41 protein-coding genes and 2 pseudogenes (1 of these 43 running past the window's edge) are annotated in these 57,671 nt (G+C 42.2%); 31 read left to right on the plus strand and 12 right to left on the minus strand.

What is annotated here, in order from left to right:
* Window positions 1–329, minus strand: a 329-nt coding sequence (locus tag M3610_RS19655; protein ID WP_251461619.1) for a transposase, incomplete at its 3' end; no start/stop codon positions are given.
* Between the two features lie 422 nt (window positions 330–751).
* Here M3610_RS19655 and M3610_RS19660 point away from each other — a divergent pair.
* From M3610_RS19660 to M3610_RS19685, 6 genes are all read left to right on the plus strand, one after another.
* Complete coding sequence (locus M3610_RS19660) at window positions 752–1,438, plus strand: response regulator transcription factor (protein ID WP_251461621.1); 687 nt, start codon at window positions 752–754, stop codon at window positions 1,436–1,438.
* Window positions 1,413–3,524 (plus strand): HAMP domain-containing sensor histidine kinase, encoded by a 2,112-nt coding sequence (locus M3610_RS19665; protein ID WP_251461623.1) that lies wholly within the window; start codon window positions 1,413–1,415, stop codon window positions 3,522–3,524. Before M3610_RS19660 ends, M3610_RS19665 begins: the two co-directional genes overlap by 26 nt.
* A gap of 167 nt (window positions 3,525–3,691) precedes the next feature.
* A complete protein-coding gene (locus M3610_RS19670; RefSeq protein ID WP_251461625.1) occupies window positions 3,692–4,018 on the plus strand; it encodes a hypothetical protein in 327 nt (108 codons plus the stop codon).
* A gap of 139 nt (window positions 4,019–4,157) precedes the next feature.
* A complete protein-coding gene (locus M3610_RS19675) occupies window positions 4,158–5,150 on the plus strand; it encodes an aminoglycoside phosphotransferase family protein (RefSeq protein ID WP_251461627.1) in 993 nt (330 codons plus the stop codon).
* 332 nt (window positions 5,151–5,482) lie between these two features.
* Entirely contained in the window at window positions 5,483–6,517 is a 1,035-nt protein-coding gene (galE, locus tag M3610_RS19680) for a UDP-glucose 4-epimerase GalE (protein WP_251461628.1), read from the plus strand.
* 500 nt (window positions 6,518–7,017) lie between these two features.
* Window positions 7,018–8,127, plus strand: coding sequence for an FtsZ/tubulin family protein (locus M3610_RS19685; protein ID WP_251461630.1), 1,110 nt, complete (start codon window positions 7,018–7,020; stop codon window positions 8,125–8,127).
* A gap of 46 nt (window positions 8,128–8,173) precedes the next feature.
* Here the strand turns inward: M3610_RS19685 and M3610_RS19690 are convergent, their stop codons facing one another.
* From M3610_RS19690 to M3610_RS19700, 3 genes are all read right to left on the minus strand, one after another.
* A complete protein-coding gene (locus M3610_RS19690) occupies window positions 8,174–10,837 on the minus strand; it encodes an SGNH/GDSL hydrolase family protein (protein WP_251461633.1) in 2,664 nt (887 codons plus the stop codon).
* A 501-nt stretch (window positions 10,838–11,338) separates the two neighbouring features.
* Entirely contained in the window at window positions 11,339–12,196 is an 858-nt protein-coding gene (locus M3610_RS19695) for a dimethylarginine dimethylaminohydrolase family protein (RefSeq protein WP_251461636.1), read from the minus strand.
* A 193-nt stretch (window positions 12,197–12,389) separates the two neighbouring features.
* Window positions 12,390–12,893, minus strand: coding sequence for a hypothetical protein (locus M3610_RS19700; RefSeq protein ID WP_251461639.1), 504 nt, complete (start codon window positions 12,891–12,893; stop codon window positions 12,390–12,392).
* 700 nt (window positions 12,894–13,593) lie between these two features.
* Here M3610_RS19700 and M3610_RS19705 point away from each other — a divergent pair.
* From M3610_RS19705 to dgoD, 4 genes are read left to right on the plus strand one after another with little or no spacing between them, the layout of a single operon-like run.
* Window positions 13,594–14,343, plus strand: coding sequence for an IclR family transcriptional regulator (locus M3610_RS19705; protein ID WP_251461640.1), 750 nt, complete (start codon window positions 13,594–13,596; stop codon window positions 14,341–14,343).
* Window positions 14,344–14,359: 16 nt separating this feature from the next.
* Entirely contained in the window at window positions 14,360–15,313 is a 954-nt protein-coding gene (locus M3610_RS19710; protein WP_251461643.1) for a sugar kinase, read from the plus strand.
* Window positions 15,314–15,338: 25 nt separating this feature from the next.
* Window positions 15,339–15,968, plus strand: coding sequence for a bifunctional 4-hydroxy-2-oxoglutarate aldolase/2-dehydro-3-deoxy-phosphogluconate aldolase (locus M3610_RS19715; protein WP_251461646.1), 630 nt, complete (start codon window positions 15,339–15,341; stop codon window positions 15,966–15,968).
* A 28-nt stretch (window positions 15,969–15,996) separates the two neighbouring features.
* Window positions 15,997–17,145 (plus strand): galactonate dehydratase, encoded by a 1,149-nt coding sequence (dgoD, locus tag M3610_RS19720; RefSeq protein WP_251461649.1) that lies wholly within the window; start codon window positions 15,997–15,999, stop codon window positions 17,143–17,145.
* 151 nt (window positions 17,146–17,296) lie between these two features.
* Here the strand turns inward: dgoD and M3610_RS19725 are convergent, their stop codons facing one another.
* Entirely contained in the window at window positions 17,297–17,731 is a 435-nt protein-coding gene (locus M3610_RS19725; protein WP_251461651.1) for a CBS domain-containing protein, read from the minus strand.
* Between the two features lie 365 nt (window positions 17,732–18,096).
* Between M3610_RS19725 and M3610_RS19730 the strand changes: the two genes are divergently transcribed.
* A complete protein-coding gene (locus tag M3610_RS19730) occupies window positions 18,097–20,766 on the plus strand; it encodes an endo-beta-N-acetylglucosaminidase (protein ID WP_251461654.1) in 2,670 nt (889 codons plus the stop codon).
* 347 nt (window positions 20,767–21,113) lie between these two features.
* On the opposite strand, the gene M3610_RS19735 is transcribed toward M3610_RS19730, so the two are convergent.
* Window positions 21,114–21,266 carry a hypothetical protein gene (locus M3610_RS19735; protein WP_251461861.1) on the minus strand — a complete coding sequence of 51 codons (153 nt, stop codon included), beginning with the start codon at window positions 21,264–21,266 and terminating at the stop codon, window positions 21,114–21,116.
* A gap of 9 nt (window positions 21,267–21,275) precedes the next feature.
* Here M3610_RS19735 and M3610_RS28525 point away from each other — a divergent pair.
* The 17 genes and pseudogenes from M3610_RS28525 to M3610_RS19825 all read left to right on the plus strand — a co-directional run.
* Window positions 21,276–22,904: pseudogene (locus tag M3610_RS28525) on the plus strand (endo-beta-N-acetylglucosaminidase); the annotation flags it as partial.
* A gap of 9 nt (window positions 22,905–22,913) precedes the next feature.
* A complete protein-coding gene (locus tag M3610_RS19745) occupies window positions 22,914–23,870 on the plus strand; it encodes a discoidin domain-containing protein (RefSeq protein ID WP_251461845.1) in 957 nt (318 codons plus the stop codon).
* A 201-nt stretch (window positions 23,871–24,071) separates the two neighbouring features.
* Window positions 24,072–26,777, plus strand: a complete 2,706-nt coding sequence (locus tag M3610_RS19750) for an alpha-mannosidase (protein WP_251461657.1) — start codon at window positions 24,072–24,074, stop codon at window positions 26,775–26,777.
* Window positions 26,778–26,788: 11 nt separating this feature from the next.
* Window positions 26,789–28,108, plus strand: a complete 1,320-nt coding sequence (locus M3610_RS19755) for a glycoside hydrolase family 125 protein (RefSeq protein ID WP_251461660.1) — start codon at window positions 26,789–26,791, stop codon at window positions 28,106–28,108.
* 24 nt (window positions 28,109–28,132) lie between these two features.
* On the plus strand, window positions 28,133–28,744 hold the full coding sequence (locus tag M3610_RS19760) for a YesL family protein (protein ID WP_251461663.1): 612 nt from the start codon (window positions 28,133–28,135) through the stop codon (window positions 28,742–28,744).
* Between the two features lie 199 nt (window positions 28,745–28,943).
* Complete coding sequence (locus tag M3610_RS19765) at window positions 28,944–30,824, plus strand: beta-N-acetylhexosaminidase (protein WP_251461666.1); 1,881 nt, start codon at window positions 28,944–28,946, stop codon at window positions 30,822–30,824.
* Between the two features lie 25 nt (window positions 30,825–30,849).
* The gene (locus tag M3610_RS19770) at window positions 30,850–33,960 is read left to right on the plus strand and encodes an alpha-mannosidase (protein ID WP_251461669.1); all 3,111 of its coding nucleotides are present in this window, start codon (window positions 30,850–30,852) and stop codon (window positions 33,958–33,960) included.
* A gap of 495 nt (window positions 33,961–34,455) precedes the next feature.
* Window positions 34,456–35,385 carry an ABC transporter permease gene (locus tag M3610_RS19775; RefSeq protein WP_251461672.1) on the plus strand — a complete coding sequence of 310 codons (930 nt, stop codon included), beginning with the start codon at window positions 34,456–34,458 and terminating at the stop codon, window positions 35,383–35,385.
* A 159-nt stretch (window positions 35,386–35,544) separates the two neighbouring features.
* Window positions 35,545–36,423 (plus strand): carbohydrate ABC transporter permease, encoded by an 879-nt coding sequence (locus M3610_RS19780; protein WP_251461847.1) that lies wholly within the window; start codon window positions 35,545–35,547, stop codon window positions 36,421–36,423.
* A 23-nt stretch (window positions 36,424–36,446) separates the two neighbouring features.
* Window positions 36,447–37,899: pseudogene (locus tag M3610_RS19785) on the plus strand (ABC transporter substrate-binding protein).
* 108 nt (window positions 37,900–38,007) lie between these two features.
* Entirely contained in the window at window positions 38,008–39,810 is a 1,803-nt protein-coding gene (locus M3610_RS19795; RefSeq protein ID WP_251461681.1) for a sensor histidine kinase, read from the plus strand.
* Window positions 39,803–41,311 (plus strand): response regulator transcription factor, encoded by a 1,509-nt coding sequence (locus M3610_RS19800; RefSeq protein WP_251461684.1) that lies wholly within the window; start codon window positions 39,803–39,805, stop codon window positions 41,309–41,311. The genes M3610_RS19795 and M3610_RS19800 overlap by 8 nt, the downstream gene beginning before the upstream one ends.
* 17 nt (window positions 41,312–41,328) lie before the next feature.
* Window positions 41,329–42,741, plus strand: a complete 1,413-nt coding sequence (locus tag M3610_RS19805) for a glycoside hydrolase family 1 protein (RefSeq protein WP_251461687.1) — start codon at window positions 41,329–41,331, stop codon at window positions 42,739–42,741.
* 2 nt (window positions 42,742–42,743) lie between these two features.
* Window positions 42,744–43,688, plus strand: a complete 945-nt coding sequence (locus M3610_RS19810; protein WP_251461690.1) for an ROK family protein — start codon at window positions 42,744–42,746, stop codon at window positions 43,686–43,688.
* Window positions 43,689–43,708: 20 nt separating this feature from the next.
* Window positions 43,709–44,575, plus strand: coding sequence for an ROK family protein (locus tag M3610_RS19815; protein WP_251461693.1), 867 nt, complete (start codon window positions 43,709–43,711; stop codon window positions 44,573–44,575).
* Between the two features lie 488 nt (window positions 44,576–45,063).
* On the plus strand, window positions 45,064–46,818 hold the full coding sequence (locus tag M3610_RS19820; RefSeq protein ID WP_251461695.1) for an ABC transporter ATP-binding protein: 1,755 nt from the start codon (window positions 45,064–45,066) through the stop codon (window positions 46,816–46,818).
* Window positions 46,819–46,825: 7 nt separating this feature from the next.
* A complete protein-coding gene (locus tag M3610_RS19825; protein WP_251461698.1) occupies window positions 46,826–48,646 on the plus strand; it encodes an ABC transporter ATP-binding protein in 1,821 nt (606 codons plus the stop codon).
* A gap of 92 nt (window positions 48,647–48,738) precedes the next feature.
* Here M3610_RS19825 and M3610_RS19830 read toward each other — a convergent pair whose 3' ends face one another.
* Together M3610_RS19830 and M3610_RS19835 are read right to left on the minus strand one after the other, a co-directional pair.
* A complete protein-coding gene (locus M3610_RS19830) occupies window positions 48,739–49,872 on the minus strand; it encodes an ROK family transcriptional regulator (protein WP_251461849.1) in 1,134 nt (377 codons plus the stop codon).
* A 375-nt stretch (window positions 49,873–50,247) separates the two neighbouring features.
* A complete protein-coding gene (locus tag M3610_RS19835) occupies window positions 50,248–51,747 on the minus strand; it encodes an MFS transporter (RefSeq protein ID WP_251461701.1) in 1,500 nt (499 codons plus the stop codon).
* Between the two features lie 447 nt (window positions 51,748–52,194).
* On the opposite strand from M3610_RS19835, the gene M3610_RS19840 reads away from it, so the two are divergent.
* Complete coding sequence (locus tag M3610_RS19840; protein ID WP_251461704.1) at window positions 52,195–52,419, plus strand: hypothetical protein; 225 nt, start codon at window positions 52,195–52,197, stop codon at window positions 52,417–52,419.
* A 58-nt stretch (window positions 52,420–52,477) separates the two neighbouring features.
* Here the strand turns inward: M3610_RS19840 and M3610_RS19845 are convergent, their stop codons facing one another.
* Window positions 52,478–52,615, minus strand: coding sequence for a hypothetical protein (locus M3610_RS19845; protein ID WP_186328945.1), 138 nt, complete (start codon window positions 52,613–52,615; stop codon window positions 52,478–52,480).
* Window positions 52,616–52,821: 206 nt separating this feature from the next.
* On the opposite strand from M3610_RS19845, the gene M3610_RS19850 reads away from it, so the two are divergent.
* Window positions 52,822–53,103 carry a hypothetical protein gene (locus M3610_RS19850; protein ID WP_251461707.1) on the plus strand — a complete coding sequence of 94 codons (282 nt, stop codon included), beginning with the start codon at window positions 52,822–52,824 and terminating at the stop codon, window positions 53,101–53,103.
* Between the two features lie 298 nt (window positions 53,104–53,401).
* Here the strand turns inward: M3610_RS19850 and M3610_RS19855 are convergent, their stop codons facing one another.
* The gene (locus M3610_RS19855) at window positions 53,402–53,614 is read right to left on the minus strand and encodes a hypothetical protein (RefSeq protein ID WP_251461710.1); all 213 of its coding nucleotides are present in this window, start codon (window positions 53,612–53,614) and stop codon (window positions 53,402–53,404) included.
* A gap of 239 nt (window positions 53,615–53,853) precedes the next feature.
* On the opposite strand from M3610_RS19855, the gene M3610_RS19860 reads away from it, so the two are divergent.
* Window positions 53,854–55,293 carry a flavin monoamine oxidase family protein gene (locus M3610_RS19860; RefSeq protein WP_251461850.1) on the plus strand — a complete coding sequence of 480 codons (1,440 nt, stop codon included), beginning with the start codon at window positions 53,854–53,856 and terminating at the stop codon, window positions 55,291–55,293.
* Between the two features lie 365 nt (window positions 55,294–55,658).
* Here M3610_RS19860 and M3610_RS19865 read toward each other — a convergent pair whose 3' ends face one another.
* Window positions 55,659–57,173 (minus strand): CoA-acylating methylmalonate-semialdehyde dehydrogenase, encoded by a 1,515-nt coding sequence (locus M3610_RS19865; protein WP_251461718.1) that lies wholly within the window; start codon window positions 57,171–57,173, stop codon window positions 55,659–55,661.
* Window positions 57,174–57,192: 19 nt separating this feature from the next.
* A protein-coding gene (locus tag M3610_RS19870) for an aspartate aminotransferase family protein (RefSeq protein WP_251461721.1) crosses the window boundary here: on the minus strand, window positions 57,193–57,671 show its end. 874 nt of this gene lie beyond the right edge of the window; 479 of the gene's 1,353 nt are visible here — the last part of the coding sequence; the start codon falls outside the window, past its right edge; the stop codon is at window positions 57,193–57,195.

Raw genomic sequence — 57,671 nt, forward strand, 5'->3', positions numbered from 1 at the left:
TCAAGCCCCAGAGTACTATGATCGAAACCGCTAAAAGCTACGGGTACACCCAAAAATTGTTTTAAATGAAGATGATAAAGAATAGCCTCTTCCATTTCACGGTCAGAGTAATTGTGATAGCGTTGCATAAAATGAATCTTTAATTTTAAGGAAGGTGCATAAGGACGTTGTCCATTAGGGGAATACAAAGGAGCACAGAGTTTATCCGCAAAGGAGAAGTCAACCACTTGTTCTACTCGACTCCAGAAAGGATGGGGAGGAACCGAAGAGTAGACTTCATAGTCTGAGAAGGTTAACTGACCAAATGTTTTATATTGAATGTGCGCCATCACAATCACTCCAAACCTAAGATATATCTTAATTTTACCTTACATATGGAGTGAAATGATGAGAAATTAAAAAATCTTGAAAGTATGTGAAAAAGGAGGTTTTATGAGTTAATCGACAGTCTCAAAATTCCGCTTATTTACCCCGAAACGAGCTCCAATTTTCATTTAACCGGAAAATCTCCGCTTATTACATTTGCTGACTACGGTTACTCGATGAATGAAGGACAGGCCTTCTTATTTAAAAAGAAATGCAATTCTATAAACTAATAAAGTTGCTCGCCAAATTTACTTTGGCGAGTTTTATTTATGTTAAGAAAATCTTAAGATTTTCATCATGTGTTTGTTAAGATTTACTTGATATGATTCTTTTTGCAGGCATACTAAAAGGTAATAGTAAAGGCCAGAGTGGGGAGTGAATTTCCATGAACGTGTTGGTTTGTGATGATGATAAGGAGATCGTCGATGCGATCGGAATTTATTTAGAAAATGAGGGATATCAACTATTTAAAGCGTTTAATGGTTTGGAAGCCATCAATCTCATCAAAGATCATGAGATTCATCTGATTATCATGGATATTATGATGCCAATGATGGATGGGTTAAGGGCCACGATGAAGATTAGGGAAGAAAATAATATCCCGTTGATTATGCTTTCTGCTAAATCGGAGGATTCGGATAAAATTCTCGGTTTAAATTTAGGGGCAGATGATTATCTAACCAAGCCGTTTAATCCCCTCGAGCTGATTGCAAGAGTTAAGTCGCAACTGCGGAGATATACCACATTGGGAAGTCTTGAAACGAAGCAGAATGTCTTTCGGACGGGGGGGCTGGTCATTGATGATGAAAGTAAAATCATCACAGTCGATGGGGAAGTGGTCCATCTTACACCGGTGCAGTATAAGATTTTGAAATTGCTGACGGCTAACGCCGGAAGAGTTTTTTCGATTGAGGATATCTATGAAAGGGTATGGAATGAAACTTCATTTAGTCCTGAAAATACCGTATCCGTACATATTAGAAAAATAAGAGAGAAGATTGAAATCAATCCGAAGGAACCGAAATATTTAAAGGTGGTGTGGGGAGTTGGATATAAAGTTGAAAAAATTTAGCCACTTATTAACAACGAAAATCATTGTTTTGATGATTGCAGTCGTTTGTTTGACAGGGATCATCAAAGCGGTGATTCAGGTGGAGGTAGTCCATGATGGTTATTTTGGCATGGTGATGGAAGAGGACTATCTTTCAAGTAATGCATATATTAGAGAAAATGAAAAGATTGTGGACAATCTTACTACCCTTCTTAGGGAATATAAGAGTGAGGACCATATTTTAAAAGGCGGGTCGATTGGTGAAGAGAGGTTAAGGATGGAGACGATGGAGTTATATTCCGATTTTGAGCTCTCTTCTAAGGACTATCGGCCGGAATTAAGGGAAGCGGAGAACTATTCCGCATTTACAAAAGAGTATGCTGACAAGATTGCTCAGGTTAAGGAAAGATTGATAAAGGAAGATTTAAGAACTTATCATAGATTATTACAAGAGCTCACGGAGCAGAGAAATCCGTTGTTTTATGCCAGTGATGGTGTGAATGTCTATACGAACACGACAATGAAAGAAAAAAGCCAGTTTAAAGAGTATCCTGCATATCTGGTGTTTGGGGATTATAAGAAAGAGGTTTATCCAAGCGAAATCGAAGAGAATGAGCAATTTCGATTTATTACAGATCCAATTGAGGAATTGAACCAGGACAAGACGGTGGTATATATAGCGTTTACCGACGACTTTTTAAGCCAGAAAATAAACGAGTGGAATCAAGATAAAGCACTGGTCACAAAGAATCTTTCAATTTTAGCAGCATTTTTGCTAGGTTTCCTCCTTTCGTTTGGCTATCTCCTCCTCGTTACAGGAAGAAGGTCATTTAAAGATGACCATGTACATCTTCATACAGTAAACAGACTATACAATGATATCAATATCGCGCTATGTATTAGCTTGATTACCATTTGGGGAACATCGATGGATAATGTGGCACAACAAAACATTGATAAAATCGCTATTCCTATCACGATCCCGATTTCAGCCGTCGTATTTGTGCTGATTCTCTCATTGGCTAAACATATTAAAAATAAAACGTTCTTTAAACATACCTTGATTTTTGCGATCATCCATAAACTTATCACCATTGTAAGAAATGTCTATGAGTCAGGAAATGTCGCGGTTAAGACGGTATTAATCGTCATTGGCTACCCATTATTGGTTGCGGTAACGTTTTTTATGTTCCCGGTTACCATTGGTCTGGCAGCCTGGTTTGCTTATAAAAAAGTTAAGAGTTTTCAAGTGATTCAGGATGGAGTGGAAAGGATTAAGGCTGGAAATCTTCAGCATCGAATCGATGTAGTGGACCGTGGGGAGTTTAAAACCCTTGCGAACAATATCAACAGCATCACGGATGGATTGACTATGGCTGTTGATCGTGAACTCAAAAGTGAGCGTTTAAAGACGGAGTTAATCACCAATGTATCTCATGATATTCGAACACCGTTAACCTCCATCATTACGTATGTGGATTTACTAAAAGGGGAGGAGGCCACGCCAAGAGCTGCCGAATATATCGAGATCTTGGATCAAAAATCAAAAAGACTAAAACTACTAACCGATGATTTATTTGAGGCTGCCAAAGCGACGAGTGGAAATATTTCCGTTGATTTTGAGAAAATTGATATTGTGTCTTTAATTACCCAGGGGCTTGGCGAGGTAAATGATAGAATTGAAGCCTCCCACTTGCAATTCAAGCTGAATCATCCCAAGGATAAGATGTATATTAAAGCGGATGGAAAATTACTTTGGAGATCGATTGAAAACTTATTATCGAATATCTTTAAATATGCGCTCAGTGGTTCCAGAGTCTATATCGATATCGAGGCTGACGATCGTGAGATTCAGCTTAGCTTTAAGAATATTTCCGCCTATGAGTTAAATATTTCAGCAGATGAATTAATGGAACGTTTTAAGCGGGGCGATGAATCCCGATCCAGCCAGGGCAGCGGGCTGGGGTTATCAATTGCAAAAAGCCTCATCGAAGCTCAAAAGGGTAAATTTAACATCCACGTGGACGGAGATTTATTTAAGGCTGTGATTACTTTCCCTATGGTGCCTGACACCCACACGAAAGATGTGACCGATCATCCTTTTTAAACCGCTTTACAGCAAAACTCTGTACTTGTTACAGAGTTTTTTTTATTAAGGGGGCGGCGGCCTATGGTTACGCGTTGGGGAGACTTAGGTTAGGTACCCTGCCATCGGTCAATACATATAATAAAAACTACAGGAAGTTTATTGATTTAATAGAAGGAGAAAATTTTATGCTTACTGAAGCGGATGCATTTAGAAGAGACGGCTTTATAACGGTTACCCTCTTTGGGCGATTGCCCACACCGTGTGATGAAGTAGTAGTACTCGGATATTATCCAGCAAACGAATTTGGTCCTGCTCGAGTTTTTCTTAGAGAAGGCAGAAAACCTGGAATGGAAAATATGTTTTGTATACAGACATTAGGGAAAATATGGAGTATCAATCGGATCATTCCTGACCGATATTCTCCGATTGTTGAGATTTATATCAATGACCAACTGGTTAGGGAAATTCGGGTGATAGAATTTACAGAATTGGGATTTCATAACCTGCATTAAATGATATATTTAACACGACTGATGATCTTTAGTTTGTGTAACTACCTGATGCCAAAGTGAGAATCAGAGCTGCCGGTGTGCAGCTCTTTTTTGTACGAATAGGGCAGGATAATATTCAAAAGGAAGAAAAGGAGAACGGATGGAGATTAATAATAGGATTACTGCTATATTGAATGATAACTATGGAATTGAAGCAACTTCAATAGAACAACGTCCAGGCGGCTGGTCGGCTTTAGCATTCTTCGTGGAAGATAAATGTGAAAAGTATTTTTTAAAAGTATATGACAAAAGAAAGCCGTCCATTGTTCCGTGGATTGAGGCAATTGATAGATATACTCCCTTAGTAAAGTGGATGTATAACCATACTGATTTAAGAAACAATCTTGTTAATCCAATCTTAACCAAATTGAAAAATAATAAATGCGAGGACGAGCAGTACGTTTATTTACTTTCAGAATATATTGAGGGAACTACAGTTGCCGACCAACAGCTAAGTCAAAATCAGGTAAATGAGCTGGCTAAGATTCTTGGAATACTTCATAATAACACTTCTAACATCCCTTATGAATTAAAACAGCAACAAGTAAACGAAAGTTTCGACATAGATTTCTGCGAAAACTTATCTTCTTTTATTCATTACGATTTGGATCATACAGATGATAACGTTTTAGAAATTGTGAAGCCTTATACAGGCACTTTATTAGATAAGATTAACAAAATGAGGTATTTATCTAATAATTTGAAAAGAAAACCCTGCCAGTTTGTTTTGTCCCACGCAGATGCTCATAATTGGAATGTGATGCAAGGGAAATCCCTTATGCTTATTGACTGGGAATGTCTAAAACTTGCTCCACAAGAACAAGACTTGATTTTAATCATTACAGAGCCATATGCTAGACATTTCTTAAATGAATACAAGAAATATATGAAATATGAGACTCCTGATTTGGATGCCTTTGAATTTTATTTCTTAAAGAGAAAACTTGAAGATATTTGGGAGTGGATTAAGAATTTACGTTTTGAAGGTCTTGTAAAATCAGAAGATGTAACACTCGAGTTTCTAAAGTCGGGCCTTGATTCCTGCACAAGAACTGAGAGCTTTCGGTCGGACATTCAAAAAGTCTTTAATTAAAAGGTAAACTAAACTAAATACTCTAGTTGAACTAGCGGTGCCTGACACCACCCCGTTTAAAGTTCACCTGAGTCATTAATAGATCAAGTGGAAAATCCCCTATCATGAGCAGATAGGGGATTTATTATGTAATTAATAAACTTTTTAAATAGTAACTAGTCTATGTTAGAGCTGATTTTTCAAAAAATTAACAAATTAGGAAGCCCTAATGAGTAATTTTTATGTATAATAAAATTAGAATATTCGGTATTTTGTATTCATTTAAGTTGAATTAAACAGCTTCATCTTATGCATTTTGAGTAAATAAGTGCTTATTAAAGGAGAGTTGGTCAATGGCGATTTTGGTAACAGGCGGTGCTGGATATATTGGAAGTCATACTTGTGTAGAGCTGCTATCTGCAGGCTATGAAATTATTGTTCTAGATAATTTATCAAATAGTAAACCTGAATCACTAAGTAGAGTGAAAGAGATAACTGGTAAAGACTTTTTGTTTTACGAAGTTGACTTGCTTGACCGAAACCGACTTGAGGATGTGTTTTCAAACCATTCGATCGAAGCTGTTATCCATTTTGCAGGACTCAAAGCGGTTGGGGAATCCGTTTCGATCCCTCTCCATTATTATCATAATAATATCACTGGAACGCTTGTTCTTTGTGATGTGATGAAGAAATATGGTGTGAAGAATCTTGTATTTAGTTCATCTGCAACTGTTTATGGTATGCCAGAACGGGTACCTATTTCTGAAGATTTCCCACTAAGTGCAACCAATCCATATGGCCGGACTAAGCTTATGATAGAAGAAATTCTTCGTGATCTACATATTGCAGATGATAGCTGGAGTATTACCTTATTGCGTTACTTCAATCCCATTGGAGCTCATGAGAGTGGCAGGATTGGGGAAGATCCCAATGGTATCCCTAATAATTTAATGCCGTTTATTACTCAGGTGGCTGTTGGGAAAAGAAAAGAGTTACAAGTGTTTGGAAATGATTATCCAACGGTGGATGGTTCAGGTGTAAGGGATTATATTCACGTCGTTGACCTTGCACTAGGCCATTTGAAAGCGCTTGAAAGAGTAAAGTCTTCCATTGGTGTGGATGCTATTAATCTTGGAACCGGAACTGGTTATAGTGTATTAGAAATGGTAACAGCTTTTGAAAAAGCAGCTGGTGTGAAAGTTCCGTATAAGATCGTGGAGCGCCGGCCTGGAGATGTGGCCGTTTGTTATGCCGATCCTTCAAAGGCAAAAAATGTACTAGGATGGACTGCTGTAAGAGGAATTGAAGACATGTGCAGAGATTCTTGGAGATGGCAGGAGAATAATCCGAATGGGTATGAGACGAATATAGTGGTAGAATCAAAGTGAATGTTAACTGAAGGAAACAGGTACATACCGAATATGGTGTGACTGTTTCCTTTTTTTATGGGGAGAGTTGACATTTTTCTCAGGTGTCCTAGTGGGAAAATCTAGGAATGATGGGAGCTGAAGTAACTTTTAATTAAACGTTTGTGTAGTTTCGAAAATGTGAGGGTTTGGTAGAATTATGTAAGTTGATGAGAAATCCATCTGATTTTGTTAAAAGATAGGGTATTTCCTGCGAAATAATAAATTATTTTCGACATTCTTCTTGTCTATTTTGCTGAGGGAATTCATATATATCAGTACTTGTAGAAGTTTTAACCAAACGTTTGAATAGTATAGCCTAAATGGTTTTTTGGCGAAAGAGTGTCGGTTCACGGCGTTGGCCAAGACCCTGGGGACGGTTTTCATGACCCTCCACACGAAATTAAACACCATTTTTAAAATGAAAAAGTCTAAATTCATAAAACTTGAGTATTATCATATTAGGATAAGGAGGCGATCTGGTGAAATCAATTGGAATCTTGGGTGTAGGTCAAGCAGGCGGTAATATAGCTGAGATAGCAACAACCTTGGGCTTTCAAACTGCCCTCATCAACACGAACCAACGAGATGGGATAGTCAACACCAGGGTGGAAAGAAAGTATTTTGTCCCTGGTTATAATGGTGCTGGTCAAGATAGATCCATAGGATTAAGAGCTGTTAAGGAAAATTATCGAGAGTTGATTGACTTTGTAAAGGGGTCCTTTAAAAACATAAGGCTGTTATTGGTGGCCTTCTCAACCGACGGTGGTACTGGATCAGGAATGAGCCCTTTATTAATTGAGATGTTATTAGATCACCTGCCGGGTGTCAACGTTGGGGCGATTGCTATTTTACCTGAGCGAAACGTGTTAGCTGGAAACCGAATCAATGCTTCTGAATGTATTGAAGAGATTTCCAAAATTGAATCGATCTCTTCAGTATTCCTAGTAGACAATGATCAGATGCGTAAGCTTAACCCACAATCCAGTAAACATCTAATCTATCTTTCTTCGAATCAACAAGTCATGGAAGCCATAAACAATGTCCTGCGAGTCACAAATAAGAGTTCTTTTTATGGTAACTTTGATGAGTCGGACCTTATGAATATTCTTAATACCAGAGGAGTAACGCTTATCTCTTCTGCCACGATCACAGACGCGAAGACGATGTCTGACGCCTCTAGAGAAATTCACCAATCTTGGATTAACTCCATATTCTGTCCTGTTGAATCAGCAGGTGTCATTCGAGCTGGTTTAATCTATGAAGGACCAGAGAATATGTCGAAGCTCATTAATATACCATCTATCTTTGAAAGGATTGGAGAGCCCTTACAATTATTCGAAGGAACATATTTCTCAGAAACTGACCCTACGATAACAACCATTCTAGCGGGCTTTTCCTTCCCAACCCGGCGTCTGCTATCACTAGAGGATTCCCTCGAAAAGAACAAAGATCGTTTACAAAACCTAGTCATCAAGGAACAAAGTCAGCGGTATGAGTCTAAAGTATCCTGGGCATCCGGCCTAAAAGCAAAAAAACCTGATAAACAGGCAGGACCAGTGGCGTCCAAGTTTCCAAAGAACCAGAAATAACGAATCATGCAAAAAGACGAATCCGTGTGGATTCGTCTTTTTTTACTTATAAAAACGGGTAGATAGCATTTGCGTATGCCATTGCCCCTTTATTGTTAGGATGACCCATTGAAGCTCGTTTGCAGATTTCAAAGTCTAATCCCGTACAGCCAGCTTCAGTGCAAGAGATCAGCCGATCAGCAGCGATCAAATCTTGTGGGGACATATCTAAATTAATTCCGAATAAATAAGGATCTTTGGTAAGTGCAGAGTGTTCAACACCAATATTTGGATCGGCGAAGAAAAAACGTTTTTCGCCAGGCAAGGCAGCATTTGTTTCATCAACAGCTTGTTGAAGAAACAATTTGGACTCGGTAGCAAGCTGCAGGCTTCTCGCATGGATTTTCTGCAGGTGATGTTCAGTCAAAAATCCAGCAACAACACCGCCAGGCAGCCCCTCAGTTGCAATTCCTAAAGCGACAAGTAAAACTTCTACAGCGCTTAAATCACTGTGTTCAGAAACAGGGGGATAGTATCCAGTTACAATTACCTTGGCATTTGGAAAGGTAGTTGCCACTTTAGAAAATAACGTTTTACTATTTTTAAGAAAATGAGTCCGATGAAGGGCACTCAAATCATCATTAATAAAAGGATTCAGGACGGTTCGCATATTAACATCATTGATGCCTCCATCCAAAATGATAAGATCTACCTCAGTTGGTTCCCCGACAAATAGATCACACTGCTGTAGGATGGTCGGATAAGAAACAGGCACTTCTCCATTTACTGCGGGAGTGTTTGTATGATCATCTACTCCAATCGTTGCCCCAGAATGGGCAAGCACTTGGGTATAGAATCCGATATTTCCATTTCGGGCTTTAACGGCATTGCCGACGAGGGAATAGTGCTTTTCATGTTCTGGTAAGCCTTGACCCCAAGATACTGAATCACCAATGACAAGCATATGAAAGGTATCCAATACTAAATTGAGGGTGTTAGATGGCGTTCCATCTGATAAAATCACGCGCACTGCCGCATGCTCACCTGATGGGTTTTCTTCGATTGTAGATGGTCTAATCAATGTGAACTCCAGCTGGGTAGGGCTTACCAACGTAACATCCGGCATATCTTGATCATTGATCCGAACAATGGCATTTTCTGAAAATCCACTGCCTATTAATGTTACCTTTTGCCCTGGCTTGATTCGCATCTGTTTATTTTCTTTATTATCTTGCTGAACAGAGTCGACTTTAGGTTTAATATACAATGAGGCTTTATTGGATAATGTTCCATCCGATTGTTTTACCTGAAGTGTGTGCTGCCCTCCTCTTATAAAAGGAACCGAAAATTGCAGGGAAGTATCACTGTATACGTTTGTTGGCACAGGTGAACCATCGATTAGCACGACATCCGATTTCGTAAAACGTTTGCCTGTTAATGTTACGCTTTCTGCTGCAAAGGCATAGGCGGGAGTTGCTTCAAAAATTGCCGGTTCTAGTAATTTTCTGCGGAAGTCATCGGCATCGATGACACGCATACTTACTGGATCTGGGAGTTTCCCGCCATTATAGCCGCTCGCGCCTTGACCGGAGTAGGCACCATCAGGACCTCTCGAGCCAGCGGTTCTTGGTCCAGGTCCACAAACGGCACCAAAGTTTGCTTTAAGCGAATCTCCAACTGGTCCTCCAGCGCCGCCTGAACCCGGATAACCAGGCTGGCCTCCAGCTCCACCGCGGCCGCCATCCACGGTTATGTAAAAACCTTGAAGATATTGATTGATCACGTTCTGAGGGGCATAAAAAGAAAGCTTTCCACCGTACCCGCCATTGCCTCCATCTCCGCCCGGACCTGCATTTCCTCCAGCTCCTCCGTTGCCGCCTGCCCCTGCCCCTGACTTACAGAATCCTGACCAGTCTAATTGGGCAGGTTTTCCTTTTCCACCTTGGCCGCCATTCCCGCCGTCCTGACCAGAACCACCGGTGATTCCATCCTGTCCCCTTAAATCAAAAGCAGGACGTCCAATCAAATCAAGAACCCATAATTCTAATTCAGGTGCACTATTTCCATCGGGGCCTCTGCCGCCTTTGACACCATGTATACCATTTGTCCCTGTAATGCCTACTAGGGTAGTCGAAGTTGGTGCTTGAGGTGGTGTCCCAGGTTTCCCAGGTTTAGCGGGACTAAATTTACTTGGCCTTTCCCATGTAAACGTAACATTTTGGCCAACCGTAATTTTTTCTGCAATTAAAATAAGATAACGCTGAGGCTGCTTTAGAACCACTGTTGTATTGTCCTGTAAATTGATTTCTGTTGCTACCCAATAAGCGGTATCTACATTAATCTGTGTGGTAATACCGGGTACGGAAGCAGCAGTTACTGTTTTAGATGGTAATGGGACTGCTTTCAAAATAGTGGCCTGGCCTCCAACAGGTTGAAGTACGGGTGTGGCTGCCGTGTTCGTGACTTTATACGCCGACTGGAAGTATGCCTGTGTGGCCGTGGCCGTTAAATTAGGATCAGGCTTTGTAAGCCCTGCTTGAGGGATTAAATTACCTGATAAATTAAGTGTTCCAAGGGATGATAGGGAAGTAATTCCCGCGGATTCTAGAACTGCCTTGTGATACTGTAATCGGTCCTGGCTTGAACTTGTGGCTGAAGTGATGGTGTTAGAACTAATGGAAAAGGATTTTCGAGCAATTGGGATAAATTGTGTTCCTAGAGTTGTAGACATGTGATTCCTCCTGAGATAAACAATGTTTAGGCGTTTATCATCCAACAAACCAATGAATTACCTAGTGATCCTTAAAATCACCCAGTATTTCTTTTACTACAGAGACATTAAAAGTTGTGAAGGACTTGATAAAAACCCGATTAACAATATATTTGAGAACCAATAAAACTAGACCAATATTTTAGTGAAGGTCTATTTAACATAAAGTTTGATAAACCAATGAAGTCAAATGAATCAGGAAGAAATTCATAAGGGTGAAGAATCGACGGGATAGCTGCGGAAATATGCTGTATATCAATGCTAGGGGAAGGGAAGAGTTTAAGACAATCTTTTTATGTGTGGAGTGAGATAAATCTTGTAAATGAGTATCGTTATTATGAAACAAAAGGTGCCCTTAACAACATCTTAAGGGCACCTTTTGTTCTTTTATTTTTTTGATAATAAGCGGACACATTTTGTCATTACTGGCTCCATTGCTTGCTGCATTATCGTAGATAAATTTTACGATTCTCGTAAAATAGGAAGGGTGCAACAACGGAAGGAACCTCCAGATTTAATGATTTCTGTGATATCCACCTCAATAACTTCAAATCCCCGGTTACGAAGCTGTTTGTTTACCTTCTCATTGACCGGCAGACTAAATACCCTTTTGTTGCCTATACTTAATACATTTGTGCCCAATTGAAATTGTTCTTCTTGCGAAACCTCAATTAATTCATAGCGTGAAGCAAAAAAATCGATGTCTTTTTTCCTTAAGGCATTTGGATAAATAAGGGCCACTTCTGGTGAAACGACATTAAATATACAATCTAAATGCAGGTATTTATCTTTAAATGGGATGGTAATGACATTGAATTGAGTCAACAGACTCTGTAAATGTTCAGCTGCTTTTTGGTCCGTCCGATTGCTGAGCCCCACGTAAATTGTCTCTCGATCAATCACAACATCTCCGCCTTCAATTCGTTCCTCGTATAAATTATAATAAGAGATTTCTTCATCCTCCAGCCATTGTTTTAAAATGTCTTCCTCCCCTGCACGAACATCTGTTGCCATCTTGGCAACAAAGATTGTTTGCCCTAGTGTAAAACCAATATCCCGAGTAAATACTTGTTCAGGATATTTTTTATGGTAAGGCAATAAACTAACTTCGATACCATGTTTCTTCAGTGTTTTAACAAATTCACCGTGCTGTTCAAGCGCACGTTCAATATGGATCCCTTCATTTTTAAAATGCTCTTGTGTTTCATTAATTACTTCGCGGATTGTCATATATTGAGGCTGACAAAGGATTACTCGTCTTAATACATCGTATTCACTCATGCAAAAAGTCTTGTTGTTTGTTATTGGGCTTTCTGTCATTTTTTCGCCCTCCTGTATGCTCTTTTTAATCTAGGTTTTCCTATACAATTCTTTATTATTTACAAACCAACAGTAGGAAAAAACTCTTTCACTAAAGAATCTTTGATTAAAGAAATTTAGTCATTTATGAACAACAGTGCCTGACACCACCCTCATTATTCAAGGGGGGTGTCAGGCACTGTTTTTTTGGTTATTAAATAAACACAAACATATGGAAAAGAAATACACCTAGAAACACAAATGCTGTTATGAGATGGAATTTGCGACGGAAGCCTGATGCTTTTTTGTGCCGTAAATAACCAGCAAACAGAGTGAACAGAAGGCATAAAATAGCCAAGTAGCCACTTAATAGCTTCAGGTGGTTAAATCCAATCACTGGCCCTAGTTCAAAGAGGTTGATTAAGGCATGCCCAAAGATGATGGTTGTCCCGTAAAGGGCAATCTTAATATGCCACTTCATTAAATATCTAGAAAACTTTGCAAGGCTGATTTTAACCTTTCGCAGAGAAGTCTTTCGTATAACTAGAAAAATAAAATACATATTGATATTTATAAGAAATAAAATGACTCCAATTTGGGCTAAAAGCTGTGCGGTTATAAGGATGGAGCTATCGTGAGGACGTAAAAACCAGATATATACGATTGAAAGGATGATGGCAGCAATGTTTACAAATATCCAAAGCTTATGGTGGTGCATATTGAACCCCCTTTTGCTATAGCTTACCAAGGCCGGAATCCTCCTTCAAGCGCAATGTGTAGAACTTACGGAAATGGATAAAATATATTAGGAATTAGGGGTAATCGGAGAGATACTTAGGACATATTTACCCTGGTGCCTGACACCACCCGCTTATTGGTTGGGGGAACATGTTTAGGCACCCGACTAGATTAATAGGCGGAGAAATTCCGCTTATTTTGAAATTATCATTAAAAATAGCGGAAATAGACGGAGAAATTCCGCCTATTTACTCGAAAAGCATGAAAATGGGGGGGTTTTGCACTACATAACCGGAAAAACTTCCCTTATTTACCCCAGAAGCGAGCTCCATTCTGCTATTAACCGGAAAAACTCCGCTTATTTTCCTTCCGCTGGTTACTTAATGAAGGGCAAACAATGGACGCGAGATGAAAACCATAAAACCAAAGGTGCCTGACACCACCCACATAATAGCATGGAGCATGAAAGGCATAACTAGTTAAAAATGACTAGTTGTGCATTTTTGTGTGCAAAACTCCCGATTGTCCCCGAAAAGACATTTCCAGTGGAGTCATTATTTTTTTGTGAACGGTTGCATTAACGCCCTTGACGGAGGGATTGAGTGGTGCTATTATGTGTCTACGATAATCACATATAGGATTTAACATCACATATGTGATTTGTAAAAAGGAGGGAGAGTATGTCGGTAAAATCGGCTGAACGAGTTCTCCGGGTATTTGAATTACTAGCCCATAATCCTGATGGGTTATCGATTAAAGAGGTTAGTGAAAAACTGTCATTTCCGCAGAGCAGCACATCGAACCTTATGGCCACTCTTTTAAAACAAGGGTATTTAAGTTTAGACAACATGAAGAAATATAAGCTTGGAGCAAAGTTAGTTCACATTGGCACCATGGCTATGGAGAACTTAGATATTTCTCTTCAAGCGAAGCCATATCTTGAAAAATTAATGCACAGTGTTCAGGAAACGGTATTTATGGCAACGCTGTCTGGGGAAGAGCTGGTCTATCTTACTAAAATAAACAGTAATCGATCGATTCGAACGACCGCTCAAACGGGATACAGTAAACCGCTTTATTGTACGGGGTTAGGTAAAACTTTTTTAGCGAATATGGCAGAGGAAGAGAGAAAAAGCATCTTAGATCGGATTGACTTAGTACCGATCACCGCGAAAACCATCACCAATAGGGAAGAGTTAGAGAAAGAACTGTATCAGTATTCATTAATTGGCTACACCATTGATGATGAAGAAAATGAAGAAGGATTATATTGTGTGGCAGCTCCCATTTTTGGTGCAGACCGAAGGATTCAAGCTGCTATTAGTGTGGCAGGTCCAAAAGAACGGATGCTGGCTCAAAAAGCAGAGGTAGTGGAACGCGTCCTTTGGACATCAAAGAAAATATCTGAAAGTTTGGGATGTATTTTATAAGAAACAGGGTGAGTACATGGATGTTATTAGCATTGGGGAAACGATGGTTTTACTAACCCCAAATACGCCTGGGAAAATGCGCTATTCCAATCAATTTACCTCGAAGATAGCTGGTGCAGAAACAAATACGCTTATTGGGCTAGCTAAGCTTGGCCATAAGGCGGGGTGGATTAGCCGGTTAGGGAGAGACGAATTTGGAGCTCAAATCTTAACTGCCATTCGCGGAGAAGGTGTAGATATTAGTCGAGTGGCTTTGGACGAGAATGCTCCAACAGGTGTATTTTTTAAAGAAATTATCAATCAAGATCGGGTTAATATTTACTATTATCGAAAAAATTCAGCAGCGAGTCTGCTCACCCCTGCTGATCTTGATCAGGAGTATATCGCTCAGGCGAAATTCTTATATATATCAGGAATTACTCCCGCTCTAAGTCCATCGTGCAGAGAGACCATTTTTTATGCGATTGACATAGCTAAGGGTAACGGGGGAAGAGTTGTGTTTGATCCAAATATTCGCAGGAAGCTGTGGGAAGATGACGAAGCAAGGGCAACCATCTTAGAAATTGCAGGGAAATCAGACATTGTCTTACCTGGGATTGGTGAATGTGAATTTTTGTTTGGTACAAGGGATTGTGAAAAAGCAGCTCGTTCCTTCCTTGCTTTAGGTGCAGAGACCGTTGTCGTCAAGCTTGGTGAGAAAGGTGCTTATTATTCTACTTCAGCTGAAAATGGATATATTGATAGTTTTACAGTTAGTAACGTAGTCGATCCAGTCGGAGCAGGAGATGGTTTTGCTGCAGGAGTACTTTCTGGATTTCTCGATGGCCTATCTATTGGAGATGCCGTGAAACGAGGCTGCGCGATTGGTGCTATGGTTGCTACCATAAACGGTGATATAGAAGGACTACCGGACAGGAGTGAATTGGAGAAATTTACTCAGTCAAACGTAAGGGACGAAGTTAATCGTTAGTTTTTAAAAAGGAAGGGAATGTCTAATGAGTACATTGCAAAAGATCTTAGATCACAAATTAATCGCTATTATACGCGGAGCACACCCTGAGGATACATTAAACATTGTTCGATCTTTATATGAAGGGGGGATACGAGTCGTTGAAATCACGATGAATTCCCCGAAAGCGCTATCTGCCATTGAGATGGTTGCTGATAAATTTGGTAAAGAAATGGCCGTAGGTGCAGGAACTGTTTTGGATCCAGAATCTGCTCGCAGTGCCCTTCTTGCAGGTGCGCAATTTATTCTATCTCCGACGATGAAGCCTGAAACGATTCGGATGACAAAAAGATATGGTGCGGTGAGTATTCCTGCCGCATACACTCCGACTGAAATTTTGGAGGGTTATGAACAAGGCGGGGATATTATTAAAGTTTTTCCGGCAACGACTTTAGGTCCGCAGTTTATCAAGGATATTAGGGGACCACTGCCGCAAATTCCTTTATTGCCAACAGGCGGTGTGGGCTTAAATAATATGAAGGACTATCTTGCTGCCGGTGCTGCAGGCCTCGGAATTGGCAGTTCTCTTGTGAATACAAAAGAGGAAATAACAGAGGAGTATTTAATGCGTTTATCTGAAAAAGCAAAGCAATTTACATTAGCAGCCAATAACTAATACTACTATTAAATGGAGAGTGTTCATTATGAAAATAACAGGTTATGAATTATTCACAGTCCAACCACGCTGGTTATTCTTAAAAATTGAGACAGATGAAGGTATTGTTGGTTGGGGAGAGCCGGTCATCGAGGGTAAAGCGGCAACAGTAAAAGCTGCAGTTGATGAGATGATGACTTATTTAGTAGGTAAAGATCCTTTAAGAATTGAAGATCATTGGAATGTTATGTACCGAGGTGCCTTTTACCGAGGTGGCGCTATTTTAATGAGTGCTATTGCTGGTATTGACCAAGCTCTCTGGGATATCAAAGGTAAATATTTCAATGCACCAGTTTACCAGTTACTAGGAGGAGCGTGCCGTGATTCGATCAAGGTGTATTCATGGATTGGCGGAGATCGCCCAAGTGATACAGCCCGAGCTGCGAAGGAATGTGTAGAAAGAGGGTTCCAAGCGGTTAAAATGAATGGAACCGAAGAATTACAATACATTGATTCCTATGACAAGGTTGATAGATTACTAGAAAACGTGGCAGCTGTTCGTGATGCCGTTGGAAGAAATATTGGAATTGGTATTGATTTTCATGGCCGTGTACATAAACCAATGGCAAAAGTATTGGCTAGAGCCCTTGAAGAATTTAATCCTATGTTTATTGAAGAACCAGTCTTGCCAGAGAATAATGAGGCACTAAAGGAAATTGCTTCGTTAACTTCGATTCCGATTGCAACTGGTGAGCGTATGTTCTCAAGATGGGATTTTAAACCGTTATTACAAGGTGGATACGTAGATATTATCCAACCTGACTTATCCCATGCAGGCGGTATTACCGAATGTAAAAAAATTATTAGCATGGCTGAGGCGTATGATGTTGCCGCTGCTCCGCATTGTCCATTAGGACCCATCGCTTTAGCTGCATGCTTACAAGTAGATGCGACTGCACATAATGCGTTTATCCAAGAACAAAGCTTGGGAATTCACTATAACCAAGGCAGTGATTTATTAGACTATCTAAAGGATCCAACTGTCTTTGATTATGAAAACGGTTATGTGAAAATTCCACAAGGACCAGGTCTTGGTATTGAAGTGAATGAAGAGTTTGTTCGGAAAATGGCAAAAGAAGGTCACCAATGGCAAAATCCAGTATGGCGCCATCGTGATGGCAGCGTAGCTGAGTGGTAATCCTCTTTTTTGAATGGGTTGAAAAATGTTCTAGTCTGATCAACTATCAAAAACCATGCTGTTGTCCAGCATGGTTTTAATGCGTCTGGTATGATCCCCTGATACGCAGCCATCAAGGTATGAGTCTGTGCTAATTAAAAGGAACCCCTGACTATTGTTGAGGTGCGGAAGGAGTTGAAATACTTTGTAATGCCTGTTCTGCCTCATTTGCATATTGATTTTGTACTGCAAGATCCCCTAAAGCAACCATTCCCACTATTTGCCCATTTTCAATTACCGGCAATCGGCGAATTTGCTGCTGTGCCATCAAATCTGCTGCTTGATGAACATCCATATCAGGTGTACCTTGTACGATTTGCTGTGCAGTCATGACTTGAGACACTTGTGTTTGTGCATTTTCTCCCTGTGCTGTCGTACGAAGGGTGATATCCCGATCCGTTACAATTCCAACTATTTGTCTGCTGTTATTTACTACTGGAATAGCTCCGATATTATATTCGCTCATTAACGCTGCAGCTTCCTGTACGGTCTGCGTTTCGTTAACTGTAACAATATCCGATGTCATAATATCTCTTAATTGTGCCATGAAAATACCTCCAATTTATATTTCTCCTCTATAGGATGGGGAACATTAGCGATATTATTAATGGTATTTTTATACAAATATTGATTCAGCTGCTTGTCATTTCCAGTCACTCACATCATGGGTGTTTTTAATGGAAAAACCTTAGAGATAATGGAAAAACTAAACCACATTTTGTGCATTCGTTGACGGAGCTATCTGCTCAGAATAAGATGTGGAAAAAAGGGTCAAATGGGAATGACTGACGGAAAAGACATCATCGAAGGCAATTTTGACAGCGCTATCATTCTATCGTCCCATTCAGGGAAAGAGGAAGCAAGCTTACATAAGCTTCAATATAAAAAATAGATAGAGAGCGAGGAGAAACAGTGAAAAACGTGAAAAGGGGTTCTTTGTGGCTGGTTTTCTTTTTGGGCATCTTTGTGGCGGGGGTATCACCTAACACAAGCTATGCCAAACAGCCGGAATCATCTTATTGGTATCCCGAGCAATTATTGAATTGGACGCCGGAGAACGATCCGGATGCTGTGTTTAACCGCAGCCAAGTTCCATTGGGCAAACGGGACGTGTTATACAAAGTTAATGACCATGCCCAGTCAGATGCAAAGGTAGTCGCTTTGTCTGCACTCAATCCCACAACGAGTGGTGTACCTTCCCAAGGCGGGAAGGAATTTTTGGCGAATACGTTCAGTTATTGGCAATACGTCGACATCATGGTGTATTGGGCAGGTTCTTCCGGCGAAGGGATTATCGTGCCGCCAAGTGCTGACGTTATTGACGCTGCCCATAAAAACGGCGTGCCGATTTTGGGAAACGTTTTCTTCCCTCCGACCGTCTATGGCGGAAAGATTGCGTGGCTGAACCAAATGTTGACGCAACGAGAGGATGGCTCCTTCCCTGCAGCGGACAAGCTGCTTGAAGCGGCACGCTATTACGGATTTGACGGCTGGTTTATTAATCAGGAAACAGAAGGCGGAGATGCCAAGACCGCTCAAAAAATGAAGGATTTCCTCATCTATCTTCAGCAGCATAAGAGTGAAGGCATGCATATCATGTGGTACGATTCGATGACGAAGGACGGAAGGGTTAGCTGGCAAAATGCGTTGACCGATCAAAACAGCAGCTTCCTGCAGGATGGGGAGACACGCGTTTCTGATAGTATGTTTTTAAACTTCTGGTGGCGCAACCAGCAGTCTTCTGTTAATAAAGCTCAGGAAATTGGCAGAAGCCCGTATGATTTGTTTACCGGGATTGATGTGGAAGCAAATGGGACAAGCACGAACGTTCCTTGGGATGGGATTTTCCCTGAGGGGAAAGCGCCATTAACCTCATTAGGTATTTATCGCCCGGACTGGGCCTTTAAAACGGCTGAGACCATGGAAGAGTTTTATCAGAAGGAAAATGAATTCTGGGTTGGAAAGTCTAAAAACCCTGCAGCTACAAGTAATAACGGGGTATGGAAAGGGATGGCCCACTACTTTACCGCTAAAACCGCGATCGAGGAGCTTCCTTTTGTGACGCACTTTAATACAGGAAGCGGCAAGTTTTTCGCTGCAGATGGAACGACGGTAAGTAATCAGTCCTGGAATAACCGCAGTCTCCAGGATCTCCTTCCGACCTGGCGCTGGCTGAAAGAGGGCGGCCAGGCTGTTAACGTCGATTTCGATTGGGATACAGCCTATTACGGCGGCAGCTCGTTGAAGCTTTCAGGAACGATCGAGGAGGACAACCCAACACATATCAAGCTTTATAAAACCAATCTGCCAATCCAAAAGGATACGGAAATCTCGCTGACATACAAAACAGATTTGAAAAAGCCAAACATGAAACTGGGAGTCAGCTATACAGACAAGCCCGACCAATTTGTGTTTTTTGATGTGAAAAAACGAACGGATCACCCGTGGACGACGGATTCATTCAAACTAAAAAAATACAGCGGTAAAAACATTGCAGCCATTTCGCTTTTGGTTGAAAGTGACCAGGATGTGAAAGATTTTACGACCCATATCGGAGAAATCAAGGTTTATAACAAACAGGAAAAGCACCATTCCATCCTTGCTCCGAACGATGCAAAGGTAAATAACATCGAGTTTAAGAAAGGAATCTACGCGGACATCCCACTTGCATGGAAGCCGTCTGATTCCGATGTGAGCCACTATGAAATTTATCGCAAGCTGCCAAACAATGAAAAAGAGTTTGTTGGTGCTACCCCTAACAAGGTGTATTACTTATCCAATCTGAAGAGAAGCGGGAAGGAAAGCAGCACCACGTTGGAAATTGTTGCGGTGAACAAAGAATTTAAACGAAGCGAGCCGACGGAGGTTACGTTCGATTGGCCGTCCTATCCAAAGCCGGAAGCCGATTTCGGTGCCGATCAAACGGTAGCGGCTCCGGGGCAGGAGATTCATTTTCTTAATCGTTCATCCGAAGTAACTGAAGAAGTGGAATGGCATTTTGAAGGTGGAACGCCAGCAATAAGTAAGGAGGAAAATCCGGTCGTCACTTATGAAAAAGAAGGCGTCTACACGGTTACCCTGATTGCGAAAAACAGCGAGGGTGAAAGTGTCCTGACAAAAGAAGCGATGATTACCATTTCTGAAGCAGCCAAGGACATTAAAAATGTGGCGTTGAATAAGACCGCGATTGCCAGCGGGCAATGTGCTCCGAGTGAAGCTGCGAAGTATGCGTTCGATGGCAAGGACAACAGTAAATGGTGCGCATTGGGGAATGCTCCTCATTGGCTGCAGGTGGATCTGGGCGACCAGTTTGCCCTTTCCAAGTTTGTCATTCACCATGCCCAAGCGGGCGGGGAACCGCAAGCCTTCAACACCCAGGCCTTTAGGATTGAAGTAAGCACGGATGGAGTCGATTGGACTGAAGCTGTCAAGGTGACCGATAATACGGCGGCGGTTTCAGAACACAGCATCGCGTTAACAAACGCACGCTTTGTCCGTTTGTGGGTGGACAAACCAACCCAAGGCGGCGATACGGCTGCGAGGATATTTGAATTTGAAGCCCATGGATTTTTGAATCCATAACCATGCCCCGTGGGACGGTTCCGCTGGCTTTTTCCAGGTGAACCTTGGGAGAAAGCCATGAGAACCATCCCCGAGGCTTAATGAAGAGGAGGAGCAAGATGAAGAGAAATAGAAGCAAGTTGTTCGGCCGCATTTTATCTGTATCGGCTGCTGTCATGTTACTCGGTTCACTGGATGCCCCCGGGGCAAACGCCGCCGTTAATGGAGACGGGACGGACATTGTCAATGAAAATTATGCGGACAGGCTCAGTCTAAAACCGCTGGCACCGGCCTTCAGGGTGGAAACCCTTTTGAACTGGTCGCCTGAAAACGACCCGGATGCCGAAATAAACCGGGCCAGCGTGCCGTTAAACAAAAACCGCTTTAAAGGGTCCCAGGTGAATCCGCTGGCCAATCCAAAGGCTGGCATCACCTCCGCGGCAATTACGAACTGGAATCATGATGAGGCCAGCTCCGTCGGAGGCAATGATTTTAATGTATATGCGTTCGACAACTGGCAATTACTAGATTCCTATATTTACTGGTCAGGAACCAATGAAGGAATTTTTGCCATCCCGACACCGGATATCGTCGATGCCGCCCACCGGAATGGGGTGCCTGTTTATGCTACGCTTGGTTTCCCATGGGGCAGTTCCGCTGAGGGAGTCGCCGAAATCGAAAAGTTCACACAGCAGAAACAGGATGGCAGTTTCCCTGTTGCCGACAAGATGATGGAGGTAGCAGAATACTATGGTTTTGATGGCTATTTTTTCAATCAGGAAACGTCTGGTGTCAGCAAGGCCACGGCTGAACGCATGAATGAAATGATGCGCTATATTAAACGGAATTCCGACCTGAATGTCAGCTGGTATGACGCGCAGGACAATTCGGGAGCCATCAACTATCAGGATTCCATCAACAGCAAAAATGACATGTATGTGAAGCCGGCAGAAGATGGAGAATATGCTGTTGATGAGTTCTTCTTAAACTATAACTGGACAACCAGTAAGATTAACACGACCGTAGAGACGATGCAAGGCCATAACCGCAGCCCATTTGATGCCTATGCGGGTTTTGAAATTCAACAGAATTCTTATAATACTAAAATTAATACCGATGCACTGTTGGATGAAAAGAAACAGCCAAAAGTGTCGATTGCCCTTTATGCGCCAAACTCGACCATGGGGTTAGCGGCTGATCCGGCGGACTTCCATGAAAAAGAAACGAATTTATGGACAGGACCACAGGGCGATCCTACCCTTGCCGATGATTCAGCTGCTTGGAAAGGGATGGCACGTTTTGTCACGGATGCATCTGTCATCCAATCCAAGCCGTTTACCACAAACTTTAACAGCGGCCACGGAGAACAATACTTTGTGAACGGAAAAATCGCCAGCGGCCTTGAGTGGAATAACCGCTCCATCCAGGATATCATGCCGACGTGGCGCTGGTGGATCCGAGGGGAAGGCAGTAAAATCAAGGTTTCCTATGATTTTGATAAAGCCTATAACGGAGGAAATTCGCTGAAATTTAGCGGTGCACTTGAAGCAGGTTCGGTCAATGACACGATGCTGTACAGCTCCAAGCTTCCAGTTACGGACAAAACGAAGGTCCGTGTTGTTTATCAAAACCAATGGGGAGCCGATGTGTCATTGGGTGTGGCCTATAGTGAAGACTATGCACAAAATAACATGAAGTATTATCCGCTGCCTAAGTCGGGTGATGGCTGGCAGACAGCGGTTGTTGATCTTGGAAAAGATGTTGGGAAAACAGCCTATGCGTTAAGTCTGAAAGTCAATAACGCTCAAAAAATAGAAAACTACTCGATTCATTTAGGCGAGCTGTCCGTCTATGATGCTTCAGCAGCCGTGCTGACGAAACCTGCGGATGTGAAAATTTTAGAAAAAATGCCGGAAACAGCCTTTGAGGCGGAAGCCCGCCTAAGCTGGTCCGAGCAGAAGAATGTCTTGCATTATGAGGTTTACCAGGAGAATGCTGATGGCGTGGAAACCTTACTAGGCGTAACGCCGAATAACTATTTCTATACGCCAAATATTACGAGAACCATAGAAAATGCTTCGGCTGATAACATCACGAAACTGAAAGTGGTGCCGGTCAATCAAGATCATGTACGCGGTCAAGCCGCCACAGTTTCTTTTGACTGGGGAATGGGGACGGATGCAACCGAGATCGAGAAAAACCCTACTTCTCCGAATGTGGCATTAAAGGCTAAGGTTACATCTGTCTCCGCGGAAAATGCGGCAGAACCTGCCTCTAAAGCACTGGACGGAACAGCCCTCGCAAACAGTAAGTGGTGCGCAACCAATATGAAAACCGGTTATATGACGATTGATATTGGCGAGGAGAAAACGATCCGCCGCTGGCGTGTAGAGCATGCGGAATATGGCGGGGAAGCCAATAACATGAACACGGTGGATTTTGAACTGCTTTATAAAAATCAAACCGGCGAATGGGTCAGCGCCAAACGGATTACTGGTAATACGAAAGCCGTGACAGATATAGTGCTCGATCAGCCGGTTACGGCAAGGGAATTCAAGCTACAGATTTATAACAGTGGTACTTCCCCATGGGGAGCAATCCGTATCTATGATTGGCAAATGTTTGAAAGTGCTGCATTGCCGAGAACAGAAAACGTGATGATGCATTTTGTAAAGGCGGAAAACAACGCTGGAGCCCAGGATAAAGTAACGATTGAAAGAGTGAAAAAAGGTCAAACCGTTCGATTATATAAGTCCTTGGATGCCAAGGATATTCTGGCAGAAAAGACGGCCGACCAAGACGGAACCATCGCCATTGAACCGTTGGATTTCGGTTCTGAGGCCGGAAGAATCTATTATACCGTCCAGCAGGTGGATGAAAGAGAAAGCCTGAGGTATAGTGCGGCTTACTTGGATGAAAAGGTAACCGAAGTCATTCAACAAATCAATGCTCTTCCTGACGTGGATCAATTGACGTTAGCTGATAAGCATCGTGTCAACGACTGCAAAGTGGCCTACAACAAGCTTCATCCAACCTTAAGAAAACAAGTTTCAAACTATGACCGTTTGGTGCAGTTACTGGATCGGATGGAGGAATTAAAAAAGGACTTTACTAATGGAAATTAAATAAGAGAAGGGGGCAGACCTCATTGCAGAGAATGCAATGAAGTCTGCCCCCATTTTTCATGAACTATTTTTAGATACACTGTAAAATCCATAGGACTTACTAGTAATCTATTGCTCGAAAATCCTAGCTTGTTAAAATGAAATCAAAGAAAATGATAGCGTTTTCGTAAAACTGAAATAAAGGAAAGCGGGTAGGATTCAATGAAAAAAACTGCACATATTATCTCCCATTCCCATTGGGACAGGGAATGGTACTTGCCTTTTGAACAGCACCGTTACTATTTTATCAAGCTGATGAATGAGCTGATCGACCAGTTCCAAAATGAAGGAAATAATTTTCAATCGTTCCATCTCGATGGCCAGACGGTTCTTTTGGAGGATTATTTTGCCGTTCATCCGGAAAACCGGGAGATTGTCAAACAATTAATCGAACAGAAAAAGCTGCATATCGGACCATGGTATGTGCTCCAGGATGCTTTTTTAACAAGCTCTGAAGCCAATGTCCGGAACCTGCAAATCGGTTTACATGATAGCAAAGCCTATGGGCATGTCTCAAAGATTGGCTACTTTCCTGACACGTTTGGCATATATGGGCAGGCGCCCCAGCTTTTAAAGCAAGCGGGGATTGATACGGCAGCCTTCGGAAGGGGCGTCAAACCGACCGGCTTTAATAACACGGTGTCAGATTCTCCTGATTATGAATCCCCTTATTCCGAGATGATCTGGAAAGCACCGGACGGCTCGAACGTATTAGGTATTCTTTTTGCCAATTGGTACTCGAACGGAAATGAAATCCCGGTGGACGAAGCGGAAGCGAAGAAATTTTGGGATGTAAAACTCCGCGATGCTGAAAAGTATGCGTCCACCAATCAATTATTGTTTATGAATGGATGCGACCACCAGCCGCTGCAAAAAACGATTCCGCAGGCGATTGAAACGGCAGCCAGTTTATATCCTGATTACACTTTTAAGCATTCCAGTTTTGATGAATATACAGAGGCGTTAAAAGAAGCACTTCCTGAGAAGCTGCAGGTCATTGAAGGCGAATTGCGCAATCAGCGGACCGATGGCTGGTCGACGCTTGTTAATACCGCTTCCAGCCGGATTTATTTGAAGCAATGGAACAACCACTGTCAAACCCTTTTGGAAAAAATCGCCGAGCCGCTCGCGAGCATGGGCTTTTTAGCAGGCGGGATCTACCCAAGGGAATATCTCCGCTTCATGTGGAAATCCTTGATGAAAAATCACCCGCATGACAGCATTTGCGGCTGCAGCGTGGATGAAGTGCACCGCGAAATGGAGACCCGCTTTGAAACAGTTTCGCAAATGGGCGAGGTGTTTGTATCGGAGCAGGCGGCAGAGCTTGCCGGAAAAATTGATACCTCGGGCGCACCAGAGGGCGGAATTCCCCTTGTTGTCTTGAATACAACGGGCTGGAACAAGGAAGAAGTCGTCACAAAAACAGTGGATCTGGAAAAGGTGTATTTTTCACAAATGCATTTTGAAGACATTCCAATCTATTTACAGGATAAAGAATTGCCGGCCTACAAGCTGGTCGATCAAGCGGGCAAGACCATCGAAAGTCAGCTCGAAAGCCCGGTGGTGGAGTTTGGCTATGATTTACCGGATGACAAGTTCCGCCAGCCGTTTTTTGCCAAGCGGGCTAAGGTTTCCTTCTTTGCAGAAAATATCCCGGCATTCGGCTACAAGACCTTCTATCTTATTCCGGAGGAACAGTCGGCCGGAGAACGTCCAGAACAATCGGCGGATGGCGGCATGGAGATGGAAAATGAGTATGTTCACCTCCTGTTTCATGAGGATGGCACCTATGATTTAACGAATAAAGCAACCGGCAGGACCTTCCATCGTCTCGGTATTTACGAGGACACAGGGGATGTCGGCAATGAATATATGTTCAAGGAAGCAAAAGGACAGGAGCCGATGACGACAAAGGATGTGCCGGCCGTATTCCATATCCTTGAAAAATCACCGCTTCGAACCGAGCTTGAATTTACGCATACCTTAACGATTCCGGTTTCAGCAGACGACCGATTAGCGATTGAACGGAACCGCTTGATTTGGCATAAGGAAAGGGAAGCAGGCAGATCGGACGAAACGACGACCATTACACTAAGTACCGTTGTGACTCTCGAAAAGGGAATGAAGGGGCCGGCTTTCAAGTTGACCATGGACAATCAAGCAACCGACCACCGCCTGCGAGTCCTTTTCCCGACAGGTTTGCAGACGGAAACACACCAGGCCGACAGTATTTTTGAGGTTGTGACCCGCCCGAATACACCGGAAAAGGAATGGGAAAATCCAAGCTTCTGTCATCACCAGCAGCGCTTCGCCAGCATTAACGGTGACGAAATGGGCTTAACCGTGGCCACAGACGGCCTTCAGGAATATGAAATCCTGCCAGCGGATGGAACGATTGCCCTTACCGTCCTTCGTTCGGTTGCCGAGCTTGGTGACTGGGGCTACTTCCCGACACCGGAGGCCCAGTGCATCGGGGTGCAAACAGCCGAGTGGCAAGTGCTCATGCATGAAAAAGATGTGATTGCGTCCAAAGCCTTTGTAGAGGCGTATCAATATAAAGTTCCCCTTCAGGTTATTCAGACCAGCGCCCATGAAGGGACCTTGCCAGCTGACCATCAGTTTGTGAACTGGGAGTCCGAGGGCCTTGCATGGTCATCGATGAAAGTGGCGGAAGAATGTGATGACGTGATGATTCGCTGGTTCAATCCGGCGCCGACTAGTAAAAGTCTTACGGCATCCATTCCCGCCCCGACGGATTGTACATCTTACAAGAGTACGGTCCTTGAAGAACAAACCAATGATTCTAGCGAGCAGTATGAAGTCAGAGGCTATGAAATTATTACACTAGGTTTTCAACATAAACGATAGGAGAGGGAAAAATGACAGCAGTAATTCCAGAATCGATGCAAAAACTGATCCAACATGTGAAGGAATGCTTTCCTGGGGATCAAAAATTACACGATATGTTCGAGCAATGCTTTGTTAATACGTATACCACGACGCTGAAAAAGCTGGAAGACGGAAAAACCTTTGTCGTCACCGGCGACATTCCAGCGATGTGGTTAAGAGACTCTGCAGCACAAGTGCGCCCCTATTTGATTGCTGCAGAGGAGGATGAAGAGCTGTCCGAATTACTCGAAGGGGTGATTCGCCAGCAATTCGCCTTTATCCTGCATGACCCTTATGCCAATGCGTTTAACGAAACGGAAAATGGCAGAGGGCATCAAACCGACCTTACCGACATGACTCCCCATATTTGGGAACGTAAATACGAAATTGATTCCTTATGTTATCCAATCCAGCTCGCTTATCTGTTTTGGAAGTCAACCGGCCGTACGGCTTATATAAAAGAAACGTTCCAAACGGTATTGGAGACAATCATTCATGTTTGGAGAACGGAGCAGGATCATGAAAATAAGTCTCCTTACCGGTTTGAACGGGCCGATGTGCGCCAGTCCGATACCTTGACCCGTGAAGGAAAGGGAGGGCGTGTGGTTCCGACCGGAATGACCTGGAGCGCCTTCCGCCCAAGTGATGATGCCTGCACATACGGATACCTGGTCCCGGCGAATATGTTTGCTGTGGTCGTGTTAGGGTATGCGGCGGAAATGTGTGAGATGGTGTTACAGGATTCTTCCTTAAAAGAAGATTGCTTAAAGCTTCGGGAGGAAATCAGGCAGGGAATTGAACAATATGCGACATTGGATCATCCGATCTACGGAGAGATGTATGTCTATGAAACCGATGGGGAAGGCCGCGTTAACTTAATGGATGACGCCAATGTGCCAAGTTTGCTTGCGGCGCCGTACTTAGGGTATCAGTCATTTGAGGATGCGACCTATCTCAATACAAGAGAATTCCTTTTGAGCAGGGATAATCCTTATTTTTACGAGGGTAAATATGCTAACGGCATCGGCAGCCCGCATACACCGGATCACTATATTTGGCATATTGCTCTTGCCATCCAGGGGATGACCTCGGTAAGTGATGCGGAAAAACAGCAAATTTTGGCTTATTTTAAAAACACCGATGGCGGGACGAATTTTATGCACGAAGGCTTTAAAGCCGATTGTCCGGAGGAATTTACAAGAGATTGGTTCGCGTGGGCCAACACGATGTTCAGTGAATTTGTGCTGAGTTTAACCGGTAAAGCTGTCAAAGGAAGTCCGCTTTATCATCATTTAATGAAAAATAACTAGTTTTATTGGAAAGGGTGGTGCCGTATGAAAAGTGGTTCATGGATGATTGTTGTTTGTGAATGGATATGGAGGGTGATCACAGCAAATATTTGCTGGATTGCCTTTACCGCCTTGGGACTCGGGGTATTTGGCTTTTTCCCGGCAACGGTTGCCCTGTTTACGATTGTCCGTAAATGGCTGAGAAAAGATACCGATGTACCTGTTTGGAAGACGTTTAAGCAGGTGTATTTTAAAGAATGGAAAAGAAGCAACGGAATAGGCCTTGTTTTTTACAGCATCGGCCTTTTTCTTTTTATTGATATCAGGATTACAGAGACCTTTATGTCGGGTGTGTTTGCCAGCTTCCTGTCGGTGATCCTGTACATCCTGTTGATCATCTTACTATTGGCAGCCGGCCATTTCTTTGCCGTCTATGTCCATTATGAACTTTCAAGTCGGGAATACATCAAACAGTCCTTTCTCGTCACCTTAACAGGGCTGCCTTCCATCATCTGGATTGGCGCTGGTTTTTTTGTGATTGGTTACCTGATCAATCAGGTTCCCGGCCTCATCCCGTTTATTTCTGCGGTGGCTCCTGCTTATTGGATGATGAAGGTTTGTCTTAACCGGTTTGCTCGTTTAGAACGGGTCTGTTAAAGGTAAATGGCGCCGCGGCGATTTCCGATTCGCTGATAAACGTGTGAAATTCGCTGATAAAAGCGCCGGATTCGCTGATAAAATCCAAAAATTCGCCGATAAACCATAAAAATTCGCTGATAAAACTATCAAACTAGTTTTTCTGGTGCTTTTATTTCGCAGTTTGTAGTTAAAAACAAAGAAAAAAGGGGAAATACAAGTGGAACTGTACTTCAAGGGGGACATATCTGCTGTCACGGATGGTCTCGAGCTTGTTTCTAAACGATTAAAGATTCAACTCTCTACTGATGGATACCCAATACAAGTCAAACATCAGCAAGGACCGTTAAGGGTTGTGAATAAAAACGGCCACGGAGAAATTTCATTCGAAAAGCCGATTCATTTTTTCCGGGCGCTTGGCTTGTGGCTGGAGAATTTTCAAAAAAACAATGAATTCGATATCACCGAGAATCCCCAGTTCAACATGAGCGGCGTGATGCTGGATGCGTCAAGAAATGCGGTTCCCACCGTTGCGGACGTAGAAAAGCTTCTGCAGCACATGGCCGTCATGGGATTAGACACCCTGATGCTTTATACGGAGGATACGTACGAGGTCAAGGAATATCCTTATTTTGGATATATGCGCGGAAGATATACATTTGAGGAGCTCAAAGCTTGTGATGAATATGCCGCGAAACTCGGAATTGACATGATCCCTTGCATTCAAACCTTGGGCCACTTGCGGGAAGCTCTGAAATGGAATTATGCCTCAGGCTTCAGAGACACCGATGATATCTTACTCGTGGATGAGCCCCAAACGTATGAGTTTTTAGAGAGCTGTCTAAAAGCGGCTTCCGGGCCATTTCGAACCAAACGGATTCATATTGGGATGGACGAGACGTTTCAGCTGGGCCTAGGAAAATATTTGGAGAAGCATGGCTATGAAAAGCATATTGATCTCATGAATAGGCATTTGCAAAAGGTCATCGCTATTACCGATAAGCTGGGTCTGAAACCGATGATTTGGAGCGATATGTACTTCCCGCTGTTTGCCGAAAACAGCCCTTATAAGGATGAAAACGGCCGCATCCGCCAAGAGATTCTTGAAGGGATTCCGGATGTGGAGCTTGTTTATTGGAACTATTACCGGAAAGAACAAGAAGTATACGAACGAGATTTTCAACACCATAAGCTGCTCGGCTCCACGCCGATTTTTGCCGGCGGGGCTTGGACATGGAATGGACTGGTGCCGAACTATGGCAAGGCGATTGCGACCACGGTGGCGGGACTGGCCGCCTGTAAACAGGAAGGGATCGGCGAAATCTTTGTCACCTTGTGGGGGGATAACGGGGCCGAAACGCCGTTTGCAACAGCCTACCCGATCTTGCAATTATTTGCCGAGCACACTTACCAAAAGGACGTGTCTATTGAAAAGGTGGCCGAGCGTTTTGAATTTTGCGGTGAGGGGCATTTTGCCGATCTTATGAATTTGAAATTATTAGATGAAACACCGGGTGTCATGGAAGATAACATGAATACCTCGATGACCTCGAAAGTGCTCTTATACCAAGATAGTTTAATAGGCTTATATGATGAGAATGTCCGCGGCCTTTCTTTAGGGGAGCACTATCAGCAGCTGGTACCCGTGCTTGAAAAAGCTAAACGAGAAAATCCAGCCTGGGAAGCTCTGTTTGATTTTTATGAACAGCTGGCAAGGGTGCTGGCTGACAAAGCGGAAATCGGCCTCAAGATCCTAGCTGCGTATCAGAACAACGATTTTGAACAAATGAAATCCATTCTTGTGATTTTGAATCGAATCCAAGTGAATGTGGACCTATTAAGGCAAAAGCACCGAAACGTCTGGTTTTCAGCGTACAAGCCATTTGGCTGGGAAGTGATCGATATTCGTTATGGGGGTGTGATGACCCGGATGGATTCCGTCAAATACCGGATTCAGGAGTGGCTTGAGGGCAGGATTCCCCGGATCGAGGAATTGGAAGAAAAACGGCTGCGCCATGATGGGCCATGGGAAATCGTGGAGGGGCTGGTAGGCGGTAATGTCTATCATCGGATCGTCACGGCTGGCAACTTTTCATTATAAAAACTAGTGATAACGAGGTGAAAGCATGTTCTTAACAGAAAGAAAATTTGAAGAGCGCATCAGGGAGTTAGAGGGTTACCGGTACCGGGATATGACGGTGATCAACTCATTTTTCACCCAGGAGGATGATGGTTCGATTGGTGCCTATCCACCTGCTGTGTATGATGAACAAAAGGTGATGAATATCGGCGACTACTGGAAAGGCCGCGATCGCTATATTTGGCTTCATGCTGAGATCGATACTCATTTGTCCAATGCTGATCAGCAAATTGTCGGTCTGTTCTCGTTTGGAAAAACGGGCGGGGGCAATAATTCAGGCTTTGAGTCGCTTTTATTTGTCAATCGTAAACCCTATCAGGGTGTCGATTCCAATCATGAGGAAGTGCTCTTCGATGACGAAACGGCCAAGGGGCCGATGCGTTTGGATTTCAGGCTCTGGTCAGGACTTGAGGGTGGAGGAGTTCCGATAGAAAATGAATTTAAACTGCAAATGGCCGCGATTGGCTGGCTGGATCGCCGGGTAGATCATCTCTATTACACGCTTTTAGCCGCGTATGAAGTATTAAAGGAAACAAGTGAAACAGAATCCGCTTATACGGTTTTGAAAAAGTTGATTTCGGACGCGCTTCAGTTCATTAATTGGACCGAGCCCGGCAGCCCTGAATTTTATCAGTCCTGTTATGGGGCGGAGGAAAGCCTGACGGAGGCGATTCAGTCCTTTACCAAAACTTCAGACATCACCATTCATACTGTCGGCCATACCCATATTGATGTGGCTTGGCTTTGGCGGTTAAAAAATACACGGGAGAAGTCGGCTCGTTCTTTTTCAACGGTCTTGCATTTAATGAAGCAATTCCCTGAATATTTATTTCTGCAAACACAGCCTCAGCTCTATGACTATATCAAAACAGATTATCCTGAGATTTACGCTCAAATAAAGGAACGAGTGGCAGAAGGTAAATGGGAAGCCGGCGGCGCGATGTGGCTTGAGTCGGACTGTAATATTCCGAGCGGCGAATCGCTTGTCCGCCAAATCCTGCACGGGAAGAATTTTTTTAAAGAAGAGTTTGGCGTCGATTGCGAATATTTATGGCTGCCGGATGTGTTCGGCTACAGCTGGGCGCTGCCGCAGATTTTAACCAAATCAGGCATTAAAACCATGATGACGACGAAAATTAGCTGGAATCAGTATAACCGGATGCCGCATGATACCTTTTACTGGAAAGGAATCGATGGTTCCGAGATTTTAACGCATTTTATTACGACGCCGGAGCCATGGAATTCCCCGGACTCTTGGTTCTATACGTATAATGGCTTTATTACCGCGAAAACGGTGAATGGCACATGGAAGGGTTATCGTGATAAGGATTTATCCAAAGATTTGCTTCTATCTTATGGATATGGTGATGGCGGCGGCGGTGTTAATCGGCATATGCTTGAAATGCGCCGCAGATTTGATGCGCTCCCGGGAATGCCGAAGGTAAAAACGTCGACAGCCGGAGAATTTTTTGAAAAGCTTCACGAAAATGTGGCCGAATCGGATGGCTATATCCATAAATGGGATGGCGAGCTGTACCTCGAGTACCACCGGGGCACGTATACCAGCCAGGCGTTTATGAAGCAGATGAATCGGAAATTGGAGCTCTTCTACCGACGGGCTGAATTCCTGACTTCATGGCTTTCTGAAAATGGCCAATGGTTGGGAACGGACGAACTGAAAAACGGCTGGAAGATTATTTTGCGCAATCAATTCCATGATATTATTCCTGGCTCCTCTATCCATGAGGTGTATGAGGATGCCAAAGAGGAATACAAGGAAGCGCACGAGCTAGTTCGCAATGTGGAATCCCGTATCATTGAGCACGGAATCGAACAGGATGACCGCTCTGTCGTACTATTTAATGCGACCCACCTTAAGTGGAAGAAAAATGTGGCGGTCCAGCAGTTTGCTGATTTTGCCGGAGGTGTTTGGAAAAACAGCGAGGGAGAAATCTTACCCCATCAAAAACGGGATAATGGCTGGTTGATTGAAGTTGACACCCTTCCATCCTTTGGGGCGAAGACGTTATATTTTGAACCGGCGGCAGCCGTTCAGGAAACGAATTCGAATTTCAACTATCAGGATCGGAAATTGGAAACCCCGTATTACTTGGTTGAATGGAATGAATTTGGTCAACTGACGTCCCTCTTTGATAAGGAAGCAGGCCGTGGGGTTCTTGCTGAGAATCAAAAGGGGAATATCTTGCAAATTTTTGAAGATAAGCCGCTTGCCCATGATGCTTGGGATATCGATCTTTTTTATCAAGAAAAAATGGAAGAAATCCGTGATTTAATCAGTTTTGAAGTCGTGGAAAATGGGGAATTGACATTTACAATTCTGGCTAAGTGGACGTATCACCATTCTGAAATCTCCCAGCGGATTGTCTTTTATCATAATGACCGCCGCATTGATTTTGAAACAACGGTGGACTGGCATGAAAAGAGAAAACTGCTGAAGGCGGCTTTCCCCGTGGATATTCGCGCCACCGAGGCCACGTATGATATTCAATACGGAAATGTGAAGCGCCCGACTCATTGGAATACGAGCTGGGATATGGCTAAATTCGAAACGGTCGGCCATCAGTGGGCTGACCTGTCAGAACCAGACTATGGGGTAAGCCTGCTGAACGATTCAAAATATGGCTACGACATTAAAGAACACATCATGCGGATCACTCTATTAAAATCAGCGATTCATCCTGATCCACAAGCAGATCAGGGAACCCATTCGTTCGTTTATTCGCTTTACCCGCATATCGGGGACTGGCGCAAAGCGAAAACGGTGGAGGCAGCGTGGGATTTGAACGATCCTGTTGTGGCTTCTGAAGGGAAATGGGCAAAGGAAGAGTCTTTTCTCGAAATGGATTCAGACCATGTTTGGATTGATTCTATTAAGCCGGCCTATGATGGCAACGGCATCATTATCCGCCTTCATGAATATGAAGGACGCAGAGGCAAGATTTCTTTGGATATTCTCACAGGCATCAACTCATGGGTAGAGACCAATTTGATGGAAGAACCTATTGGAGAGGCATCGGCATCGCCGATTGAGTTTGAAATCAAACCGTATGAGATTAAGACTTTTCGAGTTTTATAGGATTAGGCTGTGTTAATGGTGCTTCGTTATTAAAAGACACAAGAATTGACGTATGAATTGGCATACGTCTTTTCTTTATTTATCAAGGTTTCTGAGAAATCAGAGGGTCCGCCCGCACTTATCGATTGGTTTGGAATCAGGTTAATCACCCGAGTGGATAAATAGGCGGAAAAATTCCGCTTAATTCGTAATTATGATTAAAAAAGGCTTAAATAGCCGGAGAAATTCCGCCTATTGATTCGAAAAACGTGTCAATATGAGATTTTTCATTGCATAAGCGGAAAACTTTCCCTTATTTCCCCCAAAACGAGCTCCATTTTGCATTTAACCGGAAAAACTCCGCTTATTTTACTTTTGCCAGGATCTTTCATCTGATTGTACTAAATTCTAAGATTTTTGCACTTAATCCCAAATTAGTCAACTATAATTAGGTCTCCTTTCCCTATAAAATAAAGGTATGGAAGTGCTTACATAACACTTGGAGGGAGGAGAAACATGAAAAGGATATTTAGCGATCTCTATAAAAATCGAGTTTGGCTGCTTATGGTGTTACCGGGAACAATTTGGCTGCTCCTATTTTCGTATTTGCCGATGTTTGGACAGGTATTGGCCTTTAAAAAGTTCCGAATTGATCCCGATGGATTTTTTGCCAGCGTCATGAATAGTGAATGGGTGGGCTTTGACAACTTCAAATATTTATTCAGTACAAATGATGCCTGGATCATTACCAGAAATACCATCCTCTATAATCTTGTTTTTATCGTATTAGGGCTGATAACGGCGGTTGCAACAGCTGTCTTGCTCAGTGAGTTAATCAATAAGAGGCTGTCGAAGGTTTACCAAACTTCTATCTTGTTCCCGCATTTTATTTCATGGGTTATCGGCAGTTATTTTGTCTTCACTTTCTTAAGTACGGAACACGGTTTGTTAAATCATATTCTGGGCTGGTTCCATGTCGACCCAATCTCGTGGTATAGCGAATCGAAATATTGGCCAATGATTCTCGTGTTCATGAGCATGTGGAAGGGCGTTGGTTACGGCAGTATCGTTTACTTAGCCTCCATCGTCGGGATTGACCGGACGTATTATGAGGCAGCGATGATTGATGGTGCTTCAAAATGGAAGCAGATTAAACATGTTACCCTGCCAATGCTTAAGCCATTAATGATTATCCTCACCATCATGAATATTGGGCGGATTTTCAACTCGGATTTCGGATTATTTTATCAAGTGCCAAGAGATTCGGGAGCTCTCTATGGGGTGACCAATGTCATTGATACCTTCGTATACCGGGGGCTGATGAATCTGGGGGATATCGGCATGAGTACGGCTGCAGGTCTATACCAATCGGCTGTTGGATTTATCCTCGTGATCATTACCAATTATATTGTCCGGAAAGTGGATGAGGAAAGTGCCTTGTTTTAATGTTCATTTCTTTAAGAAGGGAGGAAAAGTCGCCCGGCGGCTATTGATATGCCAAAACTAGAACAAACCCAATCAACGCTTCTTGTTTCAAAACCAGTAGAAGAAATAAATGAGGGGAAGCCTAAGGTTGTTAGGAAGAAGTATCGGAACCCCCAACATATGCATCCGGCTGCAAATGCTATTATTAGTGTGCTGCTTGGGATTCTTGCATTTACGTGTATCTTTCCTTTTATCTATGTCATTATCATTTCGTTTACAAGTGAGGAAAGTATCGTCAGGAACGGTTTTCAATTGATCCCGAAGGAATGGAGCTTGGATGCTTATCATTATCTCTGGGGGATGAAGGAGTCCTTTTTCCGCTCCTATGGTGTCACGATTTTTATTACCATTGTCGGTACCATCATCAGTGTATTCATGATTACCTTTTATGCCTACGCGATTTCAAGACCGCAATTTAAGTATCGCAGATTTTTCACATTTCTCGCATTCTTTACGATGCTTTTCAGTGGCGGACTGGTGCCGACTTACATCGTGGTCACCCAGTTCCTGCATTTGAAAAATTCCGTTTGGGCACTGATCCTGCCGCTTGCGATGAATGCGTTTTATATTATCATTATGAGAACCTTTTTCTTAAAATCTGTTTCTGAATCGATTTTGGAATCGGCAAGAATCGATGGGGCAAGTGAATGGAGAATCTTCTACCAAATCATCTTCCCGCTTTCTTTACCGGGAATTGCCACCATTGCCTTGTTCAGTACATTGGGTTATTGGAATGACTGGTTTACGGCCTTGCTTTATATTGATAACCCTAATCTGGTGCCGCTTCAAGCTTTACTCATGAAAATTGAGGCAAATCTTGAATTTATGAGAAAAAATATGGATGTCGCTATCATGCAGACAAGTTTATTTGATACGATTCCACAAGAATCAGCCAAAATGGCTATGGTTGTAATCGCCACCTTACCGATCGCAGTCTCGTACCCGTTCTTCCAAAAGTACTTTATTAGCGGACTGACGATTGGCGGCGTTAAAGAATAATCAACAGAAAGAGGAGAAGAGGAATGAAGAAAAAGAAGTTAGGCATTATGCTCGCATCCCTACTGGCAGCGGGAACCCTTCTATCTGCCTGCACAAGCAAAGACAGTTCCACATCAGAAAAGGGCGGTAAAGATGGACAGCCTTATGAAATTAATTGGTACACGATTGGAACTCCGCAAAAAGATACTGAAAAAGTTTTTGCAGAAGTCAACAAGTACACAAAGAAAAAAATCAATGCCACAGTGAAAATGACGCAAATTGACTGGGGTGATTGGGATCAAAAATCACAGGTGATGATCAATTCAGGGGAACCGTTTGATATTATTTTTACCAATGGGACCTCTTACGTTCAAAATGCCCAAAAAGGTGCCTTTAAGGACATTGACGGTATGTTAGAAAAAGAGGGAAAAGAGCTTAAAGCAGCTCTCAACCCGGCCCTGTTAGAAGGAATTAAGGTCAATGGAAAAATTTATGGCGTTCCTACGAATAAAGAGGCTGCCAGACAATCGGTTTATACCTTTAATAAACGTCTTGTAGACAAATACCACTTTGATCTTTCCAAAGTAAAAAGCTTGGAAGATCTTGAACCGATGCTGCAAACGATTAAAGAGAATGAACCTAGCGTCACGCCAATGGCAACATTCAAAGCCTATCTGCCATACGATTATATCTTTAATAATGAAATGCCATTTGCCTTTGCGATGGAAGGCGATCGAGACCATGTGATTAACCAATTTGAATCTAATTTAACTATGGAAACCTATAAAACTATGCATCAATATTATAAGGCTGGATTCCTTAAAGAAGATGCAGCGACAAGTAAAGACAGCTGGCCAATGGATGTAGAAAACTGGTTTGTCCGCATGGGTGATTCTCAGCCATATGCTGATTTATTATGGTCTCGCTCGGCTAAGTATGATGTTGTTTCTGTTCCTGCGGAAGATCCGATTACCATTAATGATTCTGTATCCGGTTCCATTCAGGCGATCTCAGCGACTTCCAAGAATCCTGAGAAAGCAATGGAATTCCTTACACTGCTTAACACAGACCCATACCTTCGCAACCTTGTTGACAAAGGGATAGAAGGCGTACATTACGAAAAGAATGACAACGGAACGATTAAAGACCTTCCAGCACGTATCGATCGTTATAATGTTCCATCTTATTCACTTGGAAACTTCTTTGTTTTGGATTTGTATGAAAATGACCCTAAAGATAAGTGGGCTAAATTCGAAGAGTTTAACAAATCTGCTAAAACAGCACCATGGTTTCCATTTTAACAGCGATCCAGTAAGATCTGAGCTTGCATCCATTACGAATATATCAAAAGAATTCTATCCGGCATTGGCAACAGGTTCTGTTGACCCAGAAGAGTACTTGCCAAAATATAATAAGAAGTTAAAAGAAGCTGGAATTGACAAGGTTTTAAAAGAAATTCAAAAGCAATTTGACGATTGGAAGAGCAAGCAAAAATAAGCACAAAAAAGTCAAGCTGGGTGGGAAATCTCAGCTTGATTTTATTTGAAACCGTAGTTTCCGGTGGTAGACTAGAAAAAACAATAAGTATCATTTGAGGACATCAAAATGGGATTAAGAAGAAAAGGACGTTTTACTCAAAGAATATTTAATAAACTATTCTTGGCATCATCTATCACTATTATTTTAACCATCATTGTTTTAATCGTTACGATTACGAACTATTACTCGGAAGTGATTGTTCAAAAAGAAGTGAACGTCAATACCAGAACGATGGAGCGGGTGGAGGATTATTTTTCCGCTAAAGATGCAGATATTAATCGGTCCAAAAGGGATTTCTATGTGAACGGGGAAGTCATTGATGATATGTCCTTTGCCCTTCAAAATGGGTATGCGAAATATTTGGAATACCGTCTCGACAAATTTTCGGAGGGCAAGTCCTTTGTACCGAATAATATTGATACGTATTTCAATGCCTATTTCGGTCAAGATAGCGATATTAATGCGATCAGTCTGCGTTCGTTGGAGACCCCAACTGTCGAATACCTGCTCATTTTTCAAAATTTACGATGGAATAAAAGCATCATCGATCCTTCCGGGCATTTAGGCAGCCTGTATCTATCAGAAGAAATTCCTAATCTTGGCAGGCATGGTATTCCACGAAGCAGGCAGCTAAGAGATACGTTTACCAAAAAGATTGTCGTTAACAATCCTGTGACCTTGAAAAAAATCGGTGAGATTACTATTTTTTATTCTACCAATCGTCTAGACAAAATGGTCAAAAAGCGTGATGGAGTGCCTGCTTCCTTTTTTATCATGGATGCGGAAGGCGAAATTGTTTATTCCGTCAATAAGGGGGATGTTCCCTTAGATATGATCAAACAGATAAAGCCGGAAACCAATGAGAAAAAAATAAAGTGGCGAAATGACCATTTTTATATCAGTACCATTGCGAACCAGGGGGATTATTCGTATATCAGTGTGATTCCCGATCGAGGGTGGCAAAAGCTGACAATTGTCAGGGGAACGATGTGGGGGGTCATTATCTTCTTCATCAGTATTTCCATTTTAATTTCCTATTCGTTTACTCGAGATTATTCCAGGCGAATTAATAAGATTGTTGCGATTATTCGGCAGGTGGAGAACGGAAATCTGGATGCCAGGATACCGGAATCCAAGCATGAGGATGAATTATCCAGGATTGCTGTTAATATCAATTCGATGTTAGATGAATTGAATAATTATATTGAACAATTTTACCTGTTAAATTTAAAGCAGCAGCAAGCGGAATTAAAAGCGCTTCAGGCCCAAATTGATCCTCATTTTTTATTTAATACGTTAGAGGCGATACGGATGGTGGCTGTTGTAGAGGGTTCAAAAACGTCTAGTAAAATGATTTTCCATTTATCTAAGCTATTCCGCTATTCGTTAGAGTCAAAAGACACGGTGCCGTTATATACAGAAATTGAATATGTCAATCAGTATTTAAAATTAATGCAATTTAAATTCCCAAACAAACTACAGGTTGATATTCATATTCCTAGTGACGTGGAGCAAACACCTGTGCAAAAGCTCATTTTGCAGCCGATCATCGAAAATTATTTTGTTCATGGTTTTAGAAAAAACCGTACGGACAATGAGTTGCACATTCGTGCCACTCAGCTTGGGGAAATGTTGGAAATCACAGTGGAGGATAATGGTAAGGGGATAACGGAGGAGGATCTTGCGATGATTGTCCAGCATCTTAATTGTGAAGAGGGAGATGAAATGGATTCCATTGGATTAAGAAATATCCATCAACGTTTAAAACTGAAATATGGAGATACATTCGGTATTTCTGTGAAAAGTATCAATGATAAGGGAACGATTGTGACACTTTCTATTCCAGTAAGAGGGACCAGCCATGTATAAGGTGCTTCTTGTGGATGACGAGCCATTAATTACGATCGGCCTTCAAGCCCTCCTGGATTGGGAGGACTATGGGTATGAAATTGTGTCGCGTGCCGAGAGCGGGGAAGAGGCGCTTGCTTATCTTAAAGAACATCCAGTCGACCTCCTTATTACAGACATATTAATGGGAGAAATGTCCGGTTTAGATTTAATTGAGGAAGCGAAAAAAATCCAGCCGAAGGTGAAATGTATTATTTTAACTGGTTACCAAGAATTCGAGTATATTAAGCAAGGTCTGTTATTAGGGATCGAAAACTATTTAGTCAAACCAGTGGATGAGGAAGAATTATTAACGACCGTTCAAAATGTAGGCCGGAAAATGAATGCCGTGTCGGGCGGTAATCAGGCACAGGAACCGTCCACCCTATTGGATAATACCTTGTGGCGGTTTTTGAATGGCGAGATTGAGAAGAACGACTGTCTGGAAAGATTGTCACTATATGATATCCAGTTTACTCAGCCGTATTATGCCGTTTCGATTTTAAGCTTTGAAAACTATGACCGTGTGGAGATTTTAAAGGGGCTCAGAACCTTTATTGAGGAATATTGCGGAGCCGTTTGTTTATTCAGTCCCAATCAAGACTTGGTCATTATTTTAGGGAGCGAAAAGGAAAAGGACCTGTATCGATCTAACCAAGGCCTTGTCGAGCAGCTAAAGGATGAGGAAAGAGAGGCCGGTTTATTCTATTTAGCGATGGGAAAGCCGGTAACAACGGTAGACGAATTAGAGGAAAGCTTTATGAGAGCAAGGGAATACAGCTTATTGCAGCTATATTCCTGCCCAAATGTACTTCTTTCCGAACATTTGACGATTGATAAGCATGAAGAATTAAAAAAACAGCAAGAATTTAAAGAAACGATTGTCAAGCAGCTATTGAAAGCAGAGGGAGAAGTGATTCAGCGGATTGATTCTTTTTTTCAGGATCTCACCAAGCATTCCAGCTTTATCTCCCCGCCAGCTGCCAGAAAATATATCGTTGATTTACTTTCTTATATTCATTATTCGCTGCAGCCGGACGATCTTTCCTATCATACAGCTGCCATCGAAAGAATCGTGTATAGCTCTGATATTGACGAGATGAAGGCCATTTTGAAGGAATATTGCCAGGAATTAATTTTTTCCATCCATAAGCAAGTTAATAATCGCAGTCCGATTGTCCAAAATGTCCTTGATTATATCCATGTCCACTATGATGAAGGGATTTCGTTAAAAACATTGGGCCAGCAGTTTCATGTTAATGCCATCTATTTAGGGCAATTATTTCAAAAAGAAGTAGGGGCGGTTTTTTCAGAATACCTAAACCGATACCGATTGGAAAAGGCAAAGGAGCTCCTCAAAACCACCCATTACCGTGCAGGTGAAATTGGCAAAAAGGTCGGGTATTCGGATACAGCTTATTTCTATAAACAGTTCAAAAAAAGTGTGGGAACGACACCAAGTGAATGGAGAAAAATTAAATAACAGGATGGTGATCATCAATGAATAATCGTTTGCAAGAGGATAACCTTACCTATCGTTTTCCAACAAACTTTTGGTGGGGAAGTGCCGCATCAGGCCCGCAAACGGAAGGCGCAGCGCTGGTGGATGGAAGAAAGCAAAGTATCTGGGATTATTGGTACAGCATGGAACCTGCTAGTTTTCATCAGGGGGTGGGCCCGGAACATACATCGGATTTCTATCATCGGTTTAAAGAAGATATCCAGCTGATGAAAGAAACGGGCCATAACTCCTTTCGAACCTCGGTTCAATGGTCACGTTTGATTCCGGATGGAACGGGTGAAGTAAACGGGAAGGCCGTTGCCTTTTACAACCAGGTCATCGATGAATTGATTGCTCAAGACATCGAACCATTTATGAATTTATACCATTTCGATATGCCGATGTGCATGCAGGAAAAAGGCGGCTGGGAAAGCCGGGAGGTCATCGACGCCTATGTGAATTATGCGGAGACCTGCTTTCGCTTATTTGGCGACCGTGTGAAATATTGGTTTACCTTTAATGAACCGATCGTCCCGGTTGAGGCCGGGTATTTATATAATTGGCATTATCCAAATATAGTAGATTTCAAACGGGGGGCAACGGTTGCCCACCATACCATTGTGGCCCATGCGAAGGCCGTAGAAGCCTTTAGAAAAATGAATGTGGACGGGAAAATCGGCATTATCCTCAATCTCACCCCCTCTTATCCACGGAGCCAGGATGCCGAAGATGTGAAGGCTGCCCATATTTCGGATCTGTTCTTTAATCGCAGCTTTCTTGATCCGGTCACAAAGGGGGAGTATCCCCGTGCTTTGATTGATATTTTAAAAGAAAGAGACCTGCTTCCAGCCGTGGAGGCCGGTGATTTGGAAGTGATTCGAAATCATCCGATTGATCTATTAGGCGTGAACTACTACCAGCCGCGCCGGGTGAAAGCGAAAGAGAAGCCTGAGCCGGAGAATGCTCCATTTATGCCGGAACATCTCTTTGATCCGTATAACATGCCAGGCAGGAAAATCAATCCGCACCGTGGTTGGGAAATCTGCGAGGAAGTGATCTATGATATTATGATTGACCTTCGTGACAACTATCGTAATCTGCCATTCTTTATTTCGGAAAATGGAATGGGTGTGGAAGGGGAAGAAAAGTTCCGTCATGCGGAAGGGTTTATTGAGGATGATTATCGAATTGAATTTATCCAGGAACACTTGAAATGGGTACATAAAGCGCTGGAAGAGGGAGCGAATTGCCTGGGGTATCACCTATGGACCTTCATGGATAACTGGTCATGGACGAACGCTTATAAAAACCGATATGGGTTAGTGGAAGTAGATTTGCAGAACCATCTCACACGAACGGTTAAAAAATCAGGGAAATGGTATAAACAGTTGTCCGAAAACAATGGGTTTTAACCATGAAATGGGCAGCGGACGAAATTGAGGTGAGTCGGTTGAAAGCGTACATGGTATTCGATGTGGGCGGCACCTATGTCAAATATGCTGTGATGGATCAAGAAGGAAAGAAATTAGAAAGTGGGAAGTTTCCAACTCCTTGTGATGGAATAGAAAGTTTCTTGCAAAAACTTAGCCAAGTAACAAAAGAATATTCGAATTCATTTGAATTGCAAGGCATTGCTTTAAGTTCACCCGGTGCGGTAAATGTTAAAACAGGATTTATTGGCGGTGCCAGTGCGATTCCGTATATACATGGAGTTTGTATGACAGACCTCATAGGGGAGCGAACGGGTTTTCCGGTATCCATCGAAAATGATGCCAATTGCGCCGCTTTGGCGGAAGGATGGTTAGGTGCAGCAAAAGGCACGGAATACTATATTTGTATTGTCATAGGTACAGGAATTGGCGGCAGTATCGTCATGAACCAATCGATCTTACGCGGCGCATCTCTCCACGGCGGGGAGTTTGGTTACATGATTATGGGAGCACAGTCTAAAAACCCGCTTGATCAAACCTGGAGCAAGACGGCTTCGACCCATGCTTTAGTGGAGGAGGTTGCCAGGAGAAAGTCACTGGCAAAAGGAACGTTGAACGGGGAAGAAGTATTTCGTTTGGCCGAAGAAGGGGACACAATTGCCAAGGAGAGTATTGCAGAATTTTATAAACGGCTCGCCATCGGAATTTATAATTTAAAATATGCCTTGGACCCGCAAAAAATCCTCATTGGCGGCGGCATCAGCAAGCGGCAGGAAGTGATTGACGGGATCAATCGTGAATTGAAGAGATTAAGGGACGACATTTCAACGTTGCGAATAGAAGTGCAAGCCTGTCAATTTGATAATGATGCAAACCTAATCGGGGCATTGTTTCATTTCCTGAAAGGCGCAGGCCGGTTTAATGACTAATAGATTAGGAGGAACTGCGAATGCTTGGTGGAATTGAATCTGGCGGGACAAAATTTGTTTGTGCCGTTGGAGACGAAAAAGGAACAATATTGGACCGAATTCAAATCCCTACCACTACCCCGGATGAAACGATTCCGAAGGTCATTGAATTTTTTAAAAAATACCCGATCGAAGCGATTGGAATTGGCTCGTTTGGCCCGGTTGATGTTAACCGGGAAAGCCCCACATACGGGCACATCACGTCTACCCCAAAACCAGGTTGGAAGGATTATCCGTTTGTGCAAGGGTTTGAGGATGAATTTGGGGTTCCCATCGGATTTCATACGGATGTGAATGCCGCCGCGTTAGGCGAGGCGACTTTTGGTGCAGCTAAAGGGATGGATAGCTGCTTGTATATAACAGTTGGAACAGGAATTGGAGCAGGAGCGCTCGTTCAGGGGCAGATGCTTCAGGGGCATTCTCATCCGGAAATGGGGCATATTTTGGTTAGGCGTCATCCGGAGGATCCATATCAGGGGCGGTGCCCGTACCACGGTGATTGTCTGGAAGGATTGGCGGCCGGCCCTGCCATTGAAGGGCGCTGGGGGCAAAAAGGAATAGAGTTAGTGGACAGAAAGGAAGTATGGGAATTAGAAGGCTACTATATCGCCCAGGCACTGATGCAATATATTTTGATTCTTTCACCGAAAAAAATTATCCTGGGCGGCGGCGTCATGAACCAGAAACAGGTATTCCCTTCGATCTACCAGCACTTGAAGGAATTTCTCCGTGAGTATGTTTCATTGCCAGAGCTGTCAGAATATATTGTAAGCCCTGGTTTAGGCAATGATGCCGGGATTATAGGGGCGCTTTTGCTGGCCGATCAGGCATTGACTAAAGAGCCATAAATCATATTAATAGAAGAAACGTGCCGCCACGTTGAAGGGTGGTACGTTTTTTTTGTGTTGTATAGGAAATTATAAAATAATTTATTGTGGATAATTTCAAATGGCTCTCTGAATCCAGCTCCAGCGCCCAGCGGCTAGTGTACTTCGCTCTCCACCCTACGATAAGTCAACATCGAATCGCTCCGCTCTTCGTGTTTCCTTTATCTCGGTTGGAGCGCTCCAGTCCATACGCCGCTAAACGGGCGCTTGCGCTTTTTGTTAAAAGACTTTATTTTAACCAATGAATCTATGGTTTTGCCAATAGGAGGGAGGGAATCGTCCTGCTAAACTATTGGAAAGGTTTACATGAATGCCGGTTTAGGGCACGAAAGGGGGAGGAGGTTTTCAAAAATTGAAATAACCTAATTTAACGATTTTCGAAATATTTCTCACTTTAATCTATATAAATGTAAGGTATGTAAATTTTTGGGTTACATAAGGAGGAAAAAATGTTCGTTTTTAAAAAGTTGAAGCTGTTTTATCTTCCTTTTAAAAAGGATTTTATCTGGTCGTTGCTCTTTATGCTGCTTGTCGCTGCGATTACCGTCATCTATCCGGTCATTTTGCAGGTAACCATTGATGATGTCGTACTTGGGCGGAAATATGACTGGGTGCCGTGGATTGCCTTGGGATTTATCGTGATCATGGGGGTAAAAGCCTTCTCAACCTTCATTCAGCATTATTTGGCAGATATGTTCGGTATTAAATCCGTGTACCTGCTCCGAAATGCTCTCTATGAAAAGTTGCAGCGGCTATCCTTCAGCTATTACGATAACGCAAAGACAGGGGATTTAATGTCCCGTTTGACTGCGGATGTGGAAGGTTTTCGTTTTTTTGTATCCTTCGGCTTTAGCGAGGTCCTTCGCTTTGTCATTGTCGTGGGGACCAGTCTTTGTGTGATGTTCTATTATTCCGTTTCCTTGACTTTGGTCACGATGATGTCCCTGCCTTTTTTAAGTGTGGTGGTTCATAAGTTCGATCGAGCCGTCCACCCGGCGTTCCGTGGGATTCGCGAATCGTTCGGCCGCTTAAATACCATGGTGCAGGAAAATATTAACGGGATCCATACGGTTAAAGCCCTGTCAAAAGAAAAGGAGGAAACAAAGCGCTTTAACTCCTCCAATCAGGAGTACAGGACCAAGCAGCTGGCTACGTCGGTGGTATGGTCGAAATATTTTCCGCTGATGGAGCTGATCGGCAATATTTCCGTTGTCGCTTTGCTTGCCTATGGCGGATTTCAAGTGATCAGTGGAGCGTTAAAGCCCGGGGAGCTAGTCGCCTTTTACAGTCTTGTTTGGTATATTATTTGGCCGATTATGAACCTGGGATTCACCATCAATATGTTCTCACAGGCAAAAGCTTCCGGCGAAAGGCTTCTTGAAGTATTGGAAGCAGATGAATCGATTATGGATAGCGATGACATCAGAAATAGCGGCAGATTGGCAGGAAAGGTGAACTTTGAGCAGGTCACGTTCCACTATCAATCGGAAGAGGCGGCCGCGCTTAAGGAAATCACCTTTTCCGCGCCTCCTGGAACAACGATTGGGCTTATTGGTGCAACAGGTTCTGGGAAAACCAGTATGATTCAGCTTCTGTCCCGTTTTTATGAACCGACGGCAGGAACGATTGTGATTGATGATCAACCGATTCAGGAATACGGGTTGAAAATGCTGCGTTCGCAAATTGGCGTTGTCTTACAGGAAACCTTTCTGTTTTCATCCACGATCAAGGCCAATATAGCGTACGGAAGACCAGATGCGGCGCTGGAGGAAATTATCGATGCGGCCAAACGGGCCCAGGCTCATGATTTTATTATGGAGCTGCCTGATGGATATGACACGAAGCTGGGGGAACGGGGAATGGGGCTCTCCGGGGGGCAAAAACAGCGGATTGCGATTGCGCGTGCCATTTGCATGAATCCGGCGATTCTCATCTTAGATGATTCCACTAGCGCGGTCGATATGGAAACGGAATTTCATATTCAAAAGGCCCTTCGAGAAGTCATGAAGGGGAGAACGACGTTTATTATTGCCCATCGTATTTCTTCACTAAAGCATGCCGATGAAATTTTGGTGCTGGATCAGGGAAGGATCATCGAACGCGGCACACATGAACAGCTGCTCGCCCATGGTGGAGCGTACCGGCGTATCTACAATATCCAATATCAGGATCAGGCAGCAATTTTGCAAAAGGCGGGAGGATAAGTGAAACATGGAGGAACAACGAAAGAAACAACTCATCCTCGAGCGGTTTCATTACTCTCAGGATGAAGTGATAGATAAATCGTTTAACTGGCAGCAGATGTGGCGCTTGCTGCAATACTTAAAGCCATATACAAAAAATTTACTGCCCCTTTCGTTTATGACAGTGATCATTTCAACCGCCATCCGTTTAATCATCCCGATTTTAATTGGCGTCTATACCCTTGACAAGGCGATTGTTGAAAAAGATACCACCTTATTGCTCCAGCTGATTTTCATCATTTCAGGGTTGTATGTTTTATCCTATTTTGTCAATTTGCTAAGAATCCGCTGGATGAATAAGCTTGGGCAAAATGTTATTTATGATTTGCGGCAGCATTTGTTTACACATGTACAGTCCTTATCACACAGGTTCTTCGACCAGCGCTCGGGCGGGTCGATTCTTGTGCGGATTATGAATGATATTAATTCCCTGCAGGAGCTGTTTACAAGCGGAGTGATTAATCTATTAACCGATTTTCTCCTATTGCTGTCGGTTATTATTATCTTATTTTCTTTGAATGCCAAATTAACGATTGCGATTATGGTAATTTTGCCGATCATGTTTTTCATCTCCACCAGCCTGCGAAAAAAGATTCGGCTGCAGTGGCAATCAGTTCGGCTCGTTCAGTCGAAACTCAATTCCCATTTAAATGAAAGCATTCAAGGCATCCGCGTCACGCAGGCCTTTACCCAGGAAAAAGAAAACATTCAATTTTTTAAGGGAGTCAACCAGGAAAACTTTGATACGTGGAAACAAGCAGTCCATAAAAATGCCATGTTTGGACCGTTTGTCGAGGTCACCAATGCATTGGGGACAGCCATTCTCATCTGGTACGGGGCATTTCTTGTTTCGGGTGGTGAAAGTACAATCGGGGAATTTGTCTCCTTTGCCTTTTATTTAGGGATGTTCTGGGAGCCGATTTCGCGACTTGGCCAGCTGTATAATCAGCTGTTGATCGGAATGGCCTCTTCGGAGCGGATTTTTGAGTTTTTAGATGAAAGACCGCTGGTGTCGGAGGCCTCCAAACCTATGATTCTCTCTTCTATTAAAGGGCAGATTGAGTTTGAGGATGTGGAATTTTCCTATGATGGATCAAGAAAGGCATTAAACGGTATTTCTTTTTCGATAAAAGCGGGAGAGACGGTTGCGCTTGTCGGCCATACGGGCTCCGGGAAGACGACCATTGCTAACTTGGTCAGCCGCTTCTATGATGCTACCTCGGGTGTGGTCAAAATCGATGGGCATCCCATTCATGAATTGTCGATTGCGGGTCTGCGCTCGCAAATAGGTGTGGTCCTGCAGGACACGTTTATCTTTTCAGGTACGATTATGGAAAATATTCGTTTTGGAAATCCGGGAGCCAGTGACAAGGAAGTGATCGCTGCCGCGAAGGTAGTAGGTGCCGATTCGTTTATTCACCAGCTTGCGAATGGCTATCAAACCGAGGTGGAAGAGCGGGGCAATATCTTGTCGGTGGGTGAGCGTCAGCTCCTTTCTTTCGCCAGGGCCCTTCTCGCTGGGCCAAAAATTCTCATTTTGGATGAAGCCACCGCCAGTATTGACACGGAATCAGAGGTCAAGATTCAAAAGGCATTAAGAACGTTATTAAAAGGAAGAACCGCCATTATGATTGCCCACAGGTTATCAACCATCCGGGAAGCCGACAACATCCTGGTTCTTGATCACGGACATATCCTGGAGCAGGGAAATCATGAACAGCTTATGGCTAAACAAGGAATCTATTATGAATTAGTGAAAGCCCAATACAAAATGCTTGATCATGGGTGACGAGAAGTGGGACCATGGGGACGTTCTTGTGCTAGAACCGTCCCTGTGGCATTTAGGCATTTTCTCCCCGCTGCGGGGGGACTAACCCGTTTTTACTCGGCTTTAATAAAGTTCTCAACAACAAAAGCAGAAACACCTAATGCGCTTGAATATTTTCCAAGCCGTGAAAAATCCAAGTGCAGCCCCTTTTGATGGAGCGTAAGAGTGTGTTTTTCAATCGTAGTCCGAATTGGCGGCTCCATCCATTCTTTTGCCAACGCTAATCGATTGCCGATGATGACCTGATCGGGGTTAAAGGTGTTAATAATATTATTAATTCCATAACCAAGGTACTTACCGATTTTTTCAAAGTGACTCTTGGCCATTTCATTACGACCCTCAGCCAACTGAATCAATGTCTCAAGTGAATCAAAGCCGGGATTTTCCAGAAGGGCATTTTCAGAGGCATATGCTTCCCAACAGCCTCTGCTCCCACAGCTGCAAGGCTTTCCATTGAGATCAATAATGATATGACCCATTTCACCGGAGAACCCATTTTTTCCTTGATATAATTCTTTGTTTATGATGATTCCAACACCGATTCCGATTCCAGCACTTATATAGATGATGTTCTGATAATCTTGACCCGCACCGAATTGTTGTTCACCAATCGCCCCAGCATTCGCCTCATTTTCAATGATTACGGGAACATGGTATAAGTCCTCAAGGTCCTTTTTTAATCCAATGTTGGTCCAGCCTAAGTTTGGAGCTAGCAGGACCGTTCCATTTGTGTTCACGATCCCAGGCACAGCTACACCAATCCCAACGATTCCATACCTGCTGTTAGGCATCTCATCTATGATCGACCCAATCATATCTTGGATTTTGCTTATAATCGCAGGGTAGGGGGTTCGGTTAACGCTTTCATGTTTCTCTAACAAAATATTCCCTTTTAAATCCGTCATCACGCATAGAATGTAATTCACACCGATATCAATGCCAATGGCATATCCGACCGTCTTGTTAAAATGCAGGATCACAGGTCGCCGGCCACCGCTGGATTCCCCGGTGCCGGATTCGTAAATAAGTTTCTGTTCCAATAACTCATTTACGGAAGAAGACACTGTTGCTTTATTCAACCCTGTTATTTGAGCAATATCAGCTCTTGATATCGGCTCTTTTTCAATAATCATTTGTAATACAAGGGCTTTGTTATTTCTTTTTACCGTTTGATGATTCCATGTCATGGTTCCCACTTTATAAAAAACTCCTTATCTAGTAGTAAATCAATTTTAACACAAAACTTTGTTTATTTATTACACAAACTTACTAATGCATGGCTAAACTAGCTTTTTTGGATGGAAGAAACGAAAAGGTCTGCAAACGTACTCGCATCTGTATAGTAGGCATAAGGCAGAGCAAAGGGTGGTTGTAAGAAACAGTTAGTCTTTTAAAAAAAAATTAGCATCTTAGTTTGTTAAATGGACAAACTAAATGAAACGTGCTAAATGGCGGCTTATTACTCCAGCACTTTCCTATGAGGGCCGGTAAAAAATACAAACCCACTCAAACGAAAAAGAGTGGGTTTGTATTTTTTATAGTATCTATTTGTGACTCACAGTTCAGATAGTTTTTGCTTTGGCACGAGAAGCATCGAGTTGCTTATTGATAGCTTCGACGTCTTTATCTGATAGCGGGTAAAGAGCCATCACAATCATTGAAACGATAGCAAGCGCTGCTGGAATCCAGATAGCTGTGATATTGATACCGGAAAGAGCACTAGCTGTTTGCTTCACCGCATGTCCATCGAAGCCATAGGCAGCAAGGAACCAGAGTGGAACGGCACCGCCAAGAGTGAAGCCAATCTTGAAGAAAAGACCCATGATCGCGTTAATGATCGCAGCGTTACGTTTGCCAGACTTCATTTCACCATAAGAGACAACTTCGGGAACGAGTGCCCACATGAAACCAGTTGCTGAAGTAAGACCCCACTGTTTGATGAAGGTTGAAATATAGGCAAGGGTGAGTGAATCGTGCATGCCATCTAACGACCATACCCAAGTAAGGATTTCACCAACAACAAACATACCAAGGAAGAAATGGAAGAATCCCTTTTTACCGAAGATTTTCCTTAATTTTGGCCAAAAGACTGGGAAAGCAATACCAGGGATGGAGGCGATGAGACCTACTGCACCCATCCAGTCTGAGTGGTTGACCGTGTATTGGTTAAAGAAGCCATTCACTGTGTTCATGAAGAACATGAAGGTGAAGGCAAGCATAAAGAATAGACCTAGAATAACGAGTGGTTTGTTGTTCTTCAATTCAACGAACAGGTCGGTCGCTTTCACTTCTGCCGATTGTTCCGCGGTTGCGACCACGCGTTCTTTTGTAAGACGGTAGCAGAAGAACAGCGCCACAGCACCAAGTACCATGTAAACCATGTAAACCCCAAACCAAGCGTGACTTGCAGATGCATCTGTATACGTACCCATGTTGATCTTGAGACCAAAGAAACCTGTGTCCTTGGCCGAACGGTCTAATGGGGATGCCATTTGAACAAACATTGGAAACAGTGTGTAAACCAAGAGGTTAGCAATATTAGCCAACATCATTCGAGTAGTTGTGATTTTATCTACGGATTCAGGGTCACGTGTAAGTGAAGCATTGAGCGAGCCGTAAGGAATGTTAACCACTGAATAAACCAAGTCGAGCAGAAAGTAAGTGATAAAGGCGATGGGCACTGAACCACGAATGGCTGGAATTGGAACAAAGAGCATCGCTGATAAGATAATAAGTGGAATCCCTGCAATTAGAAGCCAAGGACGATATTTTCCGTTCTTGAAGGTATGTTTATCGACGTAGGTACCAACCATCGGATCCCAGAATACGTTCACGATACGGACAAACAAGAAGATGAACCCAGCTGCTGCCGTACCAATGGCATTAACGGTCGTCAGATAGAGAGCTAGGAATCCTCCAACTGTACCAAATACGAGGTTTTGGGCAAAGTCCCCAAGACCGTAGCCAATTCGTTCAGAAAGGCTGAGCTTATGGTATTCGTTATGTTGAATGTTTTGAGTGTTTTTGTTCATTTGTTTAACAGTTGATTCCATTAAAGCCATGTCAGTCAAATCTCCTTTTTAGCAAAATTTTCAATCACTTATCCGCTTACATTACTAGATATTGGTAGTATCGTCTTTTGGAAAAATTGAATCCCTCAAATCTTTTTAAGCCGTTAACCGCTTTCAGAGATGGGTAGAAAATGGTAACCCTTGTTAAAGTGAATTGCTGCATTCGTTAACGATCTAGAAATATTTTACAAACTTAGTTTGTTTATCGGATAAACTAAGCTTTGAGTTAATAGTAACACATGTCTTTTAAATGAACAATATACAAGTTAATAAATTTTTTTGAAATAATAAAATTAATATTAGGCTAAGCGAATTATTTGAAATCAGTATCGATGAGTTAATAAAGGGAGACAGTTCCTTCCAAAGTAAAATCAAAGTTAAAGGGGGGAAAAGAAGGAGTGAAACAATTAAAACAAAGTTTTGGTGGTGGAAGTGTTTATGCATCATAAACTACAAGAAAACTCATCCCCTGAAAGAGATAATACTAATTTTTGGTTCCCTGGGCGCTGGATTGGGGGCCTATCCTTAATCATTGGACGGCTCTTATTACTAGCGGCAGCTCTTCTCAGGATACAATTTCATTTTTTCTATGAAGCGCAGCTCGCTGCTTACGCCGATCATCCTGTACTATTTCTTGTTGTGCTTACGGGAGTTGAAGAATAGGACGCATTTGAACGATATTATGACATAAAAAATCCCCTCAAGTTTTTCTTGAAAGGAATCACGTTTGCTTTGCGTTTTCAAGTTTTGATTTAATTTGGTTATTTTGAGATATTATGACACTGCTAAAAATAATTGTTGCTACAAAGCCTAAAAGTGAAAAAAAGACAAAAACAGCCAAATTGGTATTATCACGCATAACAGGACCTCCCTTTAGTAATAAGTATAGTTTGTATAAAAAAACCATTTACTATTCGTAATTGCATTCTTCGAGGAAAATGTGCAATAGAACAAAAGGACTTGTTCCACTAACGGAGCAGGATAGTTAAACAAGAACAATGTAAATTCATAAATGATTAATTGACGTAATTTACATATACTATTAAGTATTAAGGAGATGAATAAATGGAAGAAGATTTTTATTTCTCAAAAAAACACTTTATAAGTGGTTTGCTGATGCCGAAAAGTATAGGTGGTTTGACGATGAAAAGAGGTGATGTATCACTTGCTAAGATTAATGATGTGTGGGAAAAATACACAGAATCTGTACCAAGAGGAAGAAAACCTTTGTCAAATCATGATGATCTAGTTTGGATTGGTGGAGGGAAAGATGTGGAGATTGAACGGGAGCAACTTTCACAAGAACAGATTGAAACTCTCATTATAGGAATGAAAAATAATCATTAATTCTAAGTACGAAGATGCTTTTATATAGAAGAACTGATAGTCAGCTGCCATACTTGGCGGCTGTTTCTTATTGAACTAGGGATGCAGGATAGTGAATATGAAGAAATAAAGGTGAGTTAGTTTAAGATATCATAGGAAATTTTAGCTATCGGTGTAGTAAAGGTGACTCAAAAATGACCTAATTAATCTTAGGGATTTATTGAACCAAGGGGTAAAGTAAGGATGTTGCGACAGCGGGGTTGAAAAATTAAATACCTTGAAAACCGCTTGTGTTTCACCCCAAAAAAAAAGCACCCGATTATTCGGATGCATACTTAATTATTCCGTGTAAATAAACTGAGTATTCTCGTAGTACACATTCTCTTAACTTGATTTTTCCTTCACTAACTAATTCTCCAACCAATTCTTCAATCTTTTTTACATCTTCATTTGTAGCTTTAGGAATCTCTGTTGAAAACAAATTACTTCGACTGGCATTGTGTAGTTTCTTTAATAATTCAACTTTATTCATTGGGTCATCCCCTTTACCTATAGGATTCGACATAAAGGAGGTACTTTCCTTTAAGTTGTTTCACAAACGGGGCAGGTTAGTAAAAGAAGGAATCGGTTAAACGTCCATCATGTAGTATGATTAATGAATTTAATCCTAGTTAATAGTCTACTTCGATTTACTACCGAATAAACATTTTATTGGTAGGTATTTTTTGGGAAGTAGAGGTGATATCTTTGATACAAAAATTACTGCTTTCTATGGAGCAAATGATTTACATAATTCAAAATGGGTTACAAAAAACGAATTCACCAAAGGATGTAACCATTATAGGTGCTGGGATATCTGGTTTAGTTGCTGCTTCACTCTTAAAAGAAGCTGGACATCGGGTTACCATTATTGAAGCAAATAACAGAATTGGCGGAAGAATTTACACAAAAAGGGAACCTTTTATTAATAATCAATATATAGATCTTGGGGCAATGCGTATACCTTCATCTCACCATTTAGTTTTTGAATATATAAAAAAATTTAATTTACAAGTCAACGAATTTATTAATAGCACCCCTAATGATCTGATTTACATCAATAATATATTAACAAATGAAAAAAATTATAGAACAAATCCAGACCAATTAAGATATAAAGTCTACCCAAGTGAAAAAGGAAAAACTGCAACAGAGTTACTATTATTAGCAGTTGGTCCAGTTATTGATTTTATAAACCAAGATCCCGAAAAAAATTGGGATATAGTTATTAATAGGTATGATCATTTATCAATGGCTAACTTTTTAAAATATAACCCTGTGGGTGTATCCTTATCTGCTGAAGCAATCGATATGATTGAAACGATGGTCGGATTAGAAGGATTTTCTGAACTTGCATTTACTGCAATATTAAGAGAAGTTTTAGTACTCCTTACAAAGAACCTAAAACTTTATGAAATTTCAGGGGGTACTGATCATCTTATTAATGGATTTTTACCACAACTAAAAGACGATATTATTACTAATCAAAGAGTAAAAAAAATTATTCAACAAGAATCAAACGTAACAATCTATACAGAAAATCAAATACTAAATACTGAGCATCAACTTACAAGCGACTTTGTAATTTCAACAATTCCTTTTTCTTTATTGAATTTCGTAGATTTACTTCCCTTTGAGTCTATTTCATATGACAAGAGGAAAGTTATTAGAAAGATACATTATGCAAATTCAACTAAAATAGGACTTCAATTTAAAACTAGGTTTTGGGAAAAATATGGGTTATATGGAGGGAAAATAACAACCGATTTACCAATCAAGTTTGCATATTTTCCTAGTCATGGTCAAGAATCATCGGACAGTACAGGGATTATGTTAGCTAGCTACACATGGGAAGACGATTCTAGTATTTGGGATAATATGACACAACAAGAACGTATTAAAATTGCTTTATATAATCTTTCGTATATATTTGGAAATCAAGTGTTTACGGAGTTTTTAATAGGATATTCACATAATTGGTCTGAATTTCCTTATTATGGAGGAGCATTTGTCATGTTTAAACCCGACCAAACAAAAGAATTAGGTCAACATATTAGTACACCAGAAGGGAGAATTCATTTCGCAGGATCACATTCATCTACTACACCAGGTTGGATTCAAGGCGCGATTGAAGCAGGAGTTAGAACAGCGTATGAAGTTAATAATAGGTAAGTTTTATTTAAATATCAAAAGATGAACTTCTACAAAAAGGTCATCTTTTATTGATAATTAGAGTATTTATTTAAACAGATTACTGAATATAAAGGATTTTCTTATTCAACTAGCGCATGCGTTAGTTTAAAAAGAACCGGAATTTTATAACAAAGAAAACTCGCCAATTTTGGGGCGAGTTTTGCTTTTTTTATGCCATTTACGATGTCAAAAGGACTGTCATTTCTGTGCATTTTTTTATTAATGCACCTCAAATCGGAACTTTTACAAATTTGAAATCGGCGCAATTACTAAAATTAACTTTTATTTTTGTAGGTTTTTCTTCATAAGTTGAGTGACAGGCACTGTTTTTCTAACTGGCTGTGTTATTTATTGCTAGGGAATGCAAAGGATAGATCACTATTATCACTTGATGATAACCAGCGTTCTGAAACTGTTTTGGTCTTTGTATAGAACCGTGCTTGATCTGGGCCAAACATTTGCCCGTCGCCAAATCTTGAGCCCTTAAAACCAGCAAAGTTATGAAAGCCTACTGGAATTGGAATTGGTACATTCACCCCGACCATTCCTACATCAATTTCAGTCGTGAATTTTCTGGCTGCCAGCCCATTATTGGTATAGATGGTAACACCATTGGCTAATTCTTGCTGATTAATTAATTGGATTGCTTCTTCTAAAGAATCCACACGGACAATATTACGAACAGGGCCGAAAACTTCTTCATCATAAATTTTCATACCTGGTTTTACATGATCAAGCAATGTTGGTGCCAGGAAGAATCCTCCGTCATTTTTGGTAATGTCTTGATTACGGCCATCACAAACGAGGGTTGCCCCTTCTTCTTCACTGAAGTCAATTGCTTTTAAGATGTTTGCTTTTGCTTGCTTGGAAATAACGGGGCCGTAATCTGCACCGTCTGTAAAAGCACCAACTTTTAAGCGGCTAACCTTTTCTTTTAAAATTTCTACTAAGCGGTCCGCCGTTTCTTGCCCGACCGGCATTAATGTAGAAATGGCCATACAGCGTTGGGAGGCAGCGCCGTACCCTGCACTAATGAAAGCATTCGCTACTTGTTCTAAATCAGCATCAGGCATAACGACCATATTATTCTTACCGCCGCCTAAGGCAACCACACGTTTGCCGTATTTAGCGCCCGTTTCATAAATATAGTGGGCTACTGGTGTAGATCCAACGAAGGAAATGGCTTGCACAGCTGAATTTTCAAGAAGTTCATTTACTGCCTCTTTATCGCCATTGATTACTGTCCAAATTCCATCTGGAAGGCCAGCTTCTTTCCATAATTCACATATATATAAAGCGGTCATAGGTACACGTTCAGAAGCTTTTAAAATAACCGCATTTCCAACAGCTACTGCCATGCTTGTTTGCGCTAATGGCACCATGATGGGAAAATTAAAAGGAGAGATGGCGGCCACTACACCAAGTGGATATTTAGCTGAATAGGCATTAATTTGTCCCCCTACATTTACGGAATATTCACCCTTCATGAAATGGGGCGCATTCATCGCTAAATCTACTGATTCTAATCCACGCGTAATTTCACCCTGTGCATCTTCGTCTGTTTTCCCGCTTTCGGTGCAAATTAATTCGATTACCTTATCTTGATTTTTCTTTAGTAAGTTTCGGAAATTCAGGACGATTTCTGCGCGTTTCGCCACGGAGAGATCACGCCATGCCGGGAAGGCAGCTTCTGCCTTTTTTATGGCGCCCTTCACTTCATTAGAGGAAGCTAACGGTACTTTGGCAATGACATCGCCTGTTGCCGGATTGAATACTTCTGAAAAACGGCCGCTTTCACCCTTGGTCATTTTTCCATCAATAAAATGCGTAAGTTCTTTCACGTCAGTTATGTTTGTCATCTATTCGTTCTCCTTTCGATTATAAAGATTCAATGGCTTGAACCAATTTTGCTAGAATAAAATCCTTTTCCTCTAACGTAATATTCAATGGTGGAGATAAGGTTAATACGTTGTTGTATCCTGCGACGGTTACACCATTTTTTCCAATAATGAGTCCTTGCTCTTTACACTTTGCAATCACTTGATTGACCTTTTCTACAGCTAAAGGGTTTTTTGTCTCACGGTCTTCGACTAGCTCGATTCCAACCAGCAATCCTTTTCCGCGAATATCACCAACATGTGGATGTTGTGCTATTCTAGTTTTTAATTCTTCTATTAAAATCGCACCCATTTCGGTAGATTGCTCAAATAGATTTTCTCGTTCCATAATTTCTAAATTTTTTAAAGCCACGGCACATGCCGCCGGGGAGCCCCCAAATGTATTGATATGACGGAAGAAGTCATAATTTCCGCTTTTCGTAAACTCTTCATAAACTTCTCTCTTGACTGCCGTTGCTG

It is taken from the genome of Neobacillus sp. MER 74 (assembly GCF_023714155.1).

Bases quoted from the DNA above. Each gene is read 5' to 3' on its own strand.
- M3610_RS19860 (WP_251461850.1), top strand. From the start codon at position 53,854: ATGGAGCAAATGATTTACATAATTCAAAATGGGTTACAAAAAACGAAT.
- M3610_RS19755 (WP_251461660.1), top strand. From the start codon at position 26,789: ATGACAGCAGTAATTCCAGAATCGATGCAAAAACTGATCCAACATGTG.
- M3610_RS19745 (WP_251461845.1), top strand. From the start codon at position 22,914: ATGGGGACGGATGCAACCGAGATCGAGAAAAACCCTACTTCTCCGAAT.
- M3610_RS19795 (WP_251461681.1), top strand. From the start codon at position 38,008: ATGGGATTAAGAAGAAAAGGACGTTTTACTCAAAGAATATTTAATAAA.
- M3610_RS19845 (WP_186328945.1), bottom strand. From the start codon at position 52,615: ATGCGTGATAATACCAATTTGGCTGTTTTTGTCTTTTTTTCACTTTTA.
- M3610_RS19855 (WP_251461710.1), bottom strand. From the start codon at position 53,614: ATGAATAAAGTTGAATTATTAAAGAAACTACACAATGCCAGTCGAAGT.
- M3610_RS19715 (WP_251461646.1), top strand. From the start codon at position 15,339: ATGAGTACATTGCAAAAGATCTTAGATCACAAATTAATCGCTATTATA.
- M3610_RS19800 (WP_251461684.1), top strand. From the start codon at position 39,803: ATGTATAAGGTGCTTCTTGTGGATGACGAGCCATTAATTACGATCGGC.
- galE (WP_251461628.1), top strand. From the start codon at position 5,483: ATGGCGATTTTGGTAACAGGCGGTGCTGGATATATTGGAAGTCATACT.
- M3610_RS19675 (WP_251461627.1), top strand. From the start codon at position 4,158: ATGGAGATTAATAATAGGATTACTGCTATATTGAATGATAACTATGGA.
- M3610_RS19850 (WP_251461707.1), top strand. From the start codon at position 52,822: ATGGAAGAAGATTTTTATTTCTCAAAAAAACACTTTATAAGTGGTTTG.
- M3610_RS19810 (WP_251461690.1), top strand. From the start codon at position 42,744: ATGAAATGGGCAGCGGACGAAATTGAGGTGAGTCGGTTGAAAGCGTAC.
- M3610_RS19835 (WP_251461701.1), bottom strand. From the start codon at position 51,747: ATGGCTTTAATGGAATCAACTGTTAAACAAATGAACAAAAACACTCAA.
- M3610_RS19725 (WP_251461651.1), bottom strand. From the start codon at position 17,731: ATGGCACAATTAAGAGATATTATGACATCGGATATTGTTACAGTTAAC.
- M3610_RS19710 (WP_251461643.1), top strand. From the start codon at position 14,360: ATGGATGTTATTAGCATTGGGGAAACGATGGTTTTACTAACCCCAAAT.
- M3610_RS19760 (WP_251461663.1), top strand. From the start codon at position 28,133: ATGAAAAGTGGTTCATGGATGATTGTTGTTTGTGAATGGATATGGAGG.
- M3610_RS19840 (WP_251461704.1), top strand. From the start codon at position 52,195: ATGCATCATAAACTACAAGAAAACTCATCCCCTGAAAGAGATAATACT.
- M3610_RS19770 (WP_251461669.1), top strand. From the start codon at position 30,850: ATGTTCTTAACAGAAAGAAAATTTGAAGAGCGCATCAGGGAGTTAGAG.
- M3610_RS19865 (WP_251461718.1), bottom strand. From the start codon at position 57,173: ATGACAAACATAACTGACGTGAAAGAACTTACGCATTTTATTGATGGA.
- M3610_RS19700 (WP_251461639.1), bottom strand. From the start codon at position 12,893: ATGCACCACCATAAGCTTTGGATATTTGTAAACATTGCTGCCATCATC.
- M3610_RS19690 (WP_251461633.1), bottom strand. From the start codon at position 10,837: ATGTCTACAACTCTAGGAACACAATTTATCCCAATTGCTCGAAAATCC.
- M3610_RS19820 (WP_251461695.1), top strand. From the start codon at position 45,064: ATGTTCGTTTTTAAAAAGTTGAAGCTGTTTTATCTTCCTTTTAAAAAG.
- M3610_RS19695 (WP_251461636.1), bottom strand. From the start codon at position 12,196: ATGACAGAAAGCCCAATAACAAACAACAAGACTTTTTGCATGAGTGAA.
- M3610_RS19660 (WP_251461621.1), top strand. From the start codon at position 752: ATGAACGTGTTGGTTTGTGATGATGATAAGGAGATCGTCGATGCGATC.
- M3610_RS19815 (WP_251461693.1), top strand. From the start codon at position 43,709: ATGCTTGGTGGAATTGAATCTGGCGGGACAAAATTTGTTTGTGCCGTT.
- M3610_RS19825 (WP_251461698.1), top strand. From the start codon at position 46,826: ATGGAGGAACAACGAAAGAAACAACTCATCCTCGAGCGGTTTCATTAC.
- M3610_RS19750 (WP_251461657.1), top strand. From the start codon at position 24,072: ATGAAAAAAACTGCACATATTATCTCCCATTCCCATTGGGACAGGGAA.
- M3610_RS19805 (WP_251461687.1), top strand. From the start codon at position 41,329: ATGAATAATCGTTTGCAAGAGGATAACCTTACCTATCGTTTTCCAACA.
- dgoD (WP_251461649.1), top strand. From the start codon at position 15,997: ATGAAAATAACAGGTTATGAATTATTCACAGTCCAACCACGCTGGTTA.
- M3610_RS19670 (WP_251461625.1), top strand. From the start codon at position 3,692: ATGCTTACTGAAGCGGATGCATTTAGAAGAGACGGCTTTATAACGGTT.
- M3610_RS19780 (WP_251461847.1), top strand. From the start codon at position 35,545: ATGCATCCGGCTGCAAATGCTATTATTAGTGTGCTGCTTGGGATTCTT.
- M3610_RS19830 (WP_251461849.1), bottom strand. From the start codon at position 49,872: ATGACATGGAATCATCAAACGGTAAAAAGAAATAACAAAGCCCTTGTA.
- M3610_RS19705 (WP_251461640.1), top strand. From the start codon at position 13,594: ATGTCGGTAAAATCGGCTGAACGAGTTCTCCGGGTATTTGAATTACTA.
- M3610_RS19775 (WP_251461672.1), top strand. From the start codon at position 34,456: ATGAAAAGGATATTTAGCGATCTCTATAAAAATCGAGTTTGGCTGCTT.